At 42.4% G+C, this 57,671-nt stretch carries 56 protein-coding genes (1 of these 56 running past the window's edge); 14 read left to right on the forward strand and 42 right to left on the reverse strand.

Features of this window, described 5'->3' with window-relative positions; genetic code table 11:
- Positions 1–92: 92 nt before the first annotated feature.
- Positions 93–2,747, reverse strand: a complete 2,655-nt coding sequence (locus Q0Z55_RS05005; protein WP_297425037.1) for a DUF2339 domain-containing protein — start codon at positions 2,745–2,747, stop codon at positions 93–95.
- A gap of 109 nt (positions 2,748–2,856) precedes the next feature.
- Between Q0Z55_RS05005 and polA the strand changes: the two genes are divergently transcribed.
- The gene (gene polA / locus Q0Z55_RS05010; RefSeq protein WP_297425039.1) at positions 2,857–5,607 is read left to right on the forward strand and encodes a DNA polymerase I; all 2,751 of its coding nucleotides are present in this window, start codon (positions 2,857–2,859) and stop codon (positions 5,605–5,607) included.
- A 50-nt stretch (positions 5,608–5,657) separates the two neighbouring features.
- Here the strand turns inward: polA and Q0Z55_RS05015 are convergent, their stop codons facing one another.
- From Q0Z55_RS05015 to ppx, 5 genes are read right to left on the reverse strand one after another with little or no spacing between them, the layout of a single operon-like run.
- Positions 5,658–6,206 carry a YggT family protein gene (locus Q0Z55_RS05015; protein ID WP_297425040.1) on the reverse strand — a complete coding sequence of 183 codons (549 nt, stop codon included), beginning with the start codon at positions 6,204–6,206 and terminating at the stop codon, positions 5,658–5,660.
- 24 nt (positions 6,207–6,230) lie between these two features.
- Positions 6,231–7,061 carry a pyrroline-5-carboxylate reductase gene (gene proC, locus Q0Z55_RS05020; RefSeq protein ID WP_297425042.1) on the reverse strand — a complete coding sequence of 277 codons (831 nt, stop codon included), beginning with the start codon at positions 7,059–7,061 and terminating at the stop codon, positions 6,231–6,233.
- A 12-nt stretch (positions 7,062–7,073) separates the two neighbouring features.
- Positions 7,074–8,420: a tRNA lysidine(34) synthetase TilS gene (gene tilS, locus Q0Z55_RS05025; RefSeq protein ID WP_297425044.1), complete on the reverse strand. Its 1,347-nt coding sequence runs from the start codon at positions 8,418–8,420 to the stop codon at positions 7,074–7,076.
- Positions 8,357–9,178: an acetyl-CoA carboxylase carboxyltransferase subunit alpha gene (locus Q0Z55_RS05030; protein ID WP_297425047.1), complete on the reverse strand. Its 822-nt coding sequence runs from the start codon at positions 9,176–9,178 to the stop codon at positions 8,357–8,359. Before Q0Z55_RS05030 ends, tilS begins: the two co-directional genes overlap by 64 nt.
- Before the next feature lie 33 nt (positions 9,179–9,211).
- Entirely contained in the window at positions 9,212–10,732 is a 1,521-nt protein-coding gene (ppx, locus tag Q0Z55_RS05035; RefSeq protein ID WP_297425050.1) for an exopolyphosphatase, read from the reverse strand.
- Positions 10,733–10,996: 264 nt separating this feature from the next.
- On the opposite strand from ppx, the gene trxA reads away from it, so the two are divergent.
- The 3 genes from trxA to Q0Z55_RS05050 all read left to right on the forward strand — a co-directional run bounded on the left by trxA (position 10,997) and on the right by Q0Z55_RS05050 (position 13,613).
- Entirely contained in the window at positions 10,997–11,317 is a 321-nt protein-coding gene (gene trxA / locus Q0Z55_RS05040; protein ID WP_297425053.1) for a thioredoxin, read from the forward strand.
- A 318-nt stretch (positions 11,318–11,635) separates the two neighbouring features.
- The gene (gene rho / locus Q0Z55_RS05045) at positions 11,636–12,904 is read left to right on the forward strand and encodes a transcription termination factor Rho (RefSeq protein ID WP_297425056.1); all 1,269 of its coding nucleotides are present in this window, start codon (positions 11,636–11,638) and stop codon (positions 12,902–12,904) included.
- Between the two features lie 421 nt (positions 12,905–13,325).
- Positions 13,326–13,613 (forward strand): hypothetical protein, encoded by a 288-nt coding sequence (locus Q0Z55_RS05050; RefSeq protein ID WP_297425059.1) that lies wholly within the window; start codon positions 13,326–13,328, stop codon positions 13,611–13,613.
- 81 nt (positions 13,614–13,694) lie between these two features.
- Here Q0Z55_RS05050 and Q0Z55_RS05055 read toward each other — a convergent pair whose 3' ends face one another.
- The 3 genes from Q0Z55_RS05055 to pheS all read right to left on the reverse strand — a co-directional run bounded on the left by Q0Z55_RS05055 (position 13,695) and on the right by pheS (position 17,457).
- Entirely contained in the window at positions 13,695–13,991 is a 297-nt protein-coding gene (locus Q0Z55_RS05055; protein WP_067763456.1) for an integration host factor subunit alpha, read from the reverse strand.
- Positions 13,988–16,369, reverse strand: a complete 2,382-nt coding sequence (gene pheT / locus Q0Z55_RS05060; RefSeq protein ID WP_297425067.1) for a phenylalanine--tRNA ligase subunit beta — start codon at positions 16,367–16,369, stop codon at positions 13,988–13,990. Before pheT ends, Q0Z55_RS05055 begins: the two co-directional genes overlap by 4 nt.
- A gap of 107 nt (positions 16,370–16,476) precedes the next feature.
- Positions 16,477–17,457: a phenylalanine--tRNA ligase subunit alpha gene (gene pheS / locus Q0Z55_RS05065; protein WP_297425070.1), complete on the reverse strand. Its 981-nt coding sequence runs from the start codon at positions 17,455–17,457 to the stop codon at positions 16,477–16,479.
- Positions 17,458–17,611: 154 nt separating this feature from the next.
- Between pheS and Q0Z55_RS05070 the strand changes: the two genes are divergently transcribed.
- Complete coding sequence (locus Q0Z55_RS05070; RefSeq protein WP_297425073.1) at positions 17,612–18,607, forward strand: hypothetical protein; 996 nt, start codon at positions 17,612–17,614, stop codon at positions 18,605–18,607.
- Between the two features lie 47 nt (positions 18,608–18,654).
- Here the strand turns inward: Q0Z55_RS05070 and rplT are convergent, their stop codons facing one another.
- Both rplT and rpmI read right to left on the reverse strand, forming a co-directional pair.
- Positions 18,655–19,014 carry a 50S ribosomal protein L20 gene (rplT, locus tag Q0Z55_RS05075; protein WP_005095799.1) on the reverse strand — a complete coding sequence of 120 codons (360 nt, stop codon included), beginning with the start codon at positions 19,012–19,014 and terminating at the stop codon, positions 18,655–18,657.
- An 11-nt stretch (positions 19,015–19,025) separates the two neighbouring features.
- The gene (gene rpmI / locus Q0Z55_RS05080) at positions 19,026–19,220 is read right to left on the reverse strand and encodes a 50S ribosomal protein L35 (RefSeq protein ID WP_122900225.1); all 195 of its coding nucleotides are present in this window, start codon (positions 19,218–19,220) and stop codon (positions 19,026–19,028) included.
- Positions 19,221–19,424: 204 nt separating this feature from the next.
- On the opposite strand from rpmI, the gene Q0Z55_RS05085 reads away from it, so the two are divergent.
- On the forward strand, positions 19,425–20,150 hold the full coding sequence (locus tag Q0Z55_RS05085; RefSeq protein ID WP_297425079.1) for an energy transducer TonB: 726 nt from the start codon (positions 19,425–19,427) through the stop codon (positions 20,148–20,150).
- On the opposite strand, the gene Q0Z55_RS05090 is transcribed toward Q0Z55_RS05085, so the two are convergent.
- Genes Q0Z55_RS05090 through Q0Z55_RS05100 form a run of 3 tightly spaced genes read right to left on the reverse strand, consistent with a single transcriptional unit; the run spans position 20,151 to position 21,527 of the window.
- The gene (locus Q0Z55_RS05090; RefSeq protein ID WP_297425081.1) at positions 20,151–20,573 is read right to left on the reverse strand and encodes a YqaA family protein; all 423 of its coding nucleotides are present in this window, start codon (positions 20,571–20,573) and stop codon (positions 20,151–20,153) included. It lies immediately after the preceding gene.
- Between the two features lies 1 nt (position 20,574).
- Positions 20,575–20,859 (reverse strand): hypothetical protein, encoded by a 285-nt coding sequence (locus tag Q0Z55_RS05095; protein ID WP_297425084.1) that lies wholly within the window; start codon positions 20,857–20,859, stop codon positions 20,575–20,577.
- Positions 20,860–20,903: 44 nt separating this feature from the next.
- The gene (locus Q0Z55_RS05100) at positions 20,904–21,527 is read right to left on the reverse strand and encodes a glutathione S-transferase N-terminal domain-containing protein (RefSeq protein ID WP_297425087.1); all 624 of its coding nucleotides are present in this window, start codon (positions 21,525–21,527) and stop codon (positions 20,904–20,906) included.
- 261 nt (positions 21,528–21,788) lie between these two features.
- Between Q0Z55_RS05100 and Q0Z55_RS05105 the strand changes: the two genes are divergently transcribed.
- Positions 21,789–22,235 (forward strand): Hsp20 family protein, encoded by a 447-nt coding sequence (locus Q0Z55_RS05105; protein ID WP_297425091.1) that lies wholly within the window; start codon positions 21,789–21,791, stop codon positions 22,233–22,235.
- A 63-nt stretch (positions 22,236–22,298) separates the two neighbouring features.
- On the opposite strand, the gene infC is transcribed toward Q0Z55_RS05105, so the two are convergent.
- The 28 genes from infC to Q0Z55_RS05245 all read right to left on the reverse strand — a co-directional run bounded on the left by infC (position 22,299) and on the right by Q0Z55_RS05245 (position 48,557).
- On the reverse strand, positions 22,299–22,847 hold the full coding sequence (gene infC, locus Q0Z55_RS05110; protein ID WP_297425260.1) for a translation initiation factor IF-3: 549 nt from the start codon (positions 22,845–22,847) through the stop codon (positions 22,299–22,301).
- 5 nt (positions 22,848–22,852) lie between these two features.
- On the reverse strand, positions 22,853–24,775 hold the full coding sequence (thrS, locus tag Q0Z55_RS05115; RefSeq protein WP_297425095.1) for a threonine--tRNA ligase: 1,923 nt from the start codon (positions 24,773–24,775) through the stop codon (positions 22,853–22,855).
- Positions 24,776–24,952: 177 nt separating this feature from the next.
- The gene (yjgA, locus tag Q0Z55_RS05120) at positions 24,953–25,486 is read right to left on the reverse strand and encodes a ribosome biogenesis factor YjgA (protein ID WP_297425098.1); all 534 of its coding nucleotides are present in this window, start codon (positions 25,484–25,486) and stop codon (positions 24,953–24,955) included.
- A gap of 2 nt (positions 25,487–25,488) precedes the next feature.
- Positions 25,489–25,758, reverse strand: a complete 270-nt coding sequence (locus tag Q0Z55_RS05125; protein ID WP_297425101.1) for an HPr family phosphocarrier protein — start codon at positions 25,756–25,758, stop codon at positions 25,489–25,491.
- Positions 25,755–26,606, reverse strand: a complete 852-nt coding sequence (rapZ, locus tag Q0Z55_RS05130; RefSeq protein WP_297425104.1) for an RNase adapter RapZ — start codon at positions 26,604–26,606, stop codon at positions 25,755–25,757. Before rapZ ends, Q0Z55_RS05125 begins: the two co-directional genes overlap by 4 nt.
- A gap of 20 nt (positions 26,607–26,626) precedes the next feature.
- Positions 26,627–27,472, reverse strand: a complete 846-nt coding sequence (panC, locus tag Q0Z55_RS05135) for a pantoate--beta-alanine ligase (protein ID WP_297425107.1) — start codon at positions 27,470–27,472, stop codon at positions 26,627–26,629.
- 3 nt (positions 27,473–27,475) lie between these two features.
- A complete protein-coding gene (gene panB, locus Q0Z55_RS05140; protein ID WP_297425109.1) occupies positions 27,476–28,285 on the reverse strand; it encodes a 3-methyl-2-oxobutanoate hydroxymethyltransferase in 810 nt (269 codons plus the stop codon).
- Between the two features lie 44 nt (positions 28,286–28,329).
- Entirely contained in the window at positions 28,330–28,815 is a 486-nt protein-coding gene (gene folK / locus Q0Z55_RS05145) for a 2-amino-4-hydroxy-6-hydroxymethyldihydropteridine diphosphokinase (RefSeq protein ID WP_297425114.1), read from the reverse strand.
- The gene (pcnB, locus tag Q0Z55_RS05150; protein ID WP_297425117.1) at positions 28,812–30,275 is read right to left on the reverse strand and encodes a polynucleotide adenylyltransferase PcnB; all 1,464 of its coding nucleotides are present in this window, start codon (positions 30,273–30,275) and stop codon (positions 28,812–28,814) included. The genes folK and pcnB overlap by 4 nt, the downstream gene beginning before the upstream one ends.
- 140 nt (positions 30,276–30,415) lie before the next feature.
- Positions 30,416–30,808, reverse strand: coding sequence for a ComEA family DNA-binding protein (locus tag Q0Z55_RS05155; protein ID WP_297425120.1), 393 nt, complete (start codon positions 30,806–30,808; stop codon positions 30,416–30,418).
- Positions 30,744–31,574, reverse strand: a complete 831-nt coding sequence (gene mazG, locus Q0Z55_RS05160; RefSeq protein WP_297425122.1) for a nucleoside triphosphate pyrophosphohydrolase — start codon at positions 31,572–31,574, stop codon at positions 30,744–30,746. Before mazG ends, Q0Z55_RS05155 begins: the two co-directional genes overlap by 65 nt.
- 83 nt (positions 31,575–31,657) lie before the next feature.
- Positions 31,658–33,067 (reverse strand): ribosome biogenesis GTPase Der, encoded by a 1,410-nt coding sequence (gene der, locus Q0Z55_RS05165; RefSeq protein WP_297425125.1) that lies wholly within the window; start codon positions 33,065–33,067, stop codon positions 31,658–31,660.
- 165 nt (positions 33,068–33,232) lie between these two features.
- Complete coding sequence (bamB, locus tag Q0Z55_RS05170; protein ID WP_297425128.1) at positions 33,233–34,381, reverse strand: outer membrane protein assembly factor BamB; 1,149 nt, start codon at positions 34,379–34,381, stop codon at positions 33,233–33,235.
- A complete protein-coding gene (locus Q0Z55_RS05175) occupies positions 34,378–35,085 on the reverse strand; it encodes a tetratricopeptide repeat protein (protein WP_297425131.1) in 708 nt (235 codons plus the stop codon). The genes bamB and Q0Z55_RS05175 overlap by 4 nt, the downstream gene beginning before the upstream one ends.
- A gap of 21 nt (positions 35,086–35,106) precedes the next feature.
- A complete protein-coding gene (gene hisS / locus Q0Z55_RS05180; protein WP_297425134.1) occupies positions 35,107–36,402 on the reverse strand; it encodes a histidine--tRNA ligase in 1,296 nt (431 codons plus the stop codon).
- Between the two features lie 3 nt (positions 36,403–36,405).
- Positions 36,406–37,527 carry a flavodoxin-dependent (E)-4-hydroxy-3-methylbut-2-enyl-diphosphate synthase gene (gene ispG, locus Q0Z55_RS05185; RefSeq protein WP_297425136.1) on the reverse strand — a complete coding sequence of 374 codons (1,122 nt, stop codon included), beginning with the start codon at positions 37,525–37,527 and terminating at the stop codon, positions 36,406–36,408.
- A gap of 17 nt (positions 37,528–37,544) precedes the next feature.
- Entirely contained in the window at positions 37,545–38,324 is a 780-nt protein-coding gene (locus Q0Z55_RS05190) for a RodZ domain-containing protein (RefSeq protein ID WP_297425137.1), read from the reverse strand.
- Complete coding sequence (gene pilW, locus Q0Z55_RS05195) at positions 38,315–39,088, reverse strand: type IV pilus biogenesis/stability protein PilW (protein ID WP_297425263.1); 774 nt, start codon at positions 39,086–39,088, stop codon at positions 38,315–38,317. Before pilW ends, Q0Z55_RS05190 begins: the two co-directional genes overlap by 10 nt.
- A gap of 61 nt (positions 39,089–39,149) precedes the next feature.
- Entirely contained in the window at positions 39,150–40,382 is a 1,233-nt protein-coding gene (rlmN, locus tag Q0Z55_RS05200; RefSeq protein ID WP_297425139.1) for a 23S rRNA (adenine(2503)-C(2))-methyltransferase RlmN, read from the reverse strand.
- 122 nt (positions 40,383–40,504) lie between these two features.
- Positions 40,505–40,936 carry a nucleoside-diphosphate kinase gene (gene ndk, locus Q0Z55_RS05205; RefSeq protein ID WP_297425142.1) on the reverse strand — a complete coding sequence of 144 codons (432 nt, stop codon included), beginning with the start codon at positions 40,934–40,936 and terminating at the stop codon, positions 40,505–40,507.
- A 106-nt stretch (positions 40,937–41,042) separates the two neighbouring features.
- A complete protein-coding gene (iscX, locus tag Q0Z55_RS05210; RefSeq protein ID WP_297425145.1) occupies positions 41,043–41,243 on the reverse strand; it encodes a Fe-S cluster assembly protein IscX in 201 nt (66 codons plus the stop codon).
- Between the two features lie 46 nt (positions 41,244–41,289).
- Positions 41,290–41,841 carry a phosphatase PAP2 family protein gene (locus tag Q0Z55_RS05215; protein WP_297425148.1) on the reverse strand — a complete coding sequence of 184 codons (552 nt, stop codon included), beginning with the start codon at positions 41,839–41,841 and terminating at the stop codon, positions 41,290–41,292.
- Positions 41,842–41,867: 26 nt separating this feature from the next.
- On the reverse strand, positions 41,868–43,145 hold the full coding sequence (locus tag Q0Z55_RS05220; protein WP_297425266.1) for a glycosyltransferase family 1 protein: 1,278 nt from the start codon (positions 43,143–43,145) through the stop codon (positions 41,868–41,870).
- Positions 43,146–43,218: 73 nt separating this feature from the next.
- Positions 43,219–43,989 carry a hypothetical protein gene (locus Q0Z55_RS05225; RefSeq protein WP_297425150.1) on the reverse strand — a complete coding sequence of 257 codons (771 nt, stop codon included), beginning with the start codon at positions 43,987–43,989 and terminating at the stop codon, positions 43,219–43,221.
- Between the two features lie 103 nt (positions 43,990–44,092).
- Complete coding sequence (locus Q0Z55_RS05230) at positions 44,093–44,947, reverse strand: DUF2971 domain-containing protein (RefSeq protein ID WP_297425153.1); 855 nt, start codon at positions 44,945–44,947, stop codon at positions 44,093–44,095.
- Between the two features lie 263 nt (positions 44,948–45,210).
- Positions 45,211–46,227 (reverse strand): ketol-acid reductoisomerase, encoded by a 1,017-nt coding sequence (gene ilvC, locus Q0Z55_RS05235; protein WP_297425156.1) that lies wholly within the window; start codon positions 46,225–46,227, stop codon positions 45,211–45,213.
- 114 nt (positions 46,228–46,341) lie between these two features.
- The gene (gene ilvN / locus Q0Z55_RS05240; RefSeq protein WP_297425159.1) at positions 46,342–46,833 is read right to left on the reverse strand and encodes an acetolactate synthase small subunit; all 492 of its coding nucleotides are present in this window, start codon (positions 46,831–46,833) and stop codon (positions 46,342–46,344) included.
- The gene (locus tag Q0Z55_RS05245; RefSeq protein ID WP_297425161.1) at positions 46,830–48,557 is read right to left on the reverse strand and encodes an acetolactate synthase 3 large subunit; all 1,728 of its coding nucleotides are present in this window, start codon (positions 48,555–48,557) and stop codon (positions 46,830–46,832) included. The genes ilvN and Q0Z55_RS05245 overlap by 4 nt, the downstream gene beginning before the upstream one ends.
- 634 nt (positions 48,558–49,191) lie before the next feature.
- On the opposite strand from Q0Z55_RS05245, the gene Q0Z55_RS05250 reads away from it, so the two are divergent.
- The 7 genes from Q0Z55_RS05250 to Q0Z55_RS05280 form a co-directional block, all read left to right on the forward strand.
- Positions 49,192–49,512 carry a DUF4124 domain-containing protein gene (locus Q0Z55_RS05250; protein ID WP_297425164.1) on the forward strand — a complete coding sequence of 107 codons (321 nt, stop codon included), beginning with the start codon at positions 49,192–49,194 and terminating at the stop codon, positions 49,510–49,512.
- 91 nt (positions 49,513–49,603) lie between these two features.
- Positions 49,604–52,225 (forward strand): leucine--tRNA ligase, encoded by a 2,622-nt coding sequence (leuS, locus tag Q0Z55_RS05255; RefSeq protein ID WP_297425167.1) that lies wholly within the window; start codon positions 49,604–49,606, stop codon positions 52,223–52,225.
- A gap of 110 nt (positions 52,226–52,335) precedes the next feature.
- On the forward strand, positions 52,336–52,857 hold the full coding sequence (lptE, locus tag Q0Z55_RS05260; protein ID WP_297425170.1) for an LPS assembly lipoprotein LptE: 522 nt from the start codon (positions 52,336–52,338) through the stop codon (positions 52,855–52,857).
- 3 nt (positions 52,858–52,860) lie between these two features.
- The gene (gene holA, locus Q0Z55_RS05265) at positions 52,861–53,856 is read left to right on the forward strand and encodes a DNA polymerase III subunit delta (RefSeq protein WP_297425173.1); all 996 of its coding nucleotides are present in this window, start codon (positions 52,861–52,863) and stop codon (positions 53,854–53,856) included.
- 97 nt (positions 53,857–53,953) lie between these two features.
- On the forward strand, positions 53,954–55,291 hold the full coding sequence (locus Q0Z55_RS05270; protein WP_297425269.1) for a MacA family efflux pump subunit: 1,338 nt from the start codon (positions 53,954–53,956) through the stop codon (positions 55,289–55,291).
- A gap of 1 nt (position 55,292) precedes the next feature.
- Positions 55,293–57,269 (forward strand): MacB family efflux pump subunit, encoded by a 1,977-nt coding sequence (locus Q0Z55_RS05275; protein ID WP_297425176.1) that lies wholly within the window; start codon positions 55,293–55,295, stop codon positions 57,267–57,269.
- A 4-nt stretch (positions 57,270–57,273) separates the two neighbouring features.
- Positions 57,274–57,671: the 5' portion of an efflux transporter outer membrane subunit gene (locus Q0Z55_RS05280; protein ID WP_297425179.1), read on the forward strand. The gene runs 1,000 nt beyond the window's last position; 398 of the gene's 1,398 nt are visible here — the first part of the coding sequence; its start codon is at positions 57,274–57,276; its stop codon lies off the right edge, out of view.

A 57,671-nucleotide genomic window follows, 5' to 3' on the forward strand; every position in this document is an offset into this window, starting at 1 on the left:
CTGACCCCTGTTGAATACAGAAATCAGTCCTTAGAATCTACCTAACTTGGAGTCCAACTTTTTGGGGTCAGATCATCATGTTGGGCTTTTTGTTATTTAGAGTCACTAGGCATCGGAGCAATATAAGCAATAATTAGCATAATCACACCTGCGCCCAAAAATGACAAAACACGGCTTAAAGTACCAATATTGGCCAAATCGAGTAACACTAATTTTAGATTGACCAACACCAAAATACTGCCGCCTAACACCCATATCCCTTTTAAGTGACGACGACTAGCAAATTGCATGGTGATTAAAGCCAAAACTGCCCAAAGTAAAGTCAGACTCAGTTGTACGGTCGAATCTTGCCAAAGGCCAGTTTCGTTATACGGCGTGTCTAAATACACATGTAAAGCACGTAGCATGATGTAACTACTCAGCCATAAGCCGCCAAGCACACTACACACCCCAACTAAACCTTGCTCTAAGCCAGATTTTTGTTGTTGTAGCAACACCCAAATAAAAGCAATCAATACCGCAAGGCTCACCGCATCAAAAGGATTTAAAATCGGCAAAATATAAGCATTAAAACTATGCTGCTCAAACAACTGCGAACTGATCATCCACATCGCCATTAGTACCAACGCGCTTCTAGCTTGCCAAAATTGCTGCCACGGTTGACCTTGTTTGGCGCACCACAGCGCAAAACCAAGCGGTAAAATCACTAAACCCACAAATGGCATATGTGGTAACAGACTACTACTTGCCAAAGCCAAACTGATTAAGGTGGTTAAGCTAATCCATTCACGATCCTGCTCAAGTGCGCTTAGCGGTCGCATACAGACTGCAGCAATACACAGCAAAGCTGCGCAGAATAAGCCTTGTTCAAGCCCGCTATCCCAAACAATCACGCCCGCTTGCGTATGGGCAAACAGCAACCAAAAAGCGTAAGCAAACATAGGTACTAAACCAATCCATTTTGGCAAAGCCCATGTCCACGTTGCACCGCGATACGTCAATAACTCATTGATGATCAGGTATGCCACGCTCAAGATTAAAAGCGTGCTGACACTTTGCAGTGGACCTGTTAATGCATCGAGCACTAACCACTGTAACAACACCACATTGACCAACATTAAGCCGCTCAGCAATAACACATCTAAGCTTTTGAGTTGCTGACGTGCATGTGGCTGAATATTGCTAAAAATGATTGCTGCGCTATAACATACCGCTAAAATCCAATATACCGTACGTGGTACATCGCTTAATTCCACAAAGTAATAGGTAGCCACCCCACCTGCAATTGCCAGCAAAGCCATGGCAATATAACGCCCAATGTCAGAATCACGTTTTAAAGCAATCACCAGCATCGCTATACCTAAAATAGCCCAACCCATGACGCCCCATTCGGCAGGCAAAATAATTGCAGGAATAAAAGCTGCGAAAATTAAGCTTAAAGCTAAATAGCTTTGTTTAATCCAGCCCATCTGTTGTTGCTGTTTAGCAAGCACATATAGAACAGCATATAACACGGCGTAACCAGCACTTAAAGCAGCTTGCATCATGGTCTGTTCAAAATAAATCAAATATAAACACGCATAGGCAAGTAATGGTGCACCAAATAACAAGCCTAAATCTAAGCTCGGTTGCAAAGAAAAGCTGTGTAAATCTTGCTTACGCAGTAATTGACTAAAACGAAAAGCCAACCAAATAAACAACAGGCTGTGTAATACCACCAAAAGCGCAATCTGATCTTGTTGAGTGTCATTGGCATGCAACAGCACATAGCCGCCTGCAATGCCTAAGGTAATTAAAAAGCCCACCTGATTGAGCACTTTCCATGGACGCAATGTGGTGAGTACGCCCATCACTAAATTGACCACCAAGTAGTAGCTCAAAAATTCAGTGGCACTGGCATTGCGAATCGGCAAAGTAAAAGGCGCAACATAAGCAATCAGCATGGCCATGAGTGCCAATTCGCGACTGTTTTGCTTGAGGCTTAAATAAATACTTAAAGCCATCAGTGCTAAAAACAGCACACTGACCACAGCAAAATTGGCTAGGATTTGATTGTAGTAGCTAAAAAATAACGTGAAGCACAACGTGGCGATCCCTAAACCCTGTAAGGCCAAGGCAAAGCTACGATTTTTAGCGCTTAAATACACCCCAAAGGCGGTGATGGCAGTAGCAGTGATCGCCACAGCAGCCAGTTTTAGATTTAAACTGATTTGCCAATGTTCGGTGGCAAAGCGCAACAACAGCACCACGCCAATCACTAACACTAAAATGGCGCCCTTTAGCACCAAATTTCCGCTCAATAACCAATCGGTCAAACTGTTGGGCAAGGAAGCTTGATACTCAGCAGAAGGTGTATTACTTAGGTTAGTGCTAGCAAAGGGTGCTTCTACCGCTGTATTGGGAATGTATTGCGGCTGTTGTTCTAAGCGCTGCTCGATATGCCGTAGCCAACTGAGTAAAAAATAAATCCATAGGCTCAATGCAGCCGCCAATAACCACGACCACGACATAAACGCGGCAAATACCGCCAAAATTGAGGCCAAATATAAAGGAACCCGTGAACGTGCCATGTGCTGTGGCTCGGCTTTGTGTGCCAAAGCATTCACGTACTGCATAATACTGATCACAAATGCAGCCCCACATAACAAACTCACGATGGGATGATCAAGCACAAACCACGAACCAATCCCCACCACGAGCAAGCTCAACAGCCACATCATGCGTTGTTCAGATTGCTGACTCACCATGATTTTATTCTCAAGTGTTTTGTTGATAATACATCAGTCGATGGGATGTTGAATGGCATAGTGTTAAAATCAAAGCCAATACTGTTAGTTGCAAAAATTAGGATCTCTCATGCCCCCATTTGTTTTGGTGGATGGCTCATATTTTTTATTTCGTGCCTTTCACGCCCTGCCGCCTTTAACCACGTCAACAGGCTTACATACCAATGCGGTACGTGGCGCAATTTCTGCCATTCAAAAATTGATGCGTCGCACCCAACCAACCCATATGGCCGTGATTTTTGATACCGCAGAGCCAACTTTTCGTCATCATTTATCGCCCATGTATAAAGGTGATCGTCCAAGTATGCCAAGCGAGTTGGCCGAGCAAATCCCTTATTTACACGACTTAATTCGTGCGTTAGGGATTCCACTGCATTATTTATCGGGTGCCGAGGCTGACGATATTATTGGCACATTAGCAAAACGTGCCGAAGCTTTAGGACATCAAGTTTTGATCTCCACAGGCGATAAAGACATGGCGCAATTGGTGACTGAAAAAGTGACCTTAGAAGACAGCTTTAAAGAGCGCCCAATGGATGTACAAGGCGTCTTTGATAAATTTGGGGTGTGGCCACATCAAATTATTGATTACTTAACCCTCATGGGCGATGCCTCTGATGGCATTATGGGGGTACCGGGTGTCGGACAAAAAACCGCAGCCAAGCTACTCACCGAATATGGCTCGATTGGCAGTATTTTAGAAAATGTCGATCAAATTAAAGGTAAGGTTGGTCAAAATATTAAAGACAGCGTAGAAGGGATTGCGCTTGATCATCAACTGGCGAGTATTGTCTGCGACCTTGATTTAACTTTCGGTTATGACGATCTTAAAATTCAAGAACCTAATGTCAATGAATTACGTCGTTTATACACCGAACTTGAGTTTCGTAATCAATTACAGTCGCTTGATCATCCCAACAACCCTAACAGCTCGCAATATCAAAAAATCAATCAAGCTTTGGCTACGCAAAGCCCTGAAGCTGTACAACAAGCCGCAGAAACCAGTCAAGATGACCAATTGGGCCAAGCCAAATACCATACCATTTTAAGCCAAGCCGATTGGGACAGCTTATGGGCACGTTTAAATACCGCAACCCGTTTTGCTTTTGACACCGAAACCACGAGTTTAGATTATCGTATTGCGGAAATTGTCGGCTTTTCGGTGGCATTTGATGCCCAAGATGCCTATTACGTCCCATTGGCACATGATTATGAAGGTGCACCGCAACAATTAAATCGCGATGTCATCTTAGCGCAAATTAAACCGATTTTAGAAAATCCAAATATTGATAAAATTGGCCATCATCTTAAATACGATGCGCATGTGTTAGAAAATCATGGCATTCATTTACAAGGTTGGTATTTTGATACCATGCTCGCCTCTTATGTCTTAAATTCTGTGGCGACTCGTCATGGTATGGATGATGTAGCGCGCGTGTATTTAAGTCACTTTACCACTACGTTTGAGCAAATTGCCGGTAAAGGCGCCAAGCAAAAAACCTTTAATCAAATTGAACTTGAAGTGGCTGCCGCTTATGCTGCAGAAGATGCTCATGTGACCTATCGTCTATATGAAGTCTTAGATGAAAAGCTCAAAGCTGTGCCTGAACTGAGCCATATTTTACACCATATTGAAATGCCAACCGCGCGTGTACTCACGCTTATGGAAGAAAATGGAATTCAACTGGATTTGGCTTTTCTTGCGCAATTGGGCAATGATTTTGAAGCTGCCATTGCAAGTTTAGAGCAGCAAATCATTGAACTTGCCGGTGAAAGCTTTAACGTCAGCTCACCTAAACAAGTCGGTGAAATCTTATTTGAAAAATTAGGACTCAAAGGCGGTAAAAAAACCTCAACAGGTCAATACAGCACCAATGAAAGTATTTTAGAAAAATTAGAGCACCCGATTGCTGAGTTGATTTTAGACTATCGCGGCTTAACCAAGCTGAAAAGCACGTACACCAATGGCTTAATCAAACAAGCCAATGAAAGTAGTGCGCGTGTGCATACCAGTTATCATCAAGCTTTAACTGCAACAGGTCGTTTATCATCAACCGACCCAAACTTGCAAAATATTCCAGTGCGTGAGCAAATTGGGCGTCAAATTCGTAAAGCGTTTGTGGCACCACAAGGTCGTGTATTACTGGCAGCCGATTACTCACAAATTGAGTTACGCTTAATGGCGCATTTTTCTCAAGATGATGCTTTAGTGGATGCTTTTAATCACAATCAAGATGTGCATCGTCGTACAGCGGCCGAAGTCTTAGGCATTGCATTAGAAGATGTAACCGGTGATCAACGTCGTCAAGCCAAAGCGGTTAACTTTGGTCTGCTGTATGGTATGTCAGAATTTGGTTTAACCCGTCAGTTGGGTTTTAGTCGTCAAGAATCACAAGATTATATTAAGAAATACTTCCATCGTTATCCGGGTATTTATGAATATATGCAACGCACCCGTCAAGTGGCTTTAGAGCAAGGCTATATTGAAACCATTAGCGGTCGCCGTTTATATACGCCAGACATCAACGCGCGCAACATGATGGTACGTAAAGCAGCTGAACGCGCAGCCATCAATGCACCGCTACAAGGGTCAGCAGCTGATATTATTAAAATGGCCATGATTGAAGTAGATAAAATTTTGCCTCAAGATCAAGCTAAATTATTACTGCAAGTACACGATGAATTGGTATTTGAAGTGGATGCTGAAATTGCCGACCAATTGGCTGAGCAATTGCGTGAGGTGATGCAATCGGTGATGCAGTTGTCTGTACCGTTAATTGTTGAAGTAGGCAAAGGACTCAACTGGGACGAAGCTCACTAAACTTTAAATAAAAAAAAGGACGCCACGGCGTCCTTTTTTTAAATCTTGATTTATACAATTGAGCTGAGCATCATTTGTGCAATATACAAGGTAAAAAACGCTAAGATAGGCGACAAATCAATCATTCCCATATTGGGCATAATCTTACGAAACGGCGCCAGCATAGGTTCGGCCAATTCTTGAATCACGTCAATATAAGGCGAACGTGTTTGGCTAAACATTAAAATCCAACTACAAATAATATAAGCAAACAATAAGTACTTTAAGATCGATACTAATGAATGCAGCATCGACAACACCGTGGTTAAAATAAAGTAGCCTGCCCCACCTGTGGGTTGTGCATTTAAATATTTAAAGCCAAATACTTTCAGGAAATACAATAAAACGGTTAGTACCAATGCCGCCAAATTGACACGTCCACCTGCAATGGTAGGCAAAATACGCCCAAATACATCAACAATTTTAGTGGCTTTGGTGGTAGACAGCACCACAGGGTTATAGCTATTCACCCCAGCCAATTGCATTAAAAAGCGGAAGAACAGCAATAAAATTGCGACATTAATAATAATGTCAAAAAATAGCGCAGAGGTTGAACCCATACTTGAATTTTCCTAATCAAAAATTTATTTGCTGCTTTCGCTTAACTCTTGTGCCAGTTCTTGACTACGGCTTTTGGCTGCAGCTAAGGCAGCTTGAATATTTTGCGAAATTTGTGCATGGTCAAATACTTCAATCGCCGCTTGTGTGGTGCCATTTGGCGACGTGACATTTTTGCGTAATTGGGCTGGGCTATTGGCACTGGTGATCGCCATTTGGGCAGCCCCTAATGCTGTTTGTAAGGTTAAAGCTGTTGCAGTTTTTTCATCTAAACCTAAATTCTTACCAGCACGGATCATGCTTTCCATCATATAGAAGAAATAAGCAGGTCCTGAACCTGATACCGCAGTTACTGCATCAATTTGCGATTCAACAGGTACCCAAATGGTTAAACCTGTTGCCGCCAAAATTTGGCTGGCTAAATCACGATCTGCCTGATTCATAGCTTCATTGGCAAATAAACCATGTGCACCAATTTGCACCAAAGCTGGTGTATTTGGCATCACACGTACTACACGCTCTGTGCCTAACAAATTGGCAATTGTTGCCACTTCTGCACCCGCGACAATAGATACAATCAATTTGCCATCACATAAACCATGTAGTGGTTTTAACACCTGAGACAAGACTTGTGGCTTGACTGCAAATACCACAACATCGGCAACTAAAACCGCAGCTGCATTGTCTGTGGTAACTTGCACGCCTTTTTCAGCAAGGAGATCACGCACCCCTTCTACTGGATCAGACACTGTAATACGTGTCGGTGCTAAACCGCGAGCAATTAAGCCACCAATTAAGGCTTGTGCCATATTGCCGCCACCAATAAAACTAATATTACAATCTAAAACAGCGCTCATGATCTCTCTTGCTCAAGGGGTAGAAAACAATAATTGAGGTTGCCAGCCATGCTGTTGATTATACTGCGACTCGGCAAGCCAAAATCCTTTGGGGGTAAAAACACCTAGCATAACATTATCTTTACTTAATATTTGTATCTGATGTCGTTGCCAAGGAAAAATTTGCGCCGCTTGAATGGCTTTTTTAAGTGGCCAATGTCCAACGCGCCCATGTAAGTGAATCTTCTCGCCACCTATACGCGGCATGACAGACAAAGGCTGCTCAAGCAAATCCCAACTTAGACCCCACGCCTGTTGCTCAATACAAAATTCACCGGCTGCCAGCTTAATCTTTTGGTCTAAAGACACACTCAATTCTTGAGGCACTGGGCTTTGCTGTTGGGCTAAATACTCAGCTTTGCTTAGTTTATATAAGACATTTTGATAGCGCAGATAATAAAATCCTGCATGATGTAAAGCTGACCGTGCATCGCTTTTTGCGGCAATCACTTCACTTTGTATGCGCTCCACTGTGGCTAAACTTGGGCGATATGCTGCTTGACCTTTGATCCAATTGGACAGCAACTGCCGTTGTCTTGGCATAGACAACTGTTGTAATAAGTTAAGATCAAGTTGATGGGCATCGCCACAAAACTCTAAATCTTGCTTTGCTACCTCTGCCAAAATCTCAGCAGCATCTTGCATCAGCACACTGCTGCGGCTAATGGCTTGCTGCATTTGAGGAAAACGCGATTGTAATAACGGCCATAGCTTTTCACGGCACCACGCCCGATCATAATGGGTATCAAAATTGGTGGGATCTTGAATATAGGCAATATGGTGTTGCTGCACCCATTGGCTAATCTGCTCACGCGATAGATTTAACAAGGGGCGCCAAATATTCAAATGTGTTCTTTGATCATGGATGCGCATAGCGCTTAAACCATCTACCCCACTGCCTGAAAACAAATGCAGTAATACCGTTTCGGCTTGATCTTGTTGATGATGAGCCAGCACTAAAATTTCATCAGGGGCAATATGCTGCTCAAAAGCCTGATAACGGGCAATACGGGCTTGGTTTTCTAGATTGCCGTTTTGTACGTCAACCTCAGCCACCACACAGTTAAGATTGAGTTTTTCACATTCAAGGCGCACAAATTCGCCCCAACTGGCACTGTGTTGTTGCAGTTGATGGTTAATGTAAATGGCACGGATTTTGTGAGGAAATAATGCAGACATCACATGCAGCAGCAGCATGGAATCCATGCCGCCACTACACGCAATTAAGAATTTTACATCAGCACTTGGCCAAGTGTTTAAGAGGCAAGACCTAAGTTGCTGCTGCCAAACTTCATTAAACGTTGGTAACGTGCTTCGCATCGCTCTTCGGCACTCATTGGTTCTAATTCAGCTAAGGCTTGTTTTAACACATCTTTGAGTGCATACATCACTTTTTCTGTGTTTAAATGCGCGCCTTCACCTTCATCGACCACATATTCAACAATTCCAATTTGCTTGAGCTTCTCTGCCGTTAAAGCTAAAGCTTCGCTGGCCTGTTCAGCTTTTTCAGCGGTTTTCCATAAAATAGAGGCACAGCCTTCAGGTGAAATCACCGAATAAATACTGTGTGATAACATCACCACACGATCGGCTACACCAATACCTAAAGCACCGCCCGAACCGCCTTCACCCAGTACAGTAGCAACCACAGGTACTTTTAAGCTCGACAATTGCGCAAGGCTGGTTGCAATTGCTTCAGCTTGACCGCGTTCTTCTGCACCTACACCCGGGTATGCACCCATAGTGTCAATAAACGTAAAGACAGGTAAATTAAAACGCTCTGCCATATCCAATAAGCGTTGTGATTTACGGTAGCCTTCAGGGTTACACATACCAAAATTATGTTGCAGTTTTTCACGCGTGCTACGACCACGGTGTTGACCAATCACCATCACAGGTTGACCATCAAAGCGGGCTAAACCACCAATCATGGCACCATCATCACCAAATAAGCGGTCGCCATGCAACGCGTCAAATTCGTCAAAGATTTCACCAACGTAATCCAAAAATTGCGGACGCTCCAGATGACGTGCAATTTGAACTGTTGTCCATGCTTTAGATACAGCTTTATTTTTCATAGGTCGACCATTATCCCTTAATTAACCCGTTCGTTAATCGATAAATTGTTCCGACTGAATATTCAATTCAATATCCCAATGCTTAAATTGCACTTGTTCATCATGTAACTCGGCAACGAGCAGAGGCCATTGTTTGGCATCACCAGAAACGCTAAGTTGCCATTGTTGCGCATTGATGACCTTTAATTCAATGGCAGGAAGCATCTCATCACTACGACTGTGATTGAGCAAAACAGCCAAGCGTAGCAATAAACATAAGTACATTAAGCGTTGACCACCGATACGTAAAACATCCAATTTGGCATCAAGGCGTAACTTACGACGATGATACGCCACTAAATGCGACAGGTAGTTTTGGTCAATTTGCGAGAAGCCGGCAATATCGGAGTGTTGTAACAAATAAGCACTATGACGATGGTAACCGCTGTGACTAATCGCCAATCCAATTTCATGTAAATACGCGGCACGACGCAGTAAATCACTGTCATCCACAGTTAATTTCAAGGCATCTGCGACATGTTCAAATAAGTTTTGTGCTGTAGCCACCACGCGTTCTGCTTGCTTAGGATCGGCATTGTAACGCCCCATTAAGGCATGCACAGAACGGTCACGGATATCTTCATGTTGAAAACGACCCAAGAGGTCGTACATTACGCCTTCACGTAAAGCGCCATCTGAATAAACCAATTTATCAATATTAAGAACATCAAAAACAGCGTACAAAATGGCAACACCGGCTGGCAAAACTGCTCGACGGTCTTCTTTTAAGCCCTCAAATTCCATATCCGAGATATGTTTATATTTGAGCATTTTGTCTTTGAGTTTGTCTAAACCTTCACGGGTGAGCTCTTCTTTTTCGTTGCTCCAGCCCATATTCACGCAAATCTGACGACAGGCTTTAATGGTGCCACTTGAACCGACCACTGTATCCCAACCGGCTTCTTTATAGGTGTTGACTAAACCTGACACTTCTTTACGTGCAGCAGTAATCGCGCGTTCAAAAGCTTTAACGCTAATTTCGCCCTCTGCAAAATAGGCTTTGGTAAAGGCCACACAGCCCATTTGCACAGATTCGGTATGAATCGGTTCAAATTCTTCACCAATAATCAGTTCGGTTGATCCACCACCAATATCAATCACCAAACGGCGACCGCTATTTTCCATGCTGTGCGACACACCTAAATAAATTAAGCGCGCTTCTTCACGACCAGCAATAATCTCAATTGGTTTGGGTAAAATTTCTGCGGCTTTTTGAATAAATTCATGTCCGTTTTTGGCTTGACGTAAAGCATTGGTCGCCACAATACGCAAACGGTTGGCTTGCACTGAGCTTAAACGTCCAACAAAACGCGCCAAACATGCCAAACCACGCTGCTGCGCGGCTTCGGTTAGGTTTTTATTTTCATCAAGACCGGCTGCCAATTGCACTTTTTCTGACATCGAGGCAACTTTTTTGACTTCGCCATGATCTACACGCGCAATTGCCAAATGGAAGCTGTTTGAACCCATATCAATGGCAGCAAGCAACTCTTCATCAATCAAAAAATCAGACATTATTTACACAAATCCTTGCACAATTGCGCCTAGATTAATTCACCTATCGGCAATTTAAAAGGCATTTATGCACTGATTTTGCTAACTTTAGCTTTTTTCTCCTGATGTGACAATTGTGTTACACGATAGTCACTATCGTGATCATCTATTAGACAAATTCTCAAGAAAACGGCAAAATCGTCATATTCCCCTACATTGTTATAGGCGGCTATGTAATACTAATAATTATAGAGCTGTCTTAAAAATTCATCTGGAGCCAAATCCATGTCTATCGTAAACACTACTGAAGCGACTTTCGCAGCTGATGTTTTAGAATCTGAACTTCCTGTTCTTGTAGACTTCTGGGCAGGCTGGTGTGCGCCATGCAAAGCGATTGCACCGGTACTTGAAGTCCTTGCAAGCGAATACGAAGGTAAAGTGAACATCGTAAAAGTTGATGTCACTCAATTACAATCTGTTGCTGCAGACTACAATATTCGTAACATCCCTGCATTATTGATGTTTAAAAATGGTGAAGTGGTTGCCACTCAAGTGGGTGCTGCACCAAAATCTAAGTTAGCGGCGTTTATTGAAGACAACATCTAATTCAATGTCATCAGCCCAATCATACGCTGAGACCACTCGGCGTATTTTTTTGCACTAAAATTGACAAAAACCCGTTTGTCTTCTATATTAGCTATTCAAGAAATAAAGGATGTCAATCCTGTCATTTTCTTACAAGACACAACACATAACATGCCACTCGGCAACAGCAATTGTTTTTACACAATTCTGAAATGATCGTTCCAAATTTTGAATTGTTGCTTTACAAAACAATGACGTGCATCTCTTGTCCGTTTGCGCCCGTATGTTGCTTCCTTTCTTACACTTTATCCCAGAATCTTACATTCTATCTGACCACCTATGAATTTAACAGAACTCAAGAAAAAACCGATTGGCGAACTGATCAAGATTGCCGAATTTATGGGCCTTGAAGGAATGGCACGTAATCGCAAGCAAGACATTATCTTTGCGATTTTGAAGCGCCACGCAATGAATGGGGAAGAAATCTTTGGTGACGGCGTTCTCGAAATTCTGTCAGATGGTTTCGGCTTTTTACGTTCAGCAGCAGGCTCTTATCTTGCCGGTCCAGATGACATCTACGTCAGCCCGTCGCAAATCCGTCGTTTTAACTTACGTACTGGCGATACCATTACCGGTACCATTCGTCCACCGAAAGAAGGTGAACGTTATTTTGCTTTACTCAAAGTGAACCAAATTAACTACGACACGCCTGAAAACTCGCGTAACAAGATTTTATTTGAAAACTTAACGCCACTGTTCCCAACTGAACAGCTGATTATGGAGCTCGGTAACGGCACCACTGAAGATTTAACTGCACGTGTGGTGGACTTAGTGGCTCCAATTGGTAAAGGTCAACGTTCTATTATTGTTGCCCCACCCAAAGCCGGTAAAACCATGTTGTTACAAAACATCGCGCAATCGATTGTTCGTAATAACCCTGAAGTCATTCTAATTGTGTTGCTTATTGATGAGCGACCTGAAGAAGTGACTGAAATGGAACGCACAGTTCGTGGTGAAGTCGTGGCTTCTACTTTTGATGAATCCCCTGCTCGTCACGTTCAAGTGGCTGAAATGGTGATTGAAAAAGCCAAGCGTTTGGTGGAACACAAAAAAGATGTGGTGATCTTACTCGACTCAATTACCCGTCTTGCCCGTGCCTATAACACCGTGATTCCATCATCAGGTAAAGTTTTAACCGGTGGTGTGGATGCACACGCTTTAGAGCGTCCAAAACGTTTCTTTGGTGCAGCACGTAATATTGAAGAAGGTGGCTCACTCACCATCATCTCGACTGCTTTGATTGAAACAGGCAGTAAGATGGATGAAGTGATTTACGAAGAATTCAAAGGTACAGGTAACCAAGAAATTACCCTTGATCGCCGTATTGCTGAAAAGCGAGTCTTCCCTGCCATGAACATCAAAAAGTCAGGTACACGTCGTGAAGAGCGCTTAATGTCTGAAGATAATCTACGTAAGGTTTGGATTTTACGTAAATTACTACATACTCAAGACGAACTTGTGGCCATGGAATTCTTACTTGATCGTATGAAAGAAACCAAAACCAATGATGATTTCTTTGATCAAATGAAGCGTAAAGCCAGCAACTAATCTGGCACAAAAAATTCTGATTTAAAGCAGAGGCTGTCTATAACGACAGCCTTTTGTTTAGGTTGACAAAAGTTACACAACGACACAATTGATGCCAATTTATGTAAACTTATTTTCAAAATTTTAATCAATTCAAGGACAAGCTAAAAAAACCGAAGTTTTTTAACTAGTTATTTGTTATTTCTCCAATATAAACCTTCGCCTTGATTGTTATTTTCTGTTAAAAAATCAGCGATTCTTTACGTTTTTGTGGCTTTTTTTCACATTGCCTAGTGGTATTTCAAAAAGCGCAGTGATAGCATATTCGCATACCCGTTAGACTGCTCCTGCCTTGTTAAACCTAATAAAAAATTAGGCGCAATAACAGCACACAACAGGCTAACCCAGGTCTTTTTTTATCTCATATTTAGAGAGTGATGCCATGTTATTCAAAAAAATCGCTATTGCTGCTGCAGTTGCTACTACTTTAGCTTTCGTTGGTTGTGCTAAAAAAACTGAAGAAGCTGCTGCTGACGCTAACGCTGCTGCATCTGAAGCTGTTGTAGCTGCATCTGAAGCGACTGCTGCTGCTGAAGCTGCATCTGTTGCTGCTCCTGCATCTGAAGCTGCTGCTGCATCTGAAGCTGCTGTTGCTGCATCTGAAGCTGCTGCTGTAGCTGTTGACGCTGCTGTTGAAGCGACTGCTGCTTCTGAAGCTGCTGCTCAATAATCTAAACTTTAGATTATTTGAAAAAAGAGAGCCCTTTGGCTCTCTTTTTTATTGTCTAAAATTTAATAAAAAAAGAGCAGATCAATCGATCTGCTCTGTACCTACGCGTTGACGGAACTTTTGTCCGGCACGGAAAGTCACCACACGGCGTGCAGAAATCGGAATTTCTTCACCCGTTTTCGGATTTCGACCCGGACGCTGACGTTTATCACGTAGCTCAAAGTTACCAAAACCCGAAAGTTTAACTTGTTCCCCAGAGATCAGCGCTTGGCTGATCTCATCGAAAAATAACTCAACCATTTGTTTCGCTTCACGACGATTTAAACTCGTGAGCTCACTTAAATGATCAGCCATTTCTGCTTTTGTTAATGCTGTCATGAAGCCCTCAATGTCGCTTGGTAAGTGTCTTGCAACACTTGTAGGATATTATCCATACCTGATTTAATTTCAGCATCTTCGAGTGTACGACTTGGATGCTGCCATAAAATAGCAAATGCCAATGAGCGTTTGCCGTCTTCTACACCTTGTCCAGTATACACATCGAATAACCAAGTTGAGTCTAGTAACTCGCCGCCAGTTTTTTCGATAAGTTGCTGAATTTCGCTAACATTAATCTTATCACTAATTAAAAGCGCAATATCACGTCGAACAGACGGAAAACGTGATAATTCTGTAAAATTAGATACATAAATTTGCAAAACAGCCGCTTGATCAAGTTCAGCGACCCAAGTCATGCCTAAATCAAGCTCAGTTTCTAAAGATGGATGCAAACGACCTAAGTAACCGATTGACTGACCATTGACCATAATCTCTGCCGATTGACCCGGATGTAACCAGCTACGCTCTGAACGTACATAATCCGCTTTGACACGCGCTGCTGCCAATAGTTCTTCAATGTCGCCTTTAAAATCAAAGAAATCCATTGGCTGTGGTTTACCATGCCAAGATTCTTGAGTTTTAGCACCCACTGCAATTAAGGCTAAGGTTGGGATTTGTTTTAAATCATGAATAGTGTTTGCATCTTGATAATCAAAACGTAAACCTAATTCAAAGAAACGTACACGGCTTTGTTGACGGTTAATGTTGTGCTGTACACAAGGGATTAAACTCGATAACAAAGTTGAGCGCATCACCGCTAAATCGCTTGAAATTGGGTTTGCCAATGCCAATGGATTAACCGCAGGATTCAGTTGCTTTTCAAGTTTTAAATCAGCAAAGCTAAAGCTAATGGCTTCTTGGTAGCCCAATGTCACCGCAGTTTGACGCAACTGAGCCAATTCAAATTGATCTTGATATTTGGCCAATTGAGCATCAATCACAGGTAAGCTGATTTGAATGTTGTCGTAACCGTGAATACGCGCCACTTCTTCAATCAAATCTTGGTAAATGGCCATGTCATAACGATGCGATGGCGGTACAACTGACCATTGACCTTGTGCGATCACGTCTACCTTACAACCAAGGCGTGTGAGCGCATCTGTAATAAAGTCAGAAGCCACTTCATAACCTAACAATTGATCCACTTGAGCTTGATTAAGTTCAATTGCATCGCGTGTTGGTAACACGCTTGGGTTTTCTGCTACAGTAATTGGACCAAACTCACCGCCTGCCAACTCAGCAATTAACTGTGAAGCACGGTGCATCGCCAGCATTGGCAATTCAAAATCTACACCACGTTCATAGCGCTGTGATGCATCGGTATGTAAACCAAAGCTACGCGCACGACCAGCAATCGCAAGTGGTGCAAAGAATGCAGATTCTAAGAAAATTTCAGTGGTTACATCGGTCACAGATGATGACAAGCCACCCATAATCCCTGCAATTGCTAACGCTTTTTCATCATCAGCAATCACCATCACATTGTCTTGTAATTCAACTTCTTGCTCGTTAAGTAAAACAAGCTTTTCACCAGCTGTGGCTTGACGTACATGCACTGAACCTTGAACTTGACCCGCATCAAAAGCATGTAATGGCTGACCAAGCTCCATTAACACGTAGTTGGTAATATCCACCAAAATACTGTGCTGACGGATGCCTGAACGTGCTAAAGCACGCTCCATCCATACTGGTGTTGGTGCTTTGGTATTGACGTTTTTAATGACACGACCTAAATAACGTGGGCAACCTTCTGTTGACACCACAACTTGCTTTTCGTCGCTAATGGTTGCTGCAACTTCTTTGATGTCAGGTGTAGTCACTGCCAATTGGTTAATCACGCCAATCTCGCGTGCGATACCGCGAATGCTAAAGCAGTCACCACGGTTTGGGGTGATACTGATGTCAATCACGTTGTCATCAAGCTCAAGATATTCACGGATATTAACACCTACAGGTGCATCTTCTGGTAGCTCTAACAGACCATCAATTTTGTCTTCTAAATCAATTTCAGATGCGCCGCACAGCATGCCTTGTGATTCAATGCCACGTAGCTTACCTTTTTTGATCTTAAAATCGCCCGGTAAAACAGCACCAATAGTAGCCACTGGCGCTTTCATGCCTACGCGTACGTTGGGTGCACCACATACAATTTGTAGTGGCTCAGCAGCGCCAATATTTACAGTCGTTACACGTAAACGATCTGCGTCTGGGTGTTGTTCAACCGTTAAAACTTCACCCACCACTACACCTGTAAATGGTTTTGCGGCTGGTGATAAGTCATCAACTTCTAAACCCAACATGGTCAGTTGATCAGACAGTTTGTCGCTATCAATAGCTGGGTTGACCCACGTACGTAACCAATTTTCGCTAATTTTCATTAAAATAAAACCTGTAATTTGAATCTTTAGAATCCCCCTCAAACTCCAATCAAGGAGTAGCCCTCCTGTATAAGCTAAGAGGTTAAGAGAGGATTAAATAAAAAGTTTTAAGCAAACTGGCGTAAGAAACGCACATCGTTTTGGTAGAACATACGTAAGTCGTTAATGCCATAACGTAACATTGCAAAACGCTCAACCCCTAAACCAAAGGCAAAACCTGTGTATTTCTCAGGATCAATACCTGCAGAACGCAGTACGTTTGGATGCACCATACCGCAACCTAATACTTCCAACCATTTGCCACGTTCATCCATAATATCCACTTCAGCACTTGGCTCTGTGAATGGGAAATAAGATGGGCGGAAACGTACTTTTAAATCTTTTTCAAAAAATTCATTTAAAAGATTGACCAATAAACCTTTAAGTTCTGCAAAGCTCGTTTTTTCAGCAACATACAAACCTTCGATTTGATGGAACATCGGTGAGTGGGTTTGATCTGAGTCACAACGATACACACGCCCCGGACACACAATACGAATTGGTGGCTGCTGGGTTTCCATGGTACGAATCTGTACGCCCGAAGTATGGGTACGTAACAAATGATTGACGTCAAAATAGAATGTATCGTGCATGGCACGTGCAGGGTGATGCCCCGGAATATTCAAGGCTTCAAAGTTATGATAATCATCTTCAACTTCAGGACCTGTTGCCACAGAAAAGCCTGCTTTGGTAAAAAATTGGCAAATACGTTCTTGGACTTGAGTAACCGGATGAATACTGCCAACGCTTTGACCACGGCCCGGTAGGCTAATATCAATGGTTTCGCTGGCAAGTTTGGCTGCTAAAGCAGCTTGTTGTAATGCAGTTTGACGCTCAGTTAAAGCGGCATTGATTGCTTCACGTACAGCATGAATTTGGGCACCAAACTCTTTACGCTGTTCAGGATCCATTTTGCCTAAAGACTTTGATTGCTCGGCAAGTTGGCTCTTCTTGCCGGTAAATTGCACTCGTACTTGATCGAGTGTAGCAAGGTCCTCTGCTGCTGCGATGGCAGCAAGCGCTTCAGTAGTCAGGGCTTCCAGTGACATAGTAACTCTCAAAGCAACATTTAGAAATATAATTAAAACCTGTCATTCTAACAGTTTTTCGCTATTTTTATGAAGCGTGTCTTTAACGAAAATTTAATTGCTAGGCGCTTTTGACAAAGGCTAAGATAAATACAAATTTCAATAGAGTGATGGCATGGCGCTAGACCCCATTTGGCAACAACAATTGACCTTAGTCAGCTATGGCAATCAATATCTTGCTCACGACTTAAATTTGAGTCGTTGGCTCAATCACGCGATTTTTGCGCAACATGCCTTTTTCTTTCGGGATTTAAACTCACAGCAGTTGTTGGCACAGCATTTTCAGATTTGGCTTGAAGGCTTAAAAGCCCAAGGTGTGACTCGCTTAAGCCTACATTGCTCCAGTTTATTGCTTAACGAAAAAAATCCCAACCCCAATATTGAGCTGATTCCTTATGCACATTTTATTGTCAGCCATAGCCCAAAAGCCCAACATGCTTGGCTGTGTGGTCGTGAACTTGCTGCTTGGTATCAATCGGAACAAGATTACGAAGCGCCAATTGGACAAGAGATGGTAAACCGCGTAGAAACTTTATGGCGTTATGAACTTAACAGCAAACTGGCTAAACACATCGCTGCTGATTTACAATGCCCCAATTGGGATGAAATTGAGCAATTTTTACAAACCGAATTGTTTAACCACCCATTGGCTCAAGATTTTACTGTGCCCCATGCAGGCATGGCTTACTATGGCATTCCAGATCCGCAAGATCAAAGTGATTATCTGGCTTTAATCCCAAGCGAGGTGCAAGCAGATTATGCGCATGAACGCCTACATCAGTTAGATGCATTGACGCAACATATCGCGACACTAAGAAAATTAGCACAGCAGCAAGACGCTCAAGATTTGCCTGCAGAACGACATCTGCAATATAAACACTTTGCTGAAAAAATTGAGGATTTACACGCTAAATTTATTGTAAAAGTCGCCAACCACTATGCAACTGCTCACTTAAGTCATCAAAGTGCGCAGACACCATTAGATAGCGCTATAGATGAAAAACTCGATTTTCCAACAGCATCAAGCAAGAAAGTCGGTGCAACACATGTGATTAAACTGATTTTAATGACTGCCCTGATTTGTGCAGCTGCATATTATTTTGGATTTTAAACAAAAAAAAGACCGCAAAAGCGGTCTTTTTTTCAAGTCATAAAGACTTATGCAGCCAATGCATCTTTCGCTTTTTGAGCGATAGCAGCAAACGCAACAGCGTCATGCATAGCGATGTCAGCAAGTACACGACGGTCGATGATCACTTGAGCTTTTTTCAAGCCAGAGATCATACGGCTGTACGATAAACCATTTTGACGAGCACCAGCATTGATACGCGCAATCCATAAAGCACGGAATTGACGTTTCTTTTGACGGCGGTCACGGTAAGCATATTGACCAGCTTTGATTACCGCTTGGAACGCTACGCGGTAAACGCGTGAGCGAGCACCGTAGTAACCTTTAGCGCGAGCAAGAATTTTTTTGTGACGGCGATGAGCCTGTACACCACGTTTTACACGAGCCATTTATAATCTCCTTAGATGTACGGGCACATAGCGCGAACTGCTGCAACGTCACTTACGTGAACCATTACACAGCCGCGTAATTGACGAATACGCTTAGCAGATTTTTTGGTCAAAATGTGGCGTTTGAACGCTTGTTTACGCTTAAAACCGTTTGCAGTCGCTTTGAAGCGTTTAGCTGCACCACGGCGGGTTTTCATCTTAGGCATAACAACCTCTTTTGAACACCTGTTCGGAACGTCTGCACCATTGCAAAAACGACCTGCAGGTAAGGGAGCCGATATTCTAAAGCATCTTTGTCTAAAACAAAAGCATTGTTGCTTAATATAAAATGATCTTTTTACTTGCGAGCCATATGATTTTTGGAAATACTGGAACGCATTATTTTTGCCCATTTTATTAAAATATTGGTTATGAAAGCAATTATCGCTGTAGCACTGTTTAGTTTACCTTTTTGCCTTGCCCATAGTGAGCCAGTCAAAACCCAACAATTAACCCCACAAACTTCAGCTGCCCTGCCCGCTCATCTCACCACACGTATTGATTGGCAGCAATTTCCAAAGCCGCATTATCAAAATCAAGACTTAAATCGGCAAGATCGTAGCGCAATTGTACGTGTTTCTGCTGATGAAACAGGTAAAGTGACCCAAGCCAGTATCCAAGAAAGTAGTGGTATCAAAAAAATTGATCAGGCACTACTCAAAGCCGTAGCAAGCGCGCAAGTCAAACCGCATCAGGTTCAAGACACCACCTTACCTATTATTGGCTATCAAGTCTTTAACTTGAAATATCAACACGATGATCAAGAACTTTGCCAATATCAGTTTAATTCGCAAGTATGGCAAGTACAGCAACAGGGTCAAAAAGCTGCTTTTACTTATCAGCAACAACCCGTTTTGGCTTTAACAGAAGATGATTTAAATCAGCATACACGTCGTGTTGCTTTTGAATTAAAAGTGAATAAAAAAGGCGATGTTAAACAAGTCAAAATTAACAAAGGCTCAGGCATCTATAACATTGATCAACAAGTGAAAAACGCTGCACAATCGGTACGGTTGAACGTAGCACGTAAATATTGGCTGTATAAACCCAATACCTTAAAAGATGAGATTGTATTTAAACTTAATGATTGCGCTTGATTACCATAACCAAAATACCAGATAAATAAACAGATAACGTCCGATTTTTGCCACACTCACCATCAGTAAAAATCGGATGAAATTTTCTCGCATTAAACCAGCAATCAAGGTAATGGGATCACCAATGATCGGGGTCCAACTCAACAATAACGACCAAAACCCATAACGATGATACAGCTTTTGTGCGCGATTAAGTTTTTGCTCTGATACAGGAAACCATTTTTTATCTTTAAAATGTTGTGCCTTAACGCCTAAGTACCAATTGACACAACTGCCTAAAATATTCCCCACGCTTGCCACAACAATCAGCAAAGCTGCTGCGTAATCGGTTTGGCTTAATAAACCTAGCAATACCGCCTCAGATTGTAACGGCAATAAAGTGGCTGCACCAAAGGCACTTAGAAACAGCAGCAACAGTGCCAAATTACAAACCTAAACGCTTTTTGGTACGGCTATATTCAAGACTTGACCAAACACACATCAAAATCAACACCACAATACGCGCCCATGAATAAATCTCTGCAATCGGACTAATCGCAGCGCGCAACATATTTTGATCTTTAGTGGCTAAACTTTCCGCAATTTTTTGCACATGCACTGCTTCTGCCACAAACAACAATAAGCATAAGGCAATACCAAAAATAATACTTAAATAGATTCGTGCGTTATTTTCAACAATACGCGTTAAATTTAAGAAAAACTGTTGCATTGACCCAGACCATTGAAAAAAGATTCATCTGCATGGTAGCAGATTTAAGCCGTGAGCTGAATTGCCAAGGCACGTTGCACCGCAGGACGTGCAGTGAGACGCTGCATATAAGCCAAAACATGCGGATAGTCTGCCAAATCAATTTGTTGCCACTCATGGCGTAAAATCCAAGGCAAAATTGCCATATCTGCAATCGAGTAATCACCTGCAACATAGTCACGATTTGTAAGCTGCGTATCTAACACCCTGTATAAACGCTTAGTTTCTGCCACATAACGCTCGGTTGCATAAGTAATTCGCTCAGGAGCAAAGCGACTAAAATGATGGTTTTGTCCTAGCATTGGGCCAAAACCACCCATTTGCCACATCAACCATTGCTCTACTTCTATACGCTCAACTGCATCGTTTGGATAAAACTGAGCACTTTTACGAGCTAAGTATTGCAAAATTGCGCCTGATTCAAATACCGAAATTGGCTCACCACGCGGTCCATCTTGATCAACAATGGCAGGAATTTTATTGTTGGGTGAGATTTTTAAAAAATCAGCTTGAAATTGATCATCTTGGCTAATATTGATCAGCACAACTCGATACTCAAATCCCATTTCTTCTAAGGCAATGCTAATTTTATGACCATTGGGGGTGGGCCAATAATAAAGATCAATCATGAACTATTAAACTCCGTTTTTTTAATCAATAGAATTTTTATAACATGCTTTAAGCAGATTTTTTGTAAAGAAAATGTTTTATAAAAACAATTAATTAAAATTTTATAAATAAATTTTTTTATTTTTTTCTTGAAATTTTTTAAGCTAAACCTATATAAAAAATACGCAAACGATCTGTTTTGGATGTTGAGCGTCAGGTTGCGAATATTGAATTGCAGCCACTTATTTGTATGACTTTGCTAACCTTAGGAGGTTTTATCAATGAGTAACATGACTTTAAGCCCATTATTTCGTCGTGGTATTGGCTTTGACCGTTTAAATGATTTCTTCGACTATGCCATGCAAAGCGACACTCCAAATTATCCGCCATATAACATCGAAAAACGCGGTGACAATACTTACCGTATTGTGGTGGCAGCCGCAGGCTTTGATCAAGATGAATTGGCCATTCACCTTGAAAATCGCGTGTTAAGCATTACGGCACAGCCTAAAGCACAAGACCAAGAACAGGTTGAGTTCTTACATAAAGGCATTGCCCGTCGTGCATTTAAACTGTCATTACGTTTGGATGAATATATTGAAGTGCAACAAGCCGATTACCAAAATGGTTTGCTGTCAATTGACTTACAACGCATTATCCCTGAAGAAAAGCTACCGCGCCAAATTCCAATTGGACATCAACTTGAGCAAATTGAAACACAGGCTTAATATTCTTGCCGTAGAATAAGGCATAAAAAAAGCGCTGCAACTGCAGCGCTTTTTGATGGGTGATTACTTTTTCTTTTTCGGTCCAAGTAACATACCCATTTGACGACCTTCCATTTTTGGAGATTGCTCAACAACACCAAAATCAACTACGTCAGCTTCAACTTTTTGTAATTGCGCTAAACCTAATTGTTGATGGGCCATTTCACGACCACGGAAACGAAGGGTGATTTTCACCTTGTTGCCTTCTTCAAGGAACTTGATGATTGAACGTAATTTTACGTTGTAATCACCAACATCAGTACCAGGGCGGAGCTTGATTTCTTTCACCTGTACTTGATGTTGTTTTTTCTTCGCTTCTTTTTGCTTTTGCTTAAGGTCAAACAAATGCTTGTTAAAGTCCATAATTTTACAAACTGGTGGCTCAGCATTGGCAACGATCTCAACCAAGTCAAGATCAACAGCTTCTGCAGCGCGCACGGCGTCTGCTAAGCTTACAATACCTTTTTGCTCACCATTTTCGTCTACAAGACGAACTTCTTTAGCACGAATTTCATCATTCAAAGCAGGACGGTTTGACTTACCGCCCTGTTGATTACGGTCAGGCTGTTTAATCGCTGTTACTCCACAATGTACCGGCCGCGTTCGGCAACGGCTACTTTCACTAAGTCAACGAAAGCATCGATTGACATAGTACCCAAATTTTTCCCTGAGCGGGTACGCACGTTTACAGTACCTTCTTCAACTTCACGGTCACCTAAAACCAGTAAGTAAGGAATACGTTCTAACGTACGTTCACGAATCTTAAAGCCGATTTTCTCATTTCTCAAGTCTGAAATCGCGCGGATACCGCTTTCTTTAAGTTTTGCGACGACTGACTCACACGCTTCGGCTTGTGAATCAGTAATGTTCATCACGCAGGCTTGAGTTGGTGCCAACCAAGGTGGCATAAAGCCTGCATAGTGCTCAATTAAAATACCAATGAAGCGTTCAAAACTGCCTAAGATCGCACGGTGTAACATCACAGGCTGATCACGGTCGTTGTCTTCAGTGACATACGAGGCGTCTAAACGCTCTGGTAAGTTAAAGTCACACTGAATAGTACCACATTGCCATACACGACCTAAGCAGTCTTTTAAAGAGAATTCAATTTTTGGACCGTAGAATGCGCCTTCACCCGGTTGTAATTCCCACTCAAGACCGGCTGCATCTAAAGCATCAGCTAAAGATTTTTCTGCCATATCCCAAAGCGCGTCATCACCTACACGTTTTTCAGGACGTGTAGAGAGTTTCATTTGCACATCTTCAAAACCAAAGTCTTTATAAACATCTAAGGTTAATTTAATGAAGTCTGCAACTTCTTGACCAATCTGTTCTTTAGTACAGAAAATATGCGCGTCATCTTGAGTAAAGCCACGTACACGCATAATGCCATGTAATGAACCCGATGGTTCGTTACGGTGACAAGAACCAAACTCGGCTAAACGTACCGGTAAATCACGGTAAGATTTTAAACCTTGATTGAACACTTGTACGTGACAAGGACAGTTCATAGGTTTAACGGCATAGTTACGATTTTCAGAATGGGTGGTAAACATGTTATCTGCGTAGTTGGCAGCATGTCCTGATTTTTCCCATAAAGTAAAATCAACCACTTGTGGGGTACGAATTTCTTCATAACCATTGTCTTGTTGTACTTTACGCATGTATTGCTCAAGTACTTGGTAAATCGTCCAACCGTTTGGATGCCAGAACACCATACCCGGTGCTTCTTCTTGCATATGGAACAAATCAAGCGCTTTACCAATTTTACGGTGATCGCGTTTTTCTGCTTCTTCAATACGTTTTACATAGGCAGCAAGCTGCTTTTTATCTGCCCAAGCAGTACCGTAAACACGTTGTAATTGTTCGTTTTTCGCATCACCACGCCAGTAAGCACCTGACATTTTAGTCAGTTTAAAGGCTTTTAAGAATTTGGTGTTTGGAACGTGCGGACCACGACACATATCCAAATAGTCTTGATGGTAGTACAAGCCCATTTCGGTTTCTTCAGGCATGTCTGCAATCAAGCGTAATTTGTAGTCTTCGCCACGCGCTGTGAACTCTGCAATCACTTCATCACGCGGTGTCATTTTTTTAATGACATCATAATCTTGGTCGATGAGCTTTTTCATGCGCGCTTCGATGGCAGCCATGTCATCTGGCGTAAACGGCTTTTCACTGAAAATATCGTAATAAAAACCATCTTCAATGACAGGACCAATCACCATCTTCGCTTCAGGGAACAATTGCTTAACCGCATGACCCACTAAATGTGCGCAAGAGTGACGAATGATGTGAACACCATCTTCATCTTTTGGCGTGATGATTTGTAAGGTTGCGTCTTCAGTAATTAAGTCAGAAGCATCAACGAGTTGACCGTTAACACGACCTGCAACTGTATTTTTTGCAAGACCCGGACCGATGCTCAGCGCAACGTCCATCACAGATACGGCTTGATCAAACTGTTTTTGATCGCCATTTGGCAAAGTGATAATTGGCATAGAAAATCCTTAAGGAGTGATGCCCCGTACCATAGAGCATGTCACCGCGAGATTATGATCGAGGAAATTCCTCAAAAGATAAAAACGGTGGATAAATAAAAATCGTCTTGAATTTTACACGGCTTAACCCATGGATTAAACCTTTCGAATTAAAAAAAGCGGCCACAGCCGCTGTTTTTATTGATCCGAGATGAGTGCTACTTGTTGGATGTAGTTAAATAATTTTAACTTCGATGCCGCAAGCTCTTCTTCAGAGACTTGTTTGTTGATATCACGCTGAATTCGTAAAATATGCTGACGAATCGGGTGATGCTCAGCGGCATTGTGCGCCTTCATAAACTCTTTAATGACAGGGTCGCCTTGATTGATCATACGATCAACCCAACGTTGTAACTGTGCAGTTTTTTTCGCGCCTTGTTGTGGCGTTAAGTAAGATAAAATCACGCTTTCATCTTCATTGCGCAATAATTTACCAATACGTAAAAATTGACGACGACGTGCCTCACCTGAAGTGATCGCACGGACATCAAGCAGTGCCTCAATTAAGCGTTCTTCAACAGGGAGATTATTGATTTGCTTAACATTAAGTTGTGCAAGCTGCTCACCTAAAGCGGCCATACGTTGTACGGCTTTTTTCTGTTCGGTTTTACTTGCACGTCCTTCCAAAGATTCAAAGTCTTCTTCGGTAAAACGGGTTGATCGACGTGCCACGATTAATCTGCCTCGTAAAATTTTGCTGCAAATAGTGCTTGAATCTCAGACAAAGCTTTTTCTTCATCTAAACCTTCAATCACCAAGCGTAAAGTTGTGCCCTTGCCTGCACCAAGCATCAGCAAAGACATAATATTTTTTGCATCGACTAATTTGTCACCTTTGCCAATTTGAATCGATGAACGAAATTTGGTAGTGACCTCAATTAGCTTACCAGATGCACGCGCATGTAAACCTAGTTTATTCATTACGTCAACAGTTGTTTCGATCATGACCAGTGCTTCATTTCTCGGTGGAGGACTTGAATAGACCATTTTGCCTCAAGGGCTTGTCTGAGTCTATCGACAATATATACAGAACGGTGTTGCCCACCGGTACAGCCAATCGACACTGTAATATAGTGACGATGCCCTTCGGCAAAGGTTGGCAACCATTTATCTAAAAACCCATGCAGATCATTAAACATCTCATTGACTTGCTCACTTTGGCTTAAAAAATCTTTGACCGGCTGATCAAGTCCTGAATATTGACGTAAGCTTAAATCCCAATGCGGATTGGGTAAATGTCTGACATCAAAGACATAATCGGCATCGAGTGGAATGCCATGCTTATAACCAAAAGATTGTAAAATCACCACCAAGCGCTCATTTTGCCCTAATTTAGACAGCAAAACATGTTTTAAATCATGCACGCTTTTGTCGGTGGTATCAATACTCACTGTTGCGCGCATTTGAATCGGCAAGAGTAATTTTTTTTCTTCTTCAATACATACACTTAAGCTTTGAAAACGACTCGATAATGGATGCGGACGACGTGAGGCACTAAAACGGGCAAATAATTCTTTGTCTTGTGAGCTTAAAAAAATCACTTCAACATCGCCGTGTTGTTGCAATAAAGCAAACACATCATCAAATTCTTGCAAATCAGCACGCGTGCTTCTGACATCTACCCCAAGCGCTAACAGCTCTAGATTATTTTCATAATCAAGTTTAGATACAATTTCAGGAAGCAATGCCAAGGGTAAATTGTCGATACAGTAATAGCCCAAATCCTCTAGCACCTGTAAGGCAGATGATTTACCTGAGCCTGATTGTCCTGTCACAATTAAAATACGCTTCATGGCATTACTCCTTTGAGTTTTTAAGCGCTATGTTTAACCTGTAAGTTATCAATTAAACGTGTTGCACCTAATTTGGCTGCCACAAACAGCACTACATCTTGATCAAACTGCTGAACTTGTTGCAGTTGAGGACTACGTGCCTCTACATAATCGACCTCAAAACCAGCATCCGTTAAGCTTTGACGTAGGATTGCTAAAACATCGGCTAAAGCTTCACCTGCTTGTAACTGTGTTGCCGCAGCTTTTAAGCTTTGATAGATGGTTGGCGCAATAGCACGATGCTCAGGGCTTAAATAACCATTGCGTGAACTTAAAGCCAAACCATCTTCAGCACGGGCAATCGGTACACCAATCACCTCCAGCGGGATGTTTAAATCACGTACAAATTGACGAATCACTGCCAACTGTTGATAGTCTTTTTCCCCAAAGAAAGCATATTTTGGCTGCACCATATTAAATAGTTTGGTCACCACCACCGCAACACCATCAAAATGACCAGGGCGTTGTAAACCACATAAGTCGTTGGTAATACCCCCAACTGAAATATTGGTTAAACGTGGCTGATTGCCATACATTTGTTCAACGGTGGGTGCAAAAACAATGTCACAGCCCACTTCAGCCAATAATCGCTGATCTTGCTCTAAAGTACGTGGATAGCTGTCGAAATCTTCGTTAGGTCCAAATTGAATTGGATTGACAAAAATACTGACCACGACCACATCACACAGTTTTTTGGCTTCACGCACAAGGTTTAAATGACCTTGGTGTAAATTACCCATCGTGGGTACAAAACCAATGATTTTACGTGCTGCACGAGCTGGACTGAGTGATGCACTTAAGCCTTGAATTGTGGTTTCTGTTTTCATTGTTTACAGCTCTACCTGAAAGGTGTGTTCTTTGGCGGGAAAAGATCCATCTAATACGGCCGTATGATAGGCTTTAAAAGCATCTAAAATAGCGGTCTCACCTGCTTGCTCTTTCATAAAGTTACGCACAAATTTTGCTACGCGACCAAAAGTTAAGCCCAACATATCTTGTACAACTAAGACTTGACCATCGGTTGCATTGCCGGCCCCAATGCCAATCACGGGCGTATGTGGAAATAATTCGCTAATTTCTTGTCCCAATTGTGCCGGTACACATTCAAGCAACAATAGCGCAGCACCTGCTTCCACTACAGCCTTACAATCGCTAATCAGTTGATCGGCTGCTTCACGGGTACGTGCTTGAAGCTTATAACCACCCAATACATGAACTGATTGCGGTGTTAAACCTAGATGCACACATACCGGAATACCATTACGGGTTAACACTTCAACAGTTTCGGCCAACCATGCACCACCTTCCATTTTGACCATTTGCGCACCAGCTTGCATCACAGTACGTGAGTTTTGCAAAGCATCGTTTAAAGTGGCATAACTCATAAACGGTAAATCGGTCATAATAAAAGCGTGACTGTTGCCACGGCGTACCGCAGCAGTGTGATAAGCCATATCGTCTACGGTGACAGGCAAAGTCGAATCACGCCCTTGAATAGACATCCCCAAGGAATCGCCAATCAAAATGCTATCAATTTGGGCAATTTCCATGGCTTTGGCCATACTGGCGTCATAACATGTAAGACATGAAAATTTACGTGCTTCAGCTTTAAAGCGGCGCAAATCGCTTAGACTAATCATGTAGCTATTCCTCTATGGAAGTAAAAGGACATCCCTAAAAAATATTATAATGCTGCCCAATCGGCATCAGCGCAAACGGCTAAACTTGCCTGTTGAACCAAGGCTAAGTCCTGTAGTTTTTGACCTTTCACCTGTAAATGTGGGTCGAGATCTAAAAGTGGCAACACCACAAACTCACGCTCCAACACACCCACATGTGGCACAGTTAGACGCTCATTTTGAATGTGTTGATCAGCATAGAGTAATAAGTCCAGATCTAAAGTGCGTTCGCCCCAATGACGTAAGCGTACACGACCAGCTTCTTGCTCAAAGCGTTGTAATTGATCCAACAAAGCAAGCGGCGCTAAATCTGTACTGAGTTGCACCACAGCATTCAAATAATCCGGTTGATCTTGTGGACCCATGGGTGGGGTTTGGTACAACTTAGAGGTTTTGACCTGACCTAAAGTGGCAAGTTTTGCCACCGCTTCGGTTAAAATTTCTTTTGAATCGCCAAGATTGCTGCCTAAGCCAATATAGGTGATGATCATTGTGTTGGTCCAAAAATCACTTGTGTTAAATCACGTTGAACGCGTTTACGTTTTAAAATCGGATGATCATGACCAATCGTGCCATCGGTACTGCCTGATGCCACCGAACGCTGCACCTGGGTTTGTACTTCTTGCTTGGCTTTACGCTGACGACGGCTACGTGATTCAGGCTCTTGCACCAAAGGCTCAAGCTCTTGTGGCTGTCTTGCCAACACCACGTCATCTTCATGCGATTTTGAACGACGGCTCTTGCTACGTTGACGGTTATACTGTCCAATCACACGTTCTTTTTGATCACTGCTCATGATCTGATAAGCATCCCACCATTCGCCCATGCCTTGGGTGGTAGTGTCGCCTGATTTTTCACGTAACAATAAAAAGTCAAACCCAGCACGGAAACGCGCATGTCCTGATAATGCTTCAATTTGTTGTGGTTTTGGATTGAGCAAACGCGTTTGCATTTCCCAAACTTCACGAATAAAAGTTTCGGCAAAACGTGGAATTACAGTACGGGTACTTTGACGTTTAAGCACATCTAAGCCTGCTTGAGCGCGTGCTTCGGCGGCCACAACACCTTTATGTTGATAAAAATGACAACGTTCTAGGAACTGTTCCCACAACAATACCGCATAGAAAAATGCAGGATTAATGGTTTTACCAATTGAAATACGTTGATCGGTATTTTTTGCTGCACGTTCAATAAATGGCGTGATTTTAGGTGCAATATCAGCAAACAATTGTTGCCAAATACCAAACTCAATCAACATTGGCATCACACGATTTAAGTGACCCATGGTAAAGAGTTTTTGTGACTCATCGTATAAACGGTGTGGCGATACATCACGTAATAAGTACGCTGCTTCTGGATTAAAGATGTCTAAAATTTCAGGTGCAATACTAAAATTTAATTTGGCTGCAAAACGTAAGGTACGCAGCATACGCACTGGATCTTCTTCAAAACGCGTTTGCGGATCACCCAACAGACGTAAAGTTTTATGTTTAATATCATCGGCTGCATTACAAAAATCCAGCACAATGCCTTTACGCGGTTGGTAATACATGGCATTAATTGAAAAGTCCCGACGAACAAAGTCTTGCTCAATCGTGCCCCAATTATTATCACGTAAAATCATGCCTTGGGCTGATGTTACCGCTTTTTTGGGTGGCGCACGGAAAGTGGCTACTTCGACCAATTCACGACCTGAATAAACATGTGCCAATTCAAAACGACGACCGATAATTCGGCAACGACGACCGAATACTTCCTTGATTTGGCTTGGAGTCGCATTCGTGACAGCGTCAAAATCCTTTGGATTAAGACCAAGCATTAAGTCACGAACACCACCGCCCACAATATAAGCTTCATAACCTGCTTTGGTTAAAGCATCGATGACATCTAAAATATAAGAAGGTAATTGTGCGGTAGATAAACCGCATTTTGACGCGCGCAAGGTTTGCAAAAGACGCTGTCTCCTACGTCTGAACGTAATTTTATTAAGATAACGCTAATCATATCGCTTAGCTGCTCAAAGGGCAATTTGATAATCCATTAGAAATTATCGAAGCAGGCTTAAGATCAGCTGTTTTATGCAAAATTGGCTTATAAAGCCAGTCGCGCGCGATTTTTTTCTAATAACTTAGGTCCAATACCTTTGACATTTTCAAGCTCTTCAATACGCTTAAAGCCACCATGTTGCTGGCGATAATCAATAATGGCTTGGGCTTTTTTAGCCCCCACGCCTGACAATTGCTGTAATTCTGCCAAGGATGCCCGATTTAAACTGACTTTACCAGCTGTAGTGGTAGTTGCACCCGTTACTTGGGTACTGGGTTTACCTAAATAATAATTGGGATCTTGAGCTGCTTTTTTGGCCTGTAAGCGCATATCTATGGCTTGTTGCTCGGCTTGCCATTTGGCATAGTCACGATCAAATTGATTCGCCTGTGTTGGATGGGCGAACATGAGTAACAACAGTATCACGATGATGGGCATGATGAGCCTCCTTGGCAGTTTTGGCCGCCTCCCATAATTGATCCATCTCAGCGAGGCTCATCTGATCAACTGATTTGCCTTGTAACAAGGCCTGTTGTTCGATATAAGCAAAACGGCTACGAAACTTATGGATGGTGCCAAGTAATGCGCTTTCACTTGATACTCCTAGTTTACGCCCAACATTGACCAATGAGAACAAACAATCGCCAAACTCGTCTTGAATCTCGTCGGAATGCCCATTTTGCATGGCCTGTTGTAGTTCACTCAATTCTTCTTCTAATTTCTCATACGCATCTTCTACATGTGCAAAATCAAAACCAATTTTAGCGGCATTTTTTTGCATGGCTTCGGCCTGTTGTAAACTTGGACCCGGTTTAATGGCATCTAAGCGGGCTTGCGGCTTGCCTTGTTTTTCTTGGTTTTTAATATCTTGCCATAAATTAGACACTTGTTCAGGCGTTAACTGCTCAAATTTTTCTGCTTCAAATACATGAGGATGGCGACGAATCAATTTTTGTGTAATAGCATCAACCACATCCTGAAAATCAAATGCACCTTGTTCACTATACATTTGCGCTTGAAACACCACTTGCAGCAATAAGTCACCCAATTCATCCCGAATATCATTCAGATTGCCACTACGCACTGCATCTTCAACTTCGTATGCTTCTTCAATGGCGTAACGGGTGAGGCTGTGTGGGGTTTGCTCGCGATCCCAAGGGCACTTTTCGCGTAATTCGCGCATAATATCAAGTAACTGTTGCATGGTTGTGTAGCTCTTTTGCTTTATGACGAGTATAAATAAAAAAACCCAGTCATAAAGACTGGGCTTATGTGCCTAAACAGAAATTAACGTTTAAATTTCTTTTCAGCTTTCTTAAATTTCTGTACATAACGACGTTTACGCGCAGCTGCACGTTCGTCCATTTGTGACTTACGTCCTTCAAATGGGTTTTCTGAGGTTTTAAACTCAATACGTACAGGCGTACCTTCAAGTTTATACACTTTACGGAATACGTTTTCTAAATAACGACGGTAATCGGCAGGCGTTTTATCGACTTTGTTACCATGAATCACAATCGTTGGTGGGTTTTGACCACCAATATGTGCATAACGCATTTTAATACGACGACCTTGTACCATACCCGGTTGATGCGCTTCGGTTGCATCATTTAAGATTTGGGTAATTTTAGCAGGCGATACTTTTAAGCGTGCTGAATCATAGGCACGGTGGATAGAAGGATAAAGATCACCAACACCCGTACCATGTAATGCAGAAATTAAATGCACTCTTGCCCAAGGAATAAAGTCAAAGCGACGTTCAATGTCGAGTTTACATTGCTTACGGTCATACTCGGTCATGTTGTCCCATTTGTTGACCGCAATCACCATGGCACGACCAGCTTCTAACGCATAGCCAATTAAATGTAAATCTTGCTCAACAATACCGTCACGTGCATCAACCACCACCACAATCACGTTGGCGTCTTTAATGGCTTGGAGTGTTTTAACAATCGAGAATTTCTCGATCATTTCATCCACTTTACCCTTACGACGTACACCGGCGGTGTCAATCAGCGTATATTTACGTTCATCACGTTCAAACGGAATATAGACCGAGTCACGCGTTGTACCCGGTTGGTCAAAGGCAACCACACGTTCTTCACCCAATAAACGGTTCACAAGTGTTGATTTACCCACGTTTGGACGACCAATGATCGCTAAACGTAAACCTGTGTCTTTGTCGTGTTCATCTGGATTTTCATCTTCAGGCACATCGTGTAACACTTCTTCAAGCATTTGTTGCACACCACGACCGTGGCTGGCTGCCACTTGCATCGGCTCGCCCATACCGAGTTTATAAAACTCAACCAAGGCAGCTTCGGCATGTACACCATCAACCTTGTTGGCTACAAGGAAAACTTTTTTACCAAGTGTACGTAAATCACGGGCAATTTGTTCGTCAGAGGCAAGCAAACCTGCACGAGCATCCACCACAAAAATAATCATGTCTGCTTCGTGAATGGCAGTTTTTGATTGCTCTGCCATGTAATTGTCGATCCCACCTTCGGATTCGCCAATACCACCTGTATCTACCACGATAAAGGATTTGTTTTGGTAGGTCGCATCACCATATTTACGGTCACGAGTCAGACCTGCAAAGTCTGCCACCAGTGCGTCACGGCTCTTGGTAATTTGGTTGAACAGCGTTGATTTTCCGACGTTCGGACGACCAATGAGCGCAATTACGGGTTTCATAGATTAACCTTATAGTTAAGATCGGCCATTCATTAAGTGGCCTGAACATCAGAAACAATGGGAAGAAAAAATGAGTCAAAGACTAAATAAAACACGGGGGCGTGCTGTGCATGTCCCCGTGTATAAAATACGATGGCGCCTAGTTTACCACAAGCGGGTAAAAAATTAACGATTCTGCCAAATGCTATAGGTACCCTTTTGACTTGATACATATAATTGTTGGTCAACACTACGTAACGAGCGCACTTCGCCTGAGGTTTTGGCGCGTCCAATCAAGTTACCGCTATTCGGATCAACCAGATGTAGTACACCATCTAAATCACCGACCACCAATTGATTGCCTAAAACAGCAGGGTTACTTAAACGACGATTGAGCAACTGCTCATTTTGCCACAGTTGTTGACCTGTAGTGATATCATAGGCTGTGAGTTGACCGCCACTTTGAGCCACAAAAACTTTGTTATCAAAAATAACTGGGCTACGTAAGCTTGATGCATCTTCACTCCAAATCACTTGTTGTGAAGCCAAATCCATAGCCGTAAGTTGACCTTGATAACTGGTGCTAATTAAGTAACGTCCTGCGACTACAGGCTCACCATCAATATCATTTAAACGCTGAATATCAGAGCGGCCATCATTAATTGATACACGGCGCTGTAATTGTGGAATACCAGTTACTGTATCAATCACATACACATAACTATTTGCCCAAGCCACCAATACAGTACGTGGATCAACCGCGACCGGTGCTGCTGTACCACGCATGCTAAAGTCGACTTTTGGCAAATTATAGGTCCAAATTTGCTGACCAGTGCTGATGTCGTGTGCAAATACAGTCCCATCATTGGCCAAAGTAATGACACGACCTGCTTGAATCAAGGAGGGTGCAAGTACTGCACTACTGAGTTGGCTTTGCCATTTGGTTTGACCGGTGGCTTGATCAAGTGCAAACAATTGACCTTTTTTATTGGCCACCACTACAATACCTTCGCCAGCGACAGCACCAGCACTAATGCCAGCTTTAGAGATTTTACTTTGCCAAATACGTTGCTTGCCTTGATAGGCTGTCACTTCACCTTTAGGGTCGGCAGCAAAGACCTGACCTTGGGCTAAACCCAACTGTAAACGTAGTGGGTCAACTGCATTGGTTGCAGCCACACTATAGTTGGCAATAGCAACCAAACTGCTTGAAGCAGAAATTTTAGGTAATGGACTTGGCTTTTGTTCTGCAACCTTAATGGCTTTATTTGAACAACCGACCAAAGCCAAACTCAGTAGGCCCAAAGCCAATGGCGCTTTATAATTCATTTTCATTGAGGCTCATCCATTTTCATCTCTAAAACAGGGCGTTCGATTTCAGGATCATCAACTAAAACACCCACACTTTCGAGTTTAATTTGTAAAATTTGACGTTCTTGTTGACGTTCTAATAAACCATCCCATGCGCTCATATAGGCTTTTTTGGCATTTTCAATATCGTTTTTTGCCACATAAACATCACCACGCGCTTCATCTGCGGTGGCTTTAAAGGCAGGATCAGTGACTGCGCTTAAGCTTTTTAAGGCAGTATCAAATTTATCTTGTGCCAATTGGCTATACGCTAGACGCAATTTAACCACATGAATAAGGCCTTGGTCATCGACTTTGGCATTTTCAACTTTCATTAAGGCTTTTTCAGCAGTGGCATAATCGTTACGCTCAAATGCCAATTTTGCCAACATTAATTGTGTTTGAATGGCTTGGACTGAATCTGGATAATTTTTGACGATTTCATCAGCCGTTTTGGTCAAGCTGTTCCAAGCATTGTCATCTTTAACATCCACTGTGGCAGCCTGATCCATGAGCTGCTGAACCTTGGCAGTTTGCAGCTGTGCTTCGCCTTGCTGCTTATTCTGCCAATAGGTCCAACCAGAATAGGCAATCAGCGCAATTAAAACCCCAGAAATCACAGTTGAACTGTACTTTTTGGTGTTGTTTTTTAAGCTATTAAGTTGTTCTTCATCACTTAGTGCGCTCATGTGATTACCCTATTCCTTATATTATTGTGAAGAAAGTTGTTCAAGCATAAATGGGACAATCGCCTCGACTGCCACTTCACTTTGCTCGGCAGTTGCAAGCTGTTTAAACAATACTTGCTTAGCTTCCCATTCGCGATCACCACAGATCAAGGCATACACTGCACCTGATTGATCGGCTTTTTTCATTTGTGACTTCATTGAGCCTTGTGAACCTACTTTAAGACGTAGATTTGAGCCTACTGCTTCAAGTTGGTCACGAATCTGTTCTGCCAACACTAAAGCTTTGCCTTGTGCAGCAGGTTCAGACACCAAGAATACGTCACAATCACGCACAAGACTGGTTTGTTCTACTTGTTCAAGTAACAATAACAAACGTTCCATCCCCATGGCAAAACCCACCGCAGGCACGGATTGATCTGCTTTGCCTTTGAGCTGACCGACTAAACCATCGTAACGACCACCGGCACAGACTGTGCCTTGTGAACCTAAATGGGTCGTGGTCCATTCAAATACCGTTTTGTTGTAGTAGTCTAAACCACGTACCAATTTTTGATTGATAACAAAGCTCACCCCAGCATCGCTCAAATATTGTTGTAACTGAGCAAAATGCGCCAGAGTTTCTTCACCCATAAAATCATGTAATTTTGGCGCGTTTTCTAAAATGCTTTGGGTTTTAGCATCTTTAGAATCCAAAATACGTAACGGGTTTGTGGTTAAACGACGCTGTGAATCTTCGTCTAAATCGGCTTTATGCGCTTCTAAGAAATCAACCAAAGCCGCGCGATAAGCAGCACGCTCATCTGACTCGCCCAAGGTATTGAGTTCTAGCTGAACTTTGTCGCTCACCCCCATACGCTTCCACAAGCGCGCAGTCATTAAAATCAATTCTGCGTCCATATCTGGTGTGGCAACACCAAACGTTTCTACACCAAACTGATGGAACTGACGGTAGCGACCTTTTTGTGGTTTTTCATAACGGAACATGGGGCCAACATACCATACACGAGGGGTCGCCCCGCGCAGTAAGTTATGTTCGAGCATGGCACGTACACAACCTGCTGTCCCTTCAGGACGCAAAGTTAATGACTCAGGTGGGTTACCTTTGTCTAAGAAGGTGTACATTTCTTTTTCAACGATATCGGTGGCATCACCAATCGAACGTTTAAACAAATTAGTTTGTTCAACAATCGGTAAACGGATTTGTTGATAGCCATACGCATCCATCAAACTGGATAAATGCTGCTCTAGACGGCGCCATGCAGGTGTTTGCGTTGGCAAAATGTCGTTAAAACCTTTAATTGCTACAATTGAACTCATGATTTACTCAGAAAAACTTGTACGAATAATTTCTTTGGCTTTGGCATCTTCCAGCTCAATCACGCGTTGACGCACCATCGTTTCGATTTCGTCAACCAACTGTGCTGTGTCAATCAAATGGCTTTTTTCGCCATTACGATAAACCAAAGAACGTGGCGCTGCACCCACTACACCAATATCAGCTTCTTTGGCTTCACCCGGACCATTGACTTTACAACCAATGACCGAAACATCCATTGGGGTACGAATATCTTCAAGACGCTCTTCAAGCTGCTGCATCACCGAAATCACGTTAAATTCTTGACGTGAGCAACTTGGGCAGGCAATGAAGTTAATCCCATTTGAACGCAAGCTCAATGATTTTAAGATATCAAAACCAATTTTAATTTCTTCTTCAGGCTCAGCCGCCAATGAAATACGCATGGTATCGCCAATGCCTTCCATTAACAAACCACCTAAGGCGATGGCAGATTTTACCGAACCTGTGCGGTAAATTCCGGCTTCGGTTACACCTAAATGCAGTGGATTATCAATTTGTTGTGACAACAAACGATACGCATCCATGGTTAAAAACACATTCGATGCTTTAACCGATACTTTAAATTCATGGAAATTTAAACGATCTAAAATATCAATATGACGCATCGCAGATTCAAGCAAAGCTTGACCAGTTGGCTCACCATATTTTTTTTGAATGTCTTTTTCAAGCGAGCCGGCATTCACACCAATACGCATCGAAATATCATGGTGACGTGCAGCAGCCACCACTTCACGAATTTTGGCTTCTGAACCAATATTACCCGGGTTAATGCGTAGACAATCGGCACCAAAATCAGCCACCGCTAAGGCAATTTTATAATCAAAATGAATGTCGGCCACCAAAGGTACATTCACTTGCTTACGAATTTCACCAAAGGCTGCGGCAGCTTCCATGCTCGGTACAGACACCCGCATGATATCGGCACCAGCATCCACGCAGCGCTGGATTTGCGCAATCGTCGCGGCCACATCACAGGTTTCTGTGTTGGTCATACTTTGAATGCTAATCGGGGCATCACCACCGACATATACCGAACCGACGCGAATCTTACGCGTTGCACGGCGCTGAATTGGATTGACGATCATGATCTTTACCTTATGCCTTAACGTGACAGACGGAATTCTGCTTTGCCATTAACTGTATATGGCGACAATGAAATATTTTCATTGTTTAAATTTAATGACACCGCAGTTGCATCATCTAGACGAATCTGAAATGGTGCTTCACCGCTAATGGTCGCGGTATTGGCTTGACGACCAGTGAGTAATACTTTACCGGTTGAATCCACAATATGTACCGAGGTTGGACGATTAAAGCTTAATGCCAACTGATCGCCCGTTGAAGCGACTGTTGAACCATCGAGTGATAACACCTCAACTGCACTTTCAGGCTCGAGTGCTTCAGGTTCATCACTACGATTTTTAAGTGCTGCGATAGCAGCCCACAATACAATCACCACTGCCACAGCAATAGCGCTACGCTTTAACCATTTACGGTTACGGTCACGGTTGGAACCTGGCAATTTACCCATAATTTTAATGGGCGAATTATCTAAAGCGTGATTCGGCAATAAACCTGTGTCATTGGCATAGATTTCATCAAAACGTTGAATAATGTTATTGGCATCCACCTTTAAAAACTTAGCATAACTGCGATAATAACCCTTAATAAAGGTTGCTTCAGGCAATGCCTTGTATTGGTCTTTTTCCAATGCAGCTAAGGTTTTTTCAGGAATATTTAAGGCTTTAGCGATATCCGCTAACTCACGTTTTTGATTGATACGAACTTGACGTAAGTACTCACCTGGACGTTGTACATTTCCTAATGCGTTTGGAACTGTGCTTGAACCAGTCGATTGCGATGAATTAGGATTTATTTCCATACGGCCTCAGTACTGTACTGTAATTGCAGATAACGTTGGTATTCTTGACTATTTGGGAACAAGGCGCGCATTTGATTGACTAAGGCCTGCTGCCCTAGTGAATCATTGTTGGCACGCGCAATACGTATTCCAAGCCAAAGCGCGCGTGAACTTTGATTATTTGAGCCGACACGATGTACAAATTGTTCATACAATTGCGTCGCACTCGCATATTGTTCACGTAAATAAAAAATTTCAGCTAACTCTAACATTGAAATTGTCGAATCACGATTGACAGACAAGGCTTGTTTGAATGTTTTTTCAGCATTCACCACATCGTCTTTGCGTAAATAAACCCGACCTAAATTTTCAAGTGCTAAGTAGCGCTGCTCATAACCCAGCGCAGCGCCTGCAATTGTCAGCTGCTCAATTGCATCATCATAACGCCCTAAACGATACAAATAAGTACCATAATTATTACGTGCCTGAGCATTATCAGCATCACTGCTAATGGCACGTTTAAAGTAAGTTTCCGCTTTTTCTAAATTGATCGGGCTGCCTTCTTGTTGCAGCAAGATTCCCATCATCATATTGGCGTTACTGTCACGCGCATCATATTCTAAGGCTTGATCAAGTGAACGCTTGGCCGCGTCTAAATCACCATTACGCAAATGCTCACCAGCCAGTTGGGTGCGCACTTGAATGGATTTAACTGGATCTTTTTTATAGGGTGTGGAGGAAGCCGTGGTTTGACAACCGGTTAAGATTGCTGTCGTTACAAGCATCAGGCCTAAGCTTAGGTATTGATTTATTGTCTTTGTCACCACGTTGTTCCCCCTTATTCAATTATCCTTGCGAACGCATAATCTCGTTTTGCGCTGCAACTTTCTTTTTCCATTGTTCGGCACGGCGTGTACGGTCGGCCACTTGACCGACCAATTGACCACATGCGGCATCAATATCATCACCACGGGTCTGACGAATCGTACACACAAAACCAGCATCAGACAAAGTTTTTTGGAATGCAATAATACGATTTCGGCTTGAACGACCATATGGTGCATGCGGGAATGGGTTAAATGGAATTAAATTGATTTTACTTGGTAAGTCTTTTAACAACTTAATCATTTGCTGTGCATGTTCAGGTTTATCATTTACGCCATCTAACATCACATATTCAATAGTCACGTGTTTACGTGAGCTTTCATTGCCGTCTTTGGCAATATAACGCTGACATGCAGCAATCAATTGCTCTAATGGATATTTTTTATTAATAGGTACAAGTTCATTACGCAATTCATCATTTGGCGCATGTAATGAAATGGCTAAAGCTACATCAATATCTTTCACCATTTGGTCAATTTTAGGCACTACACCTGAAGTTGACAAAGTGACACGACGTTTAGACATACCATACGCGAAGTCATCCAGCATGGTACGCATTGAGTTTAAAACAGCATCGTAGTTGAGCAATGGTTCGCCCATGCCCATCATCACCACGTTCGTCACCGAGCGCTCACGCTCAAGTACAGGCACATCTTCCATATACGAGTAATTGGCCATCCATAACTGACCAATAATTTCAGCTTGGTTTAAGTCACGTTGGAAACCTTGTTTGCCCGTTGAGCAAAACGAACAATCCAGCGCACAGCCCACTTGTGATGAAATACACAAAGTACGACGCAAGCCACTGCGGTGTTCAGCAGGAATCAAAACCGTTTCAACCAAAGAGCCTTCACCATCACCGACACGGAACACCCATTTACGGGTACCGTCTTTAGAATAGTTTTTGTGCACCACTTCTGGAGCTTTAATCTCAGCAATTTTTTCTAATTTTTCGCGTAATTTACCCGAAATATTGGTCATTTCGGCAAAATCAGTCACAAAGAATTGGTGAATCCATTTCATCACCTGACCGGCGCGAAACTTCTTCTCTCCCATGTCCTCAAAGAATTTTTCCATTTGTGGACGTGACATGCCCAGTAAATTCACTTTTTCCACCGGTGTATGCGTCTGAATAGACGTAGATTGTTGCTTTTCATCAAGATGTGCAGATGAAGCGACCACTTCAGTACTCATGTGTAATTACCTAGATCATGCGTTTATAGAGGAAGAGATGTTCAAGAAGTGAACAAATTAAATTTCAGGAATAAAAAAACCAGATAAGTATAATAACACTTATCTGGTTTGAATACTGCGTATTAACGAGTACGTGGAGCAATCTCAGTTTGCGCGAAGAAGTAGTTCACTTCACGGTCAGCAGATGCTACAGAGTCAGAACCGTGAGCAGCGTTTTCGTCGATGCTTACAGCGAAGTCAGCGCGGATAGTACCAGGAGCAGCTTCTTTAGGGTTAGTCGCGCCTAGGATGTCACGGTGAGCAAGAACAGCGTTTTCGCCTTCAAGAACTGAAACAACAACTGGACCTGAAGTCATGAAAGCAACTAGGTCAGCAAAGAAACCACGTTCTTTGTGCTCAGCGTAGAAGCCTTCAGCTTCAGCTTGAGTTAAGTGTTTCATTTTAGTTGCAACGATTTGAAGACCCGCTTTTTCAAAACGAGCGAAGATTTCGCCTACAACGTTTTTAGCAACTGCGTCTGGTTTTACGATAGATAAAGTACGTTCAATCGCCATGATAGGCTCCTTAAGTCAAATTGACATGAAAATTTTGCGCATTATACCCAATAATAGGCGGTGTTCTGCGCTTAATCTGTAAAAAAAATGCTTTTTTTCGTACTGATTAACGTGCTTCGTCAATCCAAGCCATCTGAATCGCTTCTAATAAGCCTTCTGTTGATTTGTCTGGATTGTCTTCAAACTCAGGTAAAGCACAAATCCATGCATGTAAATCGGTAAAACGAATCCACTGTGGGTCCACATCTGGATGTGCTTCATACAATTCAATTGCAATATCAATGGTGTCGGTCCAACGTAAGCCCATAACTCATCCTAAATCAATATGTGTGCTTACTTTAGCAAATTTTATGTTACAGCAGCACTGCAAAATACGGTGCGCATAGAATAATTAATCCCCCCACCGCTGCACCAATTAATGCACCCACCATGACATCGCTTGGATAATGTAAGCCCAAAATCATGCGCGATAATACCACTAAAACTGTAAAAGGTAACATCAGCAATAATAGTAACGGTTCAATATAGCCAATGACGGTGGTGGCTAACACCGCATGTAAGGTATGCCCTGAGGGAAAACTAAAGTGATCCAGTGGTCGCTCCCCTAAACGAATCACTTGATGCACCTGATAAGGCCGTGGACGAATGGTTTTGGCTTTTAAAATTTTATAAATTACCGTACCTACTAGGGTACCAAGCAAAACATAGACAATGCTGAAGCTAAAGTCCCAACCACGAACCCACCATGCCAAGGCCAACATGGTGTACCAAAAAGGGCCATCGCCTAAGCGGCTAATGGCACGAAAAAAGTAACAAATTTTGTGTGAGTGGGAAAAATGATTTAAATACAAACATCCTTTTAAATCCATGGCTAATATTCTTATTTTGGCACGTTTAAAATTCATCTGCTTCCCCTGATTGGCGAGGATGGCTAGGTGTGCATGACACTCTCCCGAGCCACACGATACAAGGCGTGTTCAAACTGTTTAACTGGATGATCCCAACCAATTTGAGCAGCCAGTTGACAGGCTTGACGTCCCATGTGCTGTAAAGTTTTATTATTGGGTAATTGTTGTATAAATTGGCAAAAGCCGTGTTGATCCCCAAGCGGTGCTAACCACCCCATATAATGATGCTTCACATATAAATGTGCTGCGGCATAATCGTAAGCAATCACAGGTAAACCACTGGCCATGGCTTCTAATACCACATTGCCAAAAGTTTCCACTTGACTGGCAAATACAAACACATCACAGCTTGCATAAACAGTTGCAAGTTCTGTAGCGTATAAGTTACCGGTAAATATAATGTTACTGTCTGCGGCCAAAGCCAACAGTTCTTGGCGCTGCGGCCCATCGCCTACAATCACCAACTTCACCGCCTGCCCTGCAGCCTGCATTTGCTTATAAGTTTGAATAATCAGTGGGATTTCTTTTTCAGGCGATAAACGTCCCACATATAACAAGACCCGCGTATCAGGCTGTGCACCCCATTTTTGCCGTAAGCGTTCAGAGCGCAATTCAGGTTTAAAATGTTCGACATCTACCCCACGCCCCACCACCGTCAACGGACAGGTCACACCAAAATCACGTAAGGCTTTTTCGGTATCGTGACTAGGTACACAGGTAAGTGCAGTATTGTTATGAAACCAGCGTAAATACGTTTGAATAGGTTTGACCAAAAAAGCTAAATCAAAAAAACGGCTAAAATCTTGAAAAGGTGAATGAAAGCCACTTGAGATGGGAATATTTTTGGCTTTTGCTGCATGTAACAACGCCAAGCCCAATGGCCCTTCGGTCACAATATGCACCACATCGGGCATAAATTCTTCTAAAGCTTGATTGACCTTTTGCATTTGCGGTAAGCCAAATTGCAAAGTCGGATAGCGCGGAATAGTCTGTGCTTTGACTAAACATTCTTTATTAGGCACAAAACTCGCCACTGTGCTGCGTTGCTCAGGACGAATCAGTAAAATTTTATGACCTTGTTTTTGTAAACCTTGACTTAAATGCAATAAAGAATGTGCTACGCCATTGACCTCGGGCGGCCATGTTTCTGTCACGATTGCAATTTTAAGTCGGGGTCGCACTAACGCTTGTAAAACAGTGATTTCATCGGCGAAATTATGATGCTGTTGTTTTAAATAAAATTTAAAGCTATCCGGAAAATCTTGTTGTTTTAACAGGCTGCCAATACCGGTGTGTTCCATCATGCACCTAGCCAATTCTGTCTATTTTTCCGCTAGCATAGCCCTGTTTTGTGACAGTTTAATGTCCTGTGCTTTAATCCGTTACAGCATGCAACAAACCATTTTTGACTTTAAAGCGCTGTGTACCAAAATGAACTTCTTGTTTAACTGCATCTACATACGGTGTACCTTGCAGTTTTTCCAGCGCTGCTGCACGTTGAAATTGCGCAGTTTTAGGGTTATATATCCAATATAAATAATTTTGATCGTTTTCATTCTCAGCCAGTGTTGCAGCTTTTAACGCCAAGTCAAAATAGCCATCAAAATTTAAATCGATATATTGCATTTGACTTGCGTCAGCATTAAAGCCCACCAAACTTTGGTAGAGTTGTTGATTGCTGCGTTGTAATACATCTACGCGTTGAATAAGGTTGTGACCATAAAATTTAAAATTAAAAGTTGGACGATTCGCAACATAGATTAATGGCTGAAAATGGATTTTTCTTTGCCAACCATCGAGTAACAATTGGCTACTCATACTACCTAATTTAGAATTTAGCTCACCTTTGAGTTGCAAATCTGGCTGCTCAGCATTGCTGCCTTTTAGCTCAATAGCATTGCCTTTTTGTAAGCCACTCAGTTGATAATCTTGATTTAACACTTGATCATGCAAACGTGCGCTTGGGTTCCAAATGCCCGATTTAAGCTCTAAAAAATAACGTCCATCTTCTGACATCATGACTCGATGCACAGGTACATAAATGCTTTTTAATTCTGTATTAATATCATTGGCAGATGCCGTTGAGGTTAAAGCCAAAACAGGTAAAGCAAGTACAAGTGATTGTATCAGCAAATGTTTTTTCATGATTTAACCTCAAAATAGTTAGATTGGGAGAAAGCTAATTTAGCATAAGATTCGCTATAAATAGTGAAGTAAAACTTAATCTTTTTATTGTCTTCACTAACATTTAAGTAACCTTATTAATCAAGCTACTTTTTAACTTCCATTGTTCAATATCAACATCAACCCGATAAAAATTGATATTGTTATCTGAGCAAATTTTTCTTAATTCTTCAAATTTCGGAATGATATGATCTTCAACCTTCTCACCCGACATTTGATATTTTCTGCGCTGATCAACGTACACATTTTTGCCTATATATAATTCCACAAAGGCATCTTGAGGAACCTCGATAGTGTAAATAGGTCTTGTACCTAAAGAAATTCTTTTCCAAATTTGTCCATCAACTATCTTTTCTCGACTATATGGAGAATGATAAGAAAATTTTGCCGGATAAATATTTTTTACAACTCGAACTTCCTCCTCATAAGCCCAATATAAAGATTTATACAAAAAAGCTCTTTTACATAAATCCTCATACTTTTGTTTATCAATATCAATTGCTTCTGCTATCTGCTGTATTTCGTATTGAGTCAATTCAATGGGATTTTTAGGTGCGGTCGCTAAATAGATGATTTCACCACGTTGTGCGGGAATCATAAATTTTTCAATATCTTCTAGGCCTGCTTTTTGTGTATCTATCCCAATGACAACACCTTTATAACTATCTGCATAATGTGACCACATCAAAGGATTAAGTGGTGCACGAGTTAAGGATAAAACACCAAATCGCCTAGAAAATTTATCTTTGCATTGTTGAATAAATCTATCAGAAGAAATACCTTCTATATCAGATTGAATCACCCCCAAAGCAGTTCCTTCAAACGGATCATTAAAATCCTCTAAATGAGAAAAACCCAAAGACTTAGTTTTTAAAATAGTTAAAGCTGCTTCAAAACTTACATATTTATATAAAATCATTTTTATAATCCAATAAAAAAACCTCGTTTACACGAGGGTCTTTGTAGCATTTAAAATCTGCTAGATCAAAGAATTAGTTCTTTTCTTTTTCTATGATTTTGTTTGCTTGAATCTATGGTATGAGCAAGCTCAGAACACTGTTCTAAGTGAAGCGCAAGGAATGAAAAGCACTGCTTTTCAATTTGTGAGGCACGAAGTTTCTTATGTAAAAAACCCACTCAAATTGAGTGGGTTTTCGCATTCAAATCAATTGATTTAAGAAATTAGTTTTTCTCTTTATCAACGATTTTGTTTGCTTGAATCCATGGCATCATTGCACGAAGTTTGTTACCAGTTACTTCGATACCGTGAGCAGCATTTTGACGACGACGAGCAGTCATAGAAGGGTAGTTTAAAGCACCTTCGTTGATGAACATCTTCGCGTATTCACCAGATTGAATACGTTTAAGTGCATTACGCATAGCTTCACGAGATTGTTCGTTGATTACTTCAGTACCAGTAACATATTCGCCGTATTCAGCGTTGTTAGATACAGAGTAGTTCATGTCCGCGATACCGCCTTCGAACATTAAGTCAACGATCAATTTAAGTTCGTGTAGACATTCAAAATACGCCATTTCTGGAGCATAACCAGCTTCAACCAAAGTTTCGAAGCCCATTTTAACAAGTTCAACAGCACCACCACAAAGAACTGCTTGCTCACCAAAAAGGTCAGTTTCAGTTTCTTCACGGAATGAAGTTTCGATGATACCTGTACGGCCGCCACCAACACCTGAAGCGTAAGATAAAGCAACGTTACGCGCGTTACCAGAAGCATCTTGGTGAATCGCGATAAGATCAGGAACACCTGAACCACGTTGGTATTCAGAACGTACTGTGTGACCCGGTGCTTTAGGCGCAACCATGATTACGTCAAGGTCAGCACGTGGCACAACTTGGTTGTAAAGAACAGAGAAGCCATGAGCAAACGCTAAAGTAGCACCTTGCTTGATGTTTGGCTCAATCTCGTCACGGTAAAGTGAAGATTGGAATTCATCCGGAGTTAAGATCATCACTACGTCAGCTTGCGCTACAGCAGCAGCAACTTCAGCAACTTTAAGACCAGAATTTTCAGCTTTTTTCCAAGAAGTAGAGTTAGCACGTAAGCCAACAGTTACGTCTACGCCAGAATCTTTAAGGTTAAGCGCATGCGCGTGACCTTGTGAACCGTAACCAATGATCGCTACTTTCTTGCTTTGGATGATAGATAAATCACAGTCTTTATCGTAAAAAATTTGCATTGCTGTCTCCGCTTGAATGCTTTGTTCCTCATGGCTTAACCGTTTGCGCTGAAGTTAAGCCTCTCCTAGTTGTATAGGTTTGTATTGAGGTTGTCAAAAAAATGTTTCGTTAAATTAGATTGTTAAAACTTTTTCGCCACGCGCGATACCCGATACGCCAGAACGCACAACTTCTAAGATTGTGTTTTCAGCTAAGGCATCAATAAAACCGTCGATTTTCTCGGTTGTACCTGCGATTTGAATGGTGTAAGTGGTTGGTGTGACATCAACCACTTGCGCACGGAAAATATCTGCGGTGCGTTTAATTTCATCACGCGCTGAACCCAATGCTTTGACTTTAATCAGCATCAATTCACGTTCGATGTGTGGACCTTCAGACAAATCAACCACTTTAACCACTTCAACCAATTTGTTGAGTTGTTTAGTGATTTGCTCAATCTTATGGTCGTCGCCATAGGTGGTGAGGGTTAAACGTGAAAGTGTTGGGTCTTCGGTTGGAGCAACGTTTAACGTCTCAATGTTATAACCACGTTGAGAAAATAAACCCACTAAACGAGAAAGCGCACCTGCTTCGTTTTCAACTAAGACAGAAATAATGTGTCTCATGCTGTACGCTCCCCTTTACCTAACCACATATCTTTCATTGATTGACCGGCAATCAGCATTGGATATACATGCTCAGTACGGTCAACAGTTACGTTAATAAATACGCACTTGTCGTTAATCGCCATGGCTTCTGCAAGCTTGCTTTCAAGCTCATCGGCATGGTCAATTTGAATACCGACGTGACCGTATGCTTCCATCAATTTTGCAAAGTCAGGTAAAGACTCTACATATGAGCTTGAGTGACGACCTTCATAGTTCATGTCTTGCCACTGTTTTACCATACCTAAAGCACGGTTGTTTAAGCACAAGATTTTGACATTTAAGCCGTATTGCTTACAGGTAGAAAGCTCTTGGATACACATCTGAATCGATGCTTCACCGGTAATACACACCACTTGCTGTTCAGGGAAAGCAAGTTTTGCCGCCATTGCGTATGGTAAACCTACGCCCATGGTGCCTAAGCCACCTGAGTTGATCCATTGACGCGGACGACGATATTTGTAGTACATCGCACCAAACATTTGATGCTGACCTACGTCAGAAGTAATAATGGCTTGACCATTGGTCACGCGGTCTAATGCTTCAACCACTTGTTGTGGCTTCATGCTACCGTCAGTTGGAAGGTCGTATTTTAAACCGTGAACTTGACGCCATTCATTAATCTGTTTCCACCAATCAGCAAGTGCTTCTGGATTTGGTTTAGACACATTTAATTGTTTTAACTGCGCCAACATTTCATTGAGTACTGGCTCAACCGCGCCCACAATTGGAATGTGCGCCATAATGGTTTTTGAAATGGTTGCAGGGTCAATATCAATATGAATGACTTTAGCGTTTGGACAGAATTTTGCAGGGTTATTGGTCACACGGTCATCAAAACGCGCGCCAATACACAAGATTACATCTGCATTATGCATGGTCATATTGGCTTCGTATGTGCCATGCATACCGAGCATACCGATGAATTGTTCATCGTTACCCGGGAATGCACCAAGACCCATTAAGGTATTGGTCACAGGGAAACCTAAAATATGCGCAAGTTCAGTCAATTGCTCAGAAGCATTTCCTTGAACTACACCACCGCCTGTATAAATTACAGGGCGTTTAGCATTTAATAATTCTTCAATCGCTTTACGGATTTGACCTGAATGACCACGGTGTGGTGGTTGATACGAACGCATCTTCACTTTTTCAGGGTATTCGTAAGCAAATTTTTCTGCAGGATTGGTTGCATCTTTTGGAATATCAACCACAACAGGACCCGGACGACCTGACGCTGCGATATAAAATGCTTTTTTAATAATGGCAGGAATTTCGCTGGCGTGACGCACTTGGAAGCTGTGTTTTACGATTGGGCGAGAAATACCGACCATATCGGTTTCTTGGAACGCATCCTCACCGATCAAATGGCTTGCAACCTGACCTGACAAAATCACCATTGGGATTGAGTCCATATAGGCAGTTGCAATTGGCGTTACAGTATTGGTCGCACCTGGACCTGATGTTACGAGAACAACACCAGTTTTACCTGTGACACGCGAATAAGCGTCGGCCATGTGACCTGCTGCTTGCTCATGACGTACGAGGTAATGATTGATTCTTTCTTGTTGAAAAAGCGCATCATAAATATGAAGTACTGCGCCGCCTGGATATCCAAAAACATGTTCAACGCCTTCGTCCGCTAATGCGCGAACAAGCATTTCACCACCAGATAAAAGTTCCAACGTGATTCACCCTAATATTTTTAAGATATACGATTTTTGTGACCGTATATACTTTCATTCATTCATTGTCTGCACTGTTATAGCACACATATTTCATAGTTTTGATAGCAATAAGAAAAAAATCTGATCCATTGGCTGTTTGAGCACTAAAGGATCTAAAACATGTTGGGATAAACATATTTTGTTGGCTTTGTGCATCTTCTCGGCTAGAGAAAACGTCCATTGCTAAGATGTATTCATTCGAAGGGTGATCGAATTCAGACATATAAAACTAAAGACAGCATTTTTGTAGTTTCAAACCACAAAGTCAAGTTGAAAAATTGGCTTTTTTTGCATTCACTGCCATGCGCTTAAAAAATAAACTTGTTGTGTATTTTTAATCCAATACTCTAACTATTTAAAATGACTCAGAAATTATTTTTTAATAATTTATTTATATGAATGATATAAATAAATATAATACCAAAACACAGTTATAAAAATTTTATGGCGCAGGCCATGACATCTAAAAAGCCATAATTGTTTAAATAAAATACGTTAAAATCAAAAATTATCATCTTACACATTGTGCTTTTGTTGTCATCAACCTGACAAGCTTAAGCTTTAACACTGTACATTATTGAAGGGGAAAATCATGGCTATTCAAACCATTCAGATTAAAAAATTACTGCTGATCACGGCGTTGATGTGCAATAGTTCTGCACTCATGGCGCAAAGTTTTTATAAATGGGTCGATCAACACGGTTCCACCCATTACACCACTACACCACCCCCTAAAAATGCCAAAAAGCTCTCTAAAGTGGACACCTATCATCATCCACAAAGTAAGGTGACTACGCCGGCACAACCAAGCAATCCAAGTCACAATACTCCACCTCAAGCTGCACCAAATCAAATGGATCAGCAGCAACAAGAAGCCAACGCAGCACTTGAGCAAGGCCGTACAAGTCTGTAAGGCAATTTTTGCCATGCTTAAAATTCACTTTTAGGTGCATTTTGCGCTATGCTGTGGCTTAAATTTTTAACCGTTCTTTTGTATTACGTATATGACTACTCACATTGACTCAGAATACCAAGCCAGTGCGATTGAGCCTCAAGTCCAACAAGACTGGGAATCGCACAAAGCCTTTAAAGTTGCCGACACTGTAGAAGGTCCACGTCGTTATATCCTCTCGATGTTCCCTTACCCAAGTGGCAAGCTGCATATGGGTCATGTGCGTAACTACACCATTGGTGACGTGATCAGCCGTTTTCATCGTTTAAAAGGTGAAACTGTGCTGCAACCTATGGGTTGGGATGCCTTTGGTTTACCTGCGGAAAATGCAGCGATTGCCCATCAAGTTGCGCCGGCAAAATGGACTTTTGAAAACATCGCTTATATGCGTGACCAACTGAAAAAGTTAGGTCTTGCAGTCGATTGGGATCGTGAATTTGCCACCTGTACACCAGAATACTACCGTTGGGAACAATGGTTATTTGTTCAGCTGTATAAAAAAGGTTTGATCTACCGTAAATTATCTACAGTGAACTGGGACCCAGTCGATCAAACTGTACTGGCTAACGAACAAGTTGAAAATGGTCGCGGTTGGCGTTCGGGTGCATTGGTTGAAAAACGTGATATTCCAATGTACTACTTCCGCATTACCGATTATGCGCAAGAATTATTAGACGATTTAGATACATTAAAAGACGGTTGGCCACAACAAGTCTTGACCATGCAACGTAACTGGATTGGTCGCTCACAGGGTATGGAAATCACCTTCCCTTCAGCAAATACCGATGTTTATGCAGATGGTTTAACTGTATTTACCACGCGTGCCGACACCTTAATGGGTGTGACTTATGTTGCAGTTGCAGCAGAACACCCAATGGCACTTAAAGCTGCTGAAACAAATCCAGAATTGGCAGCATTTATTGAAGAATGCCGTATGGGTTCAGTTGCCGAAGCGGATCTTGCCACTGCTGAGAAAAAAGGCATGGCAACAGGTTTGTTTGTAAAACACCCTGTAACAGGTGAAGAAGTTCCGGTTTGGATTGCCAACTATGTGTTGATGTCTTACGGTTCAGGTGCGGTGATGGCGGTTCCATCACACGATGAACGTGACTTCGAGTTTGCCAATAAATATGGCTTAAGCATTAAGCAAGTCATTAATGCCAAAGGCGCAGATGATGCAGACTTTGATGCAACAACTTGGCAAGAATGGTACGGCTCTAAAGAAGGTAAACTGGTTAATTCAGGTGAATTTGACGGTTTAGATTTTGAAGCGGCTTATGATGCATTCTTAGCAAAACTTGAACCACAAAGTCTTGCAAATGTAAAAGTTCAATTCCGTTTACGTGACTGGGGTGTATCTCGTCAGCGTTATTGGGGTTGTCCAATTCCAATGATTAACTGCCCAACCTGTGGTCAAGTGCCAGTACCTGAAGATCAACTTCCTGTAGTACTGCCAACTGACGTGGTGCCAGATGGTTCTGGTAACCCACTCAATAAAATGCCTGAGTTCTATGAAACCAAATGTCCAAGCTGTGGCGGCGACGCACGTCGTGAAACAGATACATTGGATACGTTTGTAGAATCATCTTGGTATTACGCGCGTTACGCATCGCCTGATTTTACTGGTGGTATGGTTGATCCTGCTGCAGGTCAAACGTGGTTGCCTGTGAACCAGTATATTGGTGGTGTAGAACATGCGATTCTACATTTACTTTATGCACGTTTCTTCCATAAACTCATGCGTGATGAAGGTGTAGTTCAAGGTAACGAACCATTCACTAATCTGTTAACTCAAGGTATGGTGCTTGCTGATACCTATTACCGTGAAGCAGATTCAGGTAAGAAAACGTGGTTTAACCCTGCGGATATCGAGTTAGAAAAAGACGAGAAAGGTCGTATCACGTCTGCCAAATATAAAGAAGATGGTTTAGATGTGATCGTTGGCGGTCAAGAAAAAATGTCGAAATCGAAAAACAACGGTATCGACCCTCAATCAATCATTGACCAATACGGCGCAGACACCGCTCGTGTATTCATGATGTTTGCGGCTCCACCTGATCAATCGCTTGAATGGTCTGACGCTGGTGTGGAAGGTGCAAACCGTTTCTTAAAACGTGTATGGCGTTTAACCACAAGCTTCCTTGAACAAGGCAACACTGCTGCAAATATCGACAAGGCTACGCTCTCTACTGCGGCACAAGATTTACGTCGTAAAACCCATGAAACCATCCAAAAAGTGGGTGATGACATCGAACGTCGTCATGCATTTAACACTGCCATTGCAGCGATGATGGAATTGCTTAACGCCAACAATAAGTTTGAAGCCAAAGATGATAATGACGTGGCTGTGGCACGTGAATCAATCACCACGCTATTAACTTTACTTGCCCCATTTGCACCACACTTAACCCAAACTTTATTGGCTGAGTTTGGAATTGAATTAACTTCTGCTCAATTCCCAAGCGTGGACGAATCTGCCTTAACACGTAATACCCAAACCATTGTGGTTCAAGTCAACGGTAAGTTACGTGGCAAATTAGAAGTGGCTGTAGACATCTCTAAAGATGACATTTTGGCATTGGCAAAAGCGTTGCCTGAAGTACAGCAATTTTTAACTGGTCCAACCAAGAAAGAAATCGTGGTACCAAACAAGTTAGTCAACTTGGTGGTTTAATCCTGCTCTTTCTGAGGATTTCACAATTCCCAAACAAAGCCCGTTGCCAGTCAACGGGCTTTGAATTTACAATCACCACAGAATTTAAACTCGATAACAGAGGACAACGCATGCATTTAGGCAAACGTTTAGCAGCAATTGTTTTAACTTGTGGTCTTGGTGCAAGCTTAACCGGTTGTGGTTTTCATTTAAAAGGCACCAATCCAAGTGTTGCGCCTGTGGCTTATCAAAAAATGAATCTTGTGTTACCCAATAACCCTGACAGTGACTTATTACAAGAAAAACTCGCCATTTATTTAGGCACAGCAGGCGTACAACTCAGCGATTCATCGGACGCTTATGTATTGCGTGTGTTGGACTATACTCCACGTCGTTTAGAACTCAATGGCAAACTGATTGAAGTATTATTGCGTTTAAATGTGACCTTTCGTATTGAAGATGCACAAGGCAATGCTTTAACCGAACCACGTACCGTGATTGCAACCCGTACCTATCAATATGACTTGGCGACCGTCAACACCGATGACCAAGAAAACAAATATTTAAATCAGGTGATGGTGGATGATGTGGCACAGCAAATTGTGCGCCAGATTTCATCTAACCGTTTACCTAAAACCCAAGCTGCTCAGTAATTTATGAAACTTGACTATCTGCAAGCCTTAAAACGTATTGAATCAGCGCGTGGCGCTTGGGTGCTGCATGGTCAAGAACCGCTGCTTGAACAAAATCTACTAGACGCTTTTCGTCGGCATTGGCAGGCTCAAGGTATTGAGCGGCAGCGTTATGATTTAAGCAATGTCGGCGATTGGAAAACTGTATTTAGTGCGCTTAATAGTTTGTCTTTATTTGCAACCCAACTGGCGATTGAAGTACATGGCAATATTAAGCCCGATGCCAGTGCCTTAAAACAGTTAGACAATTATTTATTGCAAGGTGACAGTAACGAAAATCTGTTGCTGATCGTGATGCCGAAGCAAGACAGTGCCAGTTTAAAAACTAAGTTTTTTCAAACCCTTGATGCCAATGGCACATTAGTGGCTTTAACCGCCAACTATGCGCAAGATCGGCAGCAAATTTTAAGCGTCGAAGCTGAAAAACTTGGTCTTAAACTGCATACAGATGCTTGGGCATGGTTAGAGGCGCATCACGAGCATAACTTACTGGCCGCTAAAAACAGTCTAATGCGAGTTGCTGATACCTTTGCTGAAGTTGAAACCATTGGCATTGCTGAACTGCAAGCTTGCTTACAAGATCAATCACGCTATAGCACCTTTGATTTAAGCGATGCGATGTTGCAAGGTGATCTTGCCCAAGCGATCAAAATTTTTCAGTATTTAGTCGCCTCAGGCGAAGCCATGACTTTAATTTTATGGAGTGTCAGTAAAGAAATGCGTTTGCTGATGCAACTATTTGAACAGCCGCATAACCCATTGCAATTGGGGATTTGGAAGACCAAAGTGGCCGTATACCAACAGGCATTACGCCGTTTAAATCCACAAGATTTTTTAACATGGCCAGATGTGTTATTACGTATTGATAGTGCGGTGAAAGGTTTAGGCCATGAAAATCCCGAACACTTGATTCAACAAGCCATTGCTTTGATCTGTGGACAGCGCTTATTTAACACGTAACAAATAAGAATGATTTTCGATTTGTGAAAAATATCCACGCTTTATCCTTATTTCAGACATATAATTTGAGCAATTTTTGGAACAAATCATATTGCTCATGGTCAAAATAAAACCGATTAAAATATTACTCGCATTGCTCTGTGCCGCAGCGATAGCGGTCACTGCATGGTATTTTCTTAGCCCTAAAGAGCAGGCACCGCAATATATTACGGCAAGCGTTGCCAAGGGTGACATTGAAGACTCTGTATTAGCCACAGGCATTTTAGAAGCCACTAAAATGGTGAGTGTTGGTGCGCAGGTTTCAGGTCAAGTTAAAAAAATGTATGTAGAACTTGGCGATCAAGTCAAACAAGGTCAGTTGATTGCTGAAATTGACTCTGTGCGTCAAAAAAATGATGTAAAAACCGCAGAAGCGAGCATTAAAAATCAACAAGCCCAATTGGCAGTCCGTCAAGCCAATTTAGCTAAGGTCGAAGCCGAGTATCGTCGTCAACAAGCCATGTTTGCTGAAGATGCCACCTCGAAAGCCGAACTTGAAGGCGCAATGGCAAGTTATAAAACTGCGCAAGCAGAAATTGTTGCCATTAACGCGCAAATTGAGCAATCACGTTTAACCTTAGCCACAGCCAAAGAAGACTTAGGCTATACCCAAATTGTGGCACCCATGGATGGTACCGTGGTGGCGATCGTGACTGAAGAAGGTCAAACCGTAAACGCCAATCAAAGTGCGCCAACCATTGTGAAATTGGCCAAATTAGATACCATGACCGTTAAAGCTGAAATTTCTGAAGCAGACGTGATGAAAGTCCAAGAAGGTCAAACGGTGTATTTCACTACCCTTGGAAACAATGAGAAGAAATACTACGCCACTTTGCGTCAGGTTGAACCTGCACCCAATTCAATCAATACCGAAACCAGCAATTCAAGCTCATCTTCAAGCACAGCAGTGTATTACAACGCGTTATTTGATGTACCTAATGAAGATGGCAAATTGCGTATTGATATGACCGCACAAGTATATATCGTATTAAATGAAGCGCGTAATACCTTAACCATTCCAGCATCTGCGATTCAAGCATCTAACCGTCCGGCACGTGCAGCAAATGCCCCACCTCGCCCTGAACGTAGCGAGCGTACCAACCAAGAGCGTCCACAAGGTGAACGCCCTGCTCGTTTAGAATTAAATGCCGCAGAAAAAGCGTTGGTTGATCAAGGTCAAGCGTCTGTTGCCATGGTACGTGTGTTGCAAGCTGACGGTACAGCCAAACCTCAACAAGTATTAATTGGTTTAAATAACCGTGCTAATGCCCAAGTCATTCGTGGCTTAAACCAAGGCGACCAAGTCGTGATTGCAGATGCTGCAGACACCTCAAATGATGCTGCTAAACGCAGTACCAGCCGTGCCGGTGCCGGTGGCCCACCAATGAGAATGTAATATGAGCCAGACACAAACACCGCTGTTGGCGGTTAAAGATCTGGTGCGTGAATTTCCTGCAGGTGAAGGCACTGTCCAGATTTTAAAAGGGGTCAATTTAGAAATTTATCCGGGCGAATTGGTGGCCATTGTCGGTCAATCGGGTTCGGGTAAATCGACCTTAATGAATATTTTAGGCTGTTTGGATAAACCGACGTCGGGCAGTTATCAGGTCAAAGGGCGTGAAACACGTGAACTTGAAGCCGATGAATTGGCACAATTACGCCGTGAATATTTTGGTTTTATTTTTCAGCGCTACCATTTACTTGGCGATTTAACCGCAGCAGGCAACGTTGAAGTGCCTGCCATTTATGCCGGTCACGACAGTGAAGAGCGTCATCAACGTGCGGTGAAACTCCTCGGTGATTTAGGTTTAAGCGAAAAAACCCAAAACCGTCCAAGTCAACTTTCAGGTGGTCAACAGCAACGGGTGTCAATTGCCCGCGCCCTCATGAACGGCGGTGATGTCATTTTGGCCGATGAGCCCACTGGTGCATTAGACAAAAACAGTGGTATTGAAGTGATGCGTATTTTACGTGAGCTCAATGCCAAAGGGCATACCATTATCTTGGTGACCCATGATTTAAACGTCGCTAAAAACGCCACCCGAATCATTGAAATTTCTGACGGAAATATTGTTTCTGATCGTGCCAATGTACCCGCAATTGATGATGGCTTTGAAAAACAAAGCCTAAACCGTGCCCCACAGAAGAAAACCTCAAGTTTTCGAGCGGTGTTTGACCGTTTAGGTGAAGCCTTCCGTATGGCGGTGCTGGCCATGAATGCGCATCGTATGCGTACCTTTTTAACCATGTTGGGTATTATTATCGGGATTGCCTCGGTAGTTTCGGTGGTGGCACTAGGTAACGGATCACAGCAACAAATTTTAAAAAATATTAGTAGCTTAGGTACCAATACCATTACCGTATTCCAAGGTCGAGGCTTTGGCGATACCTCAAGGTCATCCCAAGCCAAAACCTTAATTCCCGCCGATGCCGATGCCTTAGCCGAACAACCTTATGTGGACGGTGTAAGTCCATCAGTTAATACCAACGTCACAGGGCGTTTTAAAGATACTGAAGCATCCACTACGGTCAATGGGGTCAGCGAAGACTTCTTTTACGTTAAAGGCTTAACTTTCCAATCGGGTCAGCCATTTGATCGTGCCAGTGTCAATCAACAAACCCAAGATGTGGTGATTGATACCAATACGCAACGCACCTTTTTTAGCGATGGTAGCAATCCTGTTGGACAAGTGTTGTTATTGGGCAGTGTACCAAGTCGTATTATTGGTGTCGTCGATGCTCAAGCAGGTGCGATGGGTGGCTCTGATACACTTAACGTGTATTTACCTTATTCAACCGTCATGAGTCGTATGTTGGGCCAACCGAATGTGCGTCAAATTATTGTACGGGTAAAAGATGAATACCCAAGTGCAACCGCCGAAAATGCGATTTTAAGTTTATTAACCCAACGTCACGGCGCACAAGATGTATTTACCCAAAATGCCGACAGTATTCGTGAAACCATTCAACAAACCACGCAAACCATGACCTTGCTGATTTCAGCAATTGCGGTGATTTCATTGGTGGTGGGTGGTATTGGCGTGATGAATATTATGTTGGTGTCGGTCACCGAGCGTACTCAAGAAATTGGCGTGCGAATGGCCGTCGGTGCGCGCCAAAGCGATATTTTGCAGCAATTTTTAATTGAAGCAGTCTTAGTGTGTATCTTAGGTGGTGTGTTGGGTGTGTTACTGTCACTTGGCATTGGTCAGCTGATTACCCATTTTGCCGGTGGAACTTTCCAAATGGTTTACTCTACCACCTCAATTGTAGCAGCCTTTGTTTGCTCCAGTTTAATTGGGATTGTGTTTGGTTTTATCCCCGCACGTAATGCTGCCCGTCTCAACCCTGTAGATGCACTTTCTCGTGAATAAGGTAATGTTTATGAAGCTTTCCAAACTCTGCACAGCTTTACTGATCGGCACGGCATTTACAGGCTGTGCTGCGGTGGTTAAGACCCCCTATCAAGCGCCTGTGGTGGATATACCACAAAGTTTTGCGCTGAATGCCAAAAAATCTGATCAGATTCATGCCGATGTTTATGCAGATCGTTGGTGGACTTTGTTTAATGATGCCAACTTAAATCAGTTGGTAGAGCAGGTCTTAGCCAGCAACAGTGATTTGGTCGTGGCGGGTATCAATTTACAACAAGCACGTTTACAAGCAGGTTTAGCCCAAGATCGCCAAGGGGTACGGGTCAATTCAAGTGTCTCTACAGGACACAATTTTGACTTAAATTCAGGTGAAGATAGCGCTCGCGGTGTGTCTTTAAGTGG

The sequence above is a fragment of the uncultured Acinetobacter sp. genome, assembly GCF_947626835.1.
Classification (GTDB): domain Bacteria; phylum Pseudomonadota; class Gammaproteobacteria; order Pseudomonadales; family Moraxellaceae; genus Acinetobacter.

Coding starts and splice junctions, on each gene's coding strand:
- iscX (WP_297425145.1), bottom strand. CDS start 41,243: ATGGGCTTACGTTGGACCGACACCATTGATATTGCAATTGAATTGTAT.
- Q0Z55_RS05005 (WP_297425037.1), bottom strand. CDS start 2,747: ATGGTGAGTCAGCAATCTGAACAACGCATGATGTGGCTGTTGAGCTTG.
- rapZ (WP_297425104.1), bottom strand. CDS start 26,606: ATGAAGCGTATTTTAATTGTGACAGGACAATCAGGCTCAGGTAAATCA.
- Q0Z55_RS05105 (WP_297425091.1), top strand. CDS start 21,789: ATGAGTAACATGACTTTAAGCCCATTATTTCGTCGTGGTATTGGCTTT.
- Q0Z55_RS05015 (WP_297425040.1), bottom strand. CDS start 6,206: ATGGGTTCAACCTCTGCGCTATTTTTTGACATTATTATTAATGTCGCA.
- folK (WP_297425114.1), bottom strand. CDS start 28,815: ATGATCATCACCTATATTGGCTTAGGCAGCAATCTTGGCGATTCAAAA.
- pilW (WP_297425263.1), bottom strand. CDS start 39,088: ATGCTTGTAACGACAGCAATCTTAACCGGTTGTCAAACCACGGCTTCC.
- ilvC (WP_297425156.1), bottom strand. CDS start 46,227: ATGCAAATTTTTTACGATAAAGACTGTGATTTATCTATCATCCAAAGC.
- bamB (WP_297425128.1), bottom strand. CDS start 34,381: ATGAAAATGAATTATAAAGCGCCATTGGCTTTGGGCCTACTGAGTTTG.
- Q0Z55_RS05095 (WP_297425084.1), bottom strand. CDS start 20,859: ATGCAACAGTTTTTCTTAAATTTAACGCGTATTGTTGAAAATAACGCA.
- Q0Z55_RS05085 (WP_297425079.1), top strand. CDS start 19,425: ATGAAAGCAATTATCGCTGTAGCACTGTTTAGTTTACCTTTTTGCCTT.
- rlmN (WP_297425139.1), bottom strand. CDS start 40,382: ATGAGTACTGAAGTGGTCGCTTCATCTGCACATCTTGATGAAAAGCAA.
- Q0Z55_RS05030 (WP_297425047.1), bottom strand. CDS start 9,178: ATGAAAAATAAAGCTGTATCTAAAGCATGGACAACAGTTCAAATTGCA.
- ispG (WP_297425136.1), bottom strand. CDS start 37,527: ATGATCGTCAATCCAATTCAGCGCCGTGCAACGCGTAAGATTCGCGTC.
- ppx (WP_297425050.1), bottom strand. CDS start 10,732: ATGTCTGATTTTTTGATTGATGAAGAGTTGCTTGCTGCCATTGATATG.
- rplT (WP_005095799.1), bottom strand. CDS start 19,014: ATGGCTCGTGTAAAACGTGGTGTACAGGCTCATCGCCGTCACAAAAAA.
- Q0Z55_RS05070 (WP_297425073.1), top strand. CDS start 17,612: ATGGCGCTAGACCCCATTTGGCAACAACAATTGACCTTAGTCAGCTAT.
- ilvN (WP_297425159.1), bottom strand. CDS start 46,833: ATGAGACACATTATTTCTGTCTTAGTTGAAAACGAAGCAGGTGCGCTT.
- Q0Z55_RS05190 (WP_297425137.1), bottom strand. CDS start 38,324: ATGGAAATAAATCCTAATTCATCGCAATCGACTGGTTCAAGCACAGTT.
- leuS (WP_297425167.1), top strand. CDS start 49,604: ATGACTACTCACATTGACTCAGAATACCAAGCCAGTGCGATTGAGCCT.
- hisS (WP_297425134.1), bottom strand. CDS start 36,402: ATGAGTTCAATTGTAGCAATTAAAGGTTTTAACGACATTTTGCCAACG.
- rpmI (WP_122900225.1), bottom strand. CDS start 19,220: ATGCCTAAGATGAAAACCCGCCGTGGTGCAGCTAAACGCTTCAAAGCG.
- tilS (WP_297425044.1), bottom strand. CDS start 8,420: ATGCGAAGCACGTTACCAACGTTTAATGAAGTTTGGCAGCAGCAACTT.
- pheT (WP_297425067.1), bottom strand. CDS start 16,369: ATGAAAATTAGCGAAAATTGGTTACGTACGTGGGTCAACCCAGCTATT.
- holA (WP_297425173.1), top strand. CDS start 52,861: ATGAAACTTGACTATCTGCAAGCCTTAAAACGTATTGAATCAGCGCGT.
- Q0Z55_RS05250 (WP_297425164.1), top strand. CDS start 49,192: ATGGCTATTCAAACCATTCAGATTAAAAAATTACTGCTGATCACGGCG.
- thrS (WP_297425095.1), bottom strand. CDS start 24,775: ATGCCAATTATCACTTTGCCAAATGGCGATCAAAAACAGTTTGATCAA.
- ndk (WP_297425142.1), bottom strand. CDS start 40,936: ATGGCGATTGAACGTACTTTATCTATCGTAAAACCAGACGCAGTTGCT.
- rho (WP_297425056.1), top strand. CDS start 11,636: ATGAATTTAACAGAACTCAAGAAAAAACCGATTGGCGAACTGATCAAG.
- panC (WP_297425107.1), bottom strand. CDS start 27,472: ATGAAAACAGAAACCACAATTCAAGGCTTAAGTGCATCACTCAGTCCA.
- Q0Z55_RS05220 (WP_297425266.1), bottom strand. CDS start 43,145: ATGGAACACACCGGTATTGGCAGCCTGTTAAAACAACAAGATTTTCCG.
- Q0Z55_RS05055 (WP_067763456.1), bottom strand. CDS start 13,991: ATGACAGCATTAACAAAAGCAGAAATGGCTGATCATTTAAGTGAGCTC.
- pheS (WP_297425070.1), bottom strand. CDS start 17,457: ATGTCACTGGAAGCCCTGACTACTGAAGCGCTTGCTGCCATCGCAGCA.
- Q0Z55_RS05215 (WP_297425148.1), bottom strand. CDS start 41,841: ATGAATTTTAAACGTGCCAAAATAAGAATATTAGCCATGGATTTAAAA.
- Q0Z55_RS05275 (WP_297425176.1), top strand. CDS start 55,293: ATGAGCCAGACACAAACACCGCTGTTGGCGGTTAAAGATCTGGTGCGT.
- mazG (WP_297425122.1), bottom strand. CDS start 31,574: ATGCAACAGTTACTTGATATTATGCGCGAATTACGCGAAAAGTGCCCT.
- Q0Z55_RS05270 (WP_297425269.1), top strand. CDS start 53,954: ATGGTCAAAATAAAACCGATTAAAATATTACTCGCATTGCTCTGTGCC.
- Q0Z55_RS05155 (WP_297425120.1), bottom strand. CDS start 30,808: ATGCCCATCATCGTGATACTGTTGTTACTCATGTTCGCCCATCCAACA.
- Q0Z55_RS05230 (WP_297425153.1), bottom strand. CDS start 44,947: ATGATTTTATATAAATATGTAAGTTTTGAAGCAGCTTTAACTATTTTA.
- Q0Z55_RS05125 (WP_297425101.1), bottom strand. CDS start 25,758: ATGATCGAAACAACTGTTGACGTAATGAATAAACTAGGTTTACATGCG.
- Q0Z55_RS05050 (WP_297425059.1), top strand. CDS start 13,326: ATGTTATTCAAAAAAATCGCTATTGCTGCTGCAGTTGCTACTACTTTA.
- Q0Z55_RS05175 (WP_297425131.1), bottom strand. CDS start 35,085: ATGAGCGCACTAAGTGATGAAGAACAACTTAATAGCTTAAAAAACAAC.
- lptE (WP_297425170.1), top strand. CDS start 52,336: ATGCATTTAGGCAAACGTTTAGCAGCAATTGTTTTAACTTGTGGTCTT.
- panB (WP_297425109.1), bottom strand. CDS start 28,285: ATGATTAGTCTAAGCGATTTGCGCCGCTTTAAAGCTGAAGCACGTAAA.
- polA (WP_297425039.1), top strand. CDS start 2,857: ATGCCCCCATTTGTTTTGGTGGATGGCTCATATTTTTTATTTCGTGCC.
- Q0Z55_RS05100 (WP_297425087.1), bottom strand. CDS start 21,527: ATGATTGATCTTTATTATTGGCCCACCCCCAATGGTCATAAAATTAGC.
- Q0Z55_RS05225 (WP_297425150.1), bottom strand. CDS start 43,989: ATGAAAAAACATTTGCTGATACAATCACTTGTACTTGCTTTACCTGTT.
- trxA (WP_297425053.1), top strand. CDS start 10,997: ATGTCTATCGTAAACACTACTGAAGCGACTTTCGCAGCTGATGTTTTA.
- der (WP_297425125.1), bottom strand. CDS start 33,067: ATGAAACCCGTAATTGCGCTCATTGGTCGTCCGAACGTCGGAAAATCA.
- proC (WP_297425042.1), bottom strand. CDS start 7,061: ATGAGCGCTGTTTTAGATTGTAATATTAGTTTTATTGGTGGCGGCAAT.